Genomic DNA, 56,978 nt, shown 5'->3' with positions numbered 1-56,978 from the left:
TCAGGTCCTCGGAAAGGTTCTGTTCAGGCGTGCTCATACACCCATTGTCCCAGCCGCAGAGGGGTCCCACGAACACACCCCGTCCTGCCCGACGCCGCAGCGCCCGTGCGGGCGCGCTCCCGCACCCCTCAGGTGGGCCCCTCGCGGTTCGGATCGTCGACCGGCAACGTGATCCCGCTGCGCCCGACGGCGTCCGCCACGACCGCGCGCAGCGCGCGTCGGACCTCCTCGTTCCCCCGGTCCAGGGCGACCTTCCCGCTCGTGCCCGGGGCGCGGGTGATGCTCACCGGCGGGCCGAACTGGACCACCAGGGGGCGCCGCAGGCCCGGGATCGCGCCGACCTTCTCCCCGGTGCGCCGCGTCCCCAGGACCGCCACCGGTACCACCGGGGCCCCGGTGGCCAGGGCGAGCCAGGCCACGCCGGCGCGTGCGTCGGCGAGGTCGCCGCGCCCACGGTTGCCCTCGGGGAAGACTCCGACCACCCCGCCGCGGCGCAGCACCGCGGCCGCGCTCGTGAGGGCTGCGCGGGGGTGGTCACGGTCGACCGGGATCTGTCCGGATGCGCGCAGGATCACACCGAGCGGGCCGGAGAACATCGAGTCCTTGACCATCATGTGCACCGGGCGCGGTGACCCGCCGACCACGATCGGGCCGTCCATGAGACCGGTGTGGTTGGCGGCGAAGAGCACGGGGCCCGAGGCCGGCACGTGCTCGGTGCCGACCACCTCGGTGCTCCACACCACGCGGGCCAGGAACCGCCCGACCCACCGTGCCCAGGCCGGGCTGCGCAGGCCCGGCGCACCCGGTGCTGCCGGTGCGCCGCTGGTCACCGGGTGAGCCCGGCGGCCGATCCGGTGACGGTGGCGACCACCTGGAGGACGGCGGTGATCGTCTCCTCGAAGTCGAGGTCGGAGGAGTCCACCGTGACCACGCCGTCCGCAGCCACCTGGAACTGGGACACGGTCGAGTCGTCGCGGTCGCGGCGCAGCACCTGGTCGCGGGTCGCCTCGACGGCGGCCGCGTCGTCGGCTCCGTGCACGTCACGGGCGCGGCGCGCCAGGCGCGCCTCCTCGCTCGCGGTGAGCAGGATCCGGGCGTCGGCGTCGGGGGCGACGACGGTCGTGATGTCGCGGCCCTCGGCGACGACGCCGGCGCCGCCGGAGAAGCCGCCGGTGCGCTCGGCGTCGATCACGGCGCACTGCCGGGCGCGCAGCTCGGCGCGGACCGCGAGGTTCGTGGCGACGGCGCTGACCGCGGTGGAGATCGCGGAGTCGCGGATCGCCTCGGCGATGTCGGTGCCGTCCACGTGCACGGTCGGCGCGAGCGGGTCGAGGCCCATCTCGAGCGGCATGGCGGCCACGAGGTCGGCGACGGCGACGGCGTCACCGAGGTCGACGCCCTGCTGGACGCACCACCAGGTGGCGGCGCGGTACATCGCGCCGGTGTCGAGGTAGGCGAGCCCGAGCCGGTGGGCGACCTGGCGGGAGACGCTCGACTTGCCCGACCCGGACGGCCCGTCGATCGCGACGGTCAGCGGGACGTTCACAGACCCGGTCGCAGCCCCGCTCACTGCGCGAGGTCCTTGCGCAGGCTCGTCGCACCGTGCAGGTACACGTGGCGGACGTCGGCGCGCGCCGCGTCGAGGTTCGCGTGCGCCATGAGGCGCACGACGCGCGGGAGCGCGCCAGGCACGGCGATCTCCGTCGCGCACATGAGCGGTACGTCGCCCAGGCCCATCTCCCGGGCGGCCGCGGCCGGGAAGTCGGCGACGAGGTCCGGGGTGCAGGTGAAGATGATCGAGATGAGCGCCTCGGTCGACAGGTCGTTCGCGGCGAGCACCTCCGTCACGAGCTCGGTCGTGCGGTCGAACAGGTGCTCGCGCTCATCGACGTCGAGCTGCGTTGCGCCGCGGATCGCGCGCACCGTCATGGGTCACTCCCTGAGTCGTCGTGCTGGGTCGTCGTGCTGGGTCGTGCTGATCGCCGGCCGGGCGCACCGCGCCCGGCCGCAGTGGTCCGCCGCCTGTTCAGAGGCAGCGGGCCGACCTGCTCAGAGGTCGACGGCCGCCATGAGCGTGCCGAGCTCGGTCTGGCCGAGCACCCGGACGCGTCCGGGACGCAGGTCGCCCAGGCGGACCGGGCCGATCTTCGTGCGGACGAGCTGGTTGACCGGGTACCCGGCCTCGGCGAACATCCGGCGGATGATGCGGTTGCGGCCCTCGTGCAGCTCGACCTCGATGAGGGTGGCGTGCGGGGTCGAGTCGACGATCCGGAACTTGTCGACCTTGGCGGTGCCGTCCTCGAGCTCGATGCCGTGCGTGAGCTTGTTCCCCAGCGTCGCCTGGACCTTGCCCTCGACGTGCACGAGGTAGGTCTTGGGGATCTCGTACTTGGGGTGCGCCAGCCGGTTGGCGAGCTCGCCGTCGTTGGTGAGCAGGATGAGACCCTCGGAGTCGGCGTCGAGGCGGCCGATGTGGAAGAGGCGCTCGGGGCGGTCCGCGACGAACTCCGACAGGGTCGGGCGGCCGTCGGGGTCGTGCATGGTCGAGACGACACCGAGCGGCTTGTTCAGCGCAAGGGTGAGCATCGACTGGTCGAGCTGGATCCGCAGACCGTCGACGTGGATGACGTTCTTGTCGGGGTCGATGCGGACACCGAGCTCGGTGACCAGGACACCGTCGACCTCGACGCGGCCGGCGGTGATGAGGTTCTCGCAGGCTCGACGCGAGCCGAGACCGGCGGTCGCCAGGACCTTCTGGAGCCGCACGCCGTCGGGCACGTGGACGTCGCGGGGCGGTTCCTGCGGGCGTGCCTTCTTGCGGCCGCCACGGGTGTTACTCATCTACTTTTTCCTCCAGTTTGATCGCATCCAGCTGCTCCGCCGGCTCGGCGGGCCCCGGGACTGCCCATCGCTCCGCGAGGCCGCGACGCTGGGCGTCGTCGGCCATCTCCTCAGAGTCGATCTCGGGCAGATGTGGTGCCAGTGCGGGTAGCTCGTCGAGCGATGTGAAGCCCATGCGCTCCATGAAGTATCCCGTGGTTCCGTACAGGGTCGCACCACTGGACGCCTCCACGGCGACCTCGGCGACGAGGCCCCGCATGGTCAGCGTACGCACCACACCATCGACGCTGACCCCGCGGACAGCAGAGACCTGCCCCCGGGTGACAGGTTGACGGTACGCAATCACCGCGAGAGTTTCCAGTGCCGCCTGGGACAGCCGGGCCGACTGTCCGTCCGTGACGAACTGCCCGACGACGTCGGCGAAGGCCGGTGCGGAGTAGAACCTCCAGCCGCCACCCGCCTCGCGCAGCTCGAATCCTTGCGGTCGCGCGGCCTGGGAGTACTCCAGCTGCAGCCGCCAGAGCAGGTCCTCGACCCGCTCGAGCGGCAGGTGCAGGGCCACCGCGAGGCGCACGGCCGAGACCGGCGCGTCGGCGATCATGAGGATCGCCTCGATGGCGGCGAGGGCTCCCCCGGGCAGGGCGGCGACGTCGGTCGCGGCGACGTCGTCGTCGGTGGCGGCGGTCTGGTCAGTCATCGCCGACCTCCGAGGTCAGTGTCGTCAAGATCACGTCGCCCTCCTCCGCGCCGGTCCATCGCACGGTGAGCTCCCCGAGCGGCGTCATCTGGTCGAAGGCGAGCACACCTTCGCGGAACAGCTCGAGCAGGGCGAGGAACCGCGCGACGACGACCAGCCGGGTCGGTGCGTCGGCCACCAGGGCGCGGAAGGTCGCCGGTCCGCCGCGGCGCAGCCGCCGCGCGATGAGGTCCGCCTCGTCGCGGACGCTGACCGTCGGGGCGTGCACGTGGCTCGTGTCGACCTGGGGAGGCCCGGGGCGCGGGGCGAGCGCCCGGGTCGCCAGGGCCGCGAGGTCCGCCGGGGTGGTGGTCCACACGAGCTCGGGGAGCAGCTCGGCGAGGTGCGGCTCGAGCGGGACGGCGCGCGGCAGCCCACGTCCCTGGTCGGCGAGCCGGTCGGCGAAGACGCCGGCGAGCTGCTTGTACGCGCGGTACTGGAGCAGCCGGACGAAGAGCAGGTCCCGGGCTTCGAGCAGGGCGAGGTCCTCGGTGTCCTCGATATCGCCGGTGGGCAGCAGCCGGGCGGCCTTGAGGTCGAGCAGGGTCGCGGCCACGAGCAGGAACTCGCTCGTGGTGGACAGGTCCTTGCCGGCGCCGCGGATGTACCCGATGAACTCGTCGGTGACCTGGGCGAGGGCGATCTGGGTGATGTCCAGCTTGTGCTTGGCGATGAGCGAGAGCAGCAGGTCGAAGGGGCCTTCGAAGTTGTCCAGGTGCACCCGGAAACCCGCCGGCTCCGCGGCCGGCTCAGGCAGGCTCACCCCAGGCAGCGCCACCTCAGGCTGCGTCAACTCAGGCTGCGTCGCCACGCGCCACGAGCTCGCGGGCCAGCTGGCGGTACGCCACGGCGCCGGAGTGGGTGGGCGCGTAGGTGGTGATCGGCTCGGCGGCGACGGAGGCGTCCGGGAACTTCACCGTCCGCCCGATCACGGTCTGCATGAGCGTGTCGCCGAAGGCCTCGTAGACCCGCGCGATGACCTCGCGGGAGTGCAGGGTGCGCGGGTCGAACATGGTCGCGATGATCCCGTCGACCTCGAGGCGCGGGTTGAGCCGGTCCCGGACCTTCTCGATCGTCTCCACCAGCAGCGCGACCCCGCGCAGCGCGAAGAACTCGCACTCGAGCGGGATGAGCACCCCGTGGGCGGCGGTGAGGGCGTTGACGGTGAGCAGGCCGAGGGAGGGCTGGCAGTCGACGAGGATGACGTCGTAGTCGTCCAGGACAGGGCGCAGCACACGGGCCAGGACCGACTCGCGGGCCACCTCACCGACGAGCTGGACCTCGGCCGCCGACAGGTCGATGTTCGCGGGGAGCACGTGCAGGCGTGGGAACCGGGTCGGCACGATGATCTCGTGGATGTCCGCCGCACGCTCCATGAGCAGGGAGTACACGGTGCGGTCGAGCTCGTGGGTGTTGACGCCCAGCCCGACCGACGCGGCGCCCTGGGGGTCGAAGTCGACGATGAGCACCCGGCGCCCGTACTCGGCCAGGCACGCGCCGAGGTTGATGGTGGTCGTCGTCTTGCCGACCCCACCCTTCTGGTTGCACATGGCGATGATCCGCGCGGGGCCGTGTCCCTCCAGCAGCTCGGGGACGTCGAAGGCCGGCAACGGACGCCCGACCGGGTCGAGGGTGGGTCCGTTGATCTCGGTTGTGCTGGGGGCCTGGCTGCTCACGCGCCAACGCTACCGCAGCCCGGCCGACCGTGGGCGGAAGCGCGCCGTCGCCCCTCCCCGAACCGCGTCTAGAGGGCGCGAGGGTGGGACTGGACGTAGACCTCGCGGAGGGCGTCGGCGGTGACCATCGTGTAGATCTGCGTCGTGGTGACCGAGGCGTGCCCGAGCAGCTCCTGGACGACACGGACGTCGGCCCCGCCCGAGAGCAGATGGGTGGCGAAGGAGTGGCGCAGGGTGTGCGGGGACACGTGCGCGGCGCCGGGCAGCCCGGCGCGCTCGGCGCTGGCCCGCAGGATCGCCCAGGCGCTCTGCCGGCTGAGCCGGGAGCCTCGGGTGTTGAGGAACACCGCGGGGGTCCCTCGCCCGGCCCCGGCGAGCTCGGGCCGGGCGCGGACGAGGTAGGCGTCGAGCGCGTCGACCGCGTAGGACCCGACCGGGACCACCCGCTCCTTGCTGCCTTTGCCGAACAGGCGCACGGACGCCGTCCCGGGCGTCAGGTCGAGGTCGTCGACGTCGAGGGTGACCGCCTCGGAGATGCGCGCGCCGGTGGAGTAGAGCAGCTCGAGCAGGGCCTTGTCCCGCAGCGCCCCCGGGCCGTCGCCGGCGCCGGCCGCGGCGAGCAGGAGCTCGACCTCGTGCGTGGAGATCGCCTTGGGCAGGCGCTTGCCCTGGGCGGGGGGACGGATGCCGTGCGCGGGGTTGTGGGTGGCCTGACCCTCGTCGAGGACGAACCCGTGCCAGCCGCGCAGCGCGGCCAGGCTGCGGGCGGCCGACCCGGCGGCCAGCGCCGCCCCGCCGTCGGACCCGGTGCGCACCACGACGACGTAGTCCTCCACGACCGCGGTGGTCACCTCACCGGGCCCCAGCCCCAGCCCGTCGAGGTAGGCGGTGTACCGGGTGAGGTCGCGGCGGTAGGCCGCGACGGTGTTCGCCGATCGGCCGCGCTCGATCGTCAGGTGGTCGAGGTACTCCTGCAGCGCTCGCGCGGTGGTCGTCGCTGACACAGGATCGTCCGGGCGCCTGCGGGCTACAGCGGCAGGAAGACGTCGACGCCGACGGCCACGAAGAGCAGCGTGAGGTACGTGATGGAGGCGTGGAACACCTTCATGGCGCCGAGCTTGCCGCGGCCCGGGTCGAGCGCCCGGCGGTACATCCCGATGCACTGGCCCAGGAACCAGGCGCCCAGGCCGGTGGCGATGAGGGCGTAGACCCAGGTCATGCCCTCGAGCGGGACGAGCGCGAGCGAGCACGCGATCATCGCGACCGTGTAGATGACCATCTCGCGGGCGACCTTGATGTCGTCGGCCACGACGGGGAGCATCGGGACGCCGGCATCGGCGTAGTCGCGGCGGAACTTCATCGACAGCGGCCAGTAGTGCGGCGGCGTCCAGAAGAAGATCACGAGGAAGAGCGAGACGGCGCCCCAGCTGAGCGAGCCGGTCACCGCGGTCCAGCCGATGAACACCGGCATACAGCCGGCGATACCGCCCCAGACGATGTTCTGCGGGGTGCGGCGCTTGAGGATCATCGTGTAGCCGACGACGTAGATGGCGATCGCGGCGGCGGTCCAGAGCACCGCGGCCAGGTTGGTGAAGACCGCGAACCACACGAGGGAGAAGGCGCCGAGCGCGAGCCCGAAGATCAGGGCGTTGCGCGGGCTGATCTCACCGGTGACCAGCGGACGACGCTTGGTCCGGTTCATCACCTCGTCGATGTCACGGTCGATGTAGCAGTTGAGCACCCCGGAGGCCCCGGCCGCGGCCGCGCCGCCGATCAGGGTCGCCAGCACGAGCCAGAGCGAGGGGAACCCGCCCGCCGCGAGCAGCATCGTCGGGACGGTCGTGACCAGCAGCAGCTCGATGACCCGGGGCTTGGTCAGCGCCACGTAGGCGCCGATGCGGGCGCGCCACACGGCGGCCGGCGTCGTCGGCTCGTCGGAGGCGGTCGCCGCAGGCGACGTGGCTTCGGGGCCTCCGTGGCCCAGGTGCGGGCGGGACGGGTGGGCCGAGGCTGGACTCGAGGTGTGCACGCGGGGCTGGTTCCGTTCTGCGTCCGATGGAAGGTCAGGCGCCCGAGGAGACTCGTGGGCGACAGGGTGACCAACGTCCCCCCATGCTACGACGTCGGCCCGGTAAGTCCCTGCCCATCAGGGGGCCCGCGACTGTGACGTTGATTGCCCGGTGCATCGACAACCGTGATTGTGAACGTTAACACCATGCTTGATCGACGGGTTAGGCTGGACCCGCGATCGATGCCGATCCACGCGCGCCCCGCCGACCGTCTGGCGGACGTCCCATCCCCGCGCGAGCCGGCAGCCGTATCGTGGCACTGAGCTCTGCTGGGACGGGCGCCTCGCGCCATCGCTCGCAGACTCGTGCCAGTCCTCCCATCCTGTCGGAACGAGCGGGCTCAGCGCCTGCGAAGAAAAGAGGTTCGGTGAACGCCTTCACCCCCGCAGCGAAGCCTTTCGAGTGGTCAGAGCTTGACGACCGCGCGGTCAAGACCATCAAGGCCCTGGCTGCAGACGCCGTCGAGAAGGTCGGCAACGGCCACCCCGGCACCGCGATCTCGCTGGCCCCGGCCGCCTACCTGCTCTTCCAGAAGGTGCTGCGCCACGACCCGAGCGACTCCCAGTGGGTGGGACGCGACCGCTTCGTCCTCTCCGCCGGTCACTCGTCGCTGACGATCTACCTGCAGCTCTTCCTCTCCGGCTACGACGTCGACCTCGACGACATCAAGTCGCTGCGCACGTGGGGCTCCAAGACCCCGGCGCACCCCGAGTACGCCCACACAGACGGCGTCGAGATCACGACCGGCCCCCTCGGCCAGGGTCTGGCCTCCTCGGTGGGCATGGCCATGGCCGCCCGTCGTGAGCGTGGCCTCCTCGACCCGGCCGCCGCGCCCGGCGAGAGCCCCTTCGACCACACGATCTACGTCATCGCCGGCGACGGCGACCTGCAGGAGGGTGTCACCTCCGAGGCGTCCTCCCTCGCCGGTCACCAGAAGCTCGGCAACCTCGTGGTCATCTACGACCAGAACCACATCTCGATCGAGGACGACGTCAACATCTCCTTCAGCGAGGACGTGCTGGCCCGCTATGCGTCCTACGGCTGGCACACCCAGCGCGTGGACTGGACCGAGGGTGGCACCGGCTACGTCGAGAACGTCGAGGAGCTCGCCGCCGCCCTGGCAGCCGCGAAGTCCGAGACCGACAAGCCCTCGATCATCGCGCTGCGCACGATCATCGGCTGGCCGTCGCCGAGCAAGCAGAACACCGGCAAGATCCACGGCTCCGCCCTCGGCGCCGCTGAGGTCAAGGGCCTGAAGATCAACCTGGGCCTCGACCCCGAGGAGAGCTTCGCGGTGGCCGACGACGTGCTCGCGCACGCTCGTGAGGTCGGCGCCCGCGGCGCCGAGCTGCGCGCGCAGTGGTCGACCGGCTTCGACGCCTGGACTGCGTCCAACCCCGAGGGCGCCGCTCTGCTGGAGCGCCTGAGCACCCGCACCCTCCCGGCCGGCTGGGACGACGTCCTGCCGAGCTTCGAGGGTGGCAAGGCCGTCTCCACCCGCGCCGCCTCCGGCAAGGTCCTCAGCGCGCTCGCGCCGGTCCTGCCCGAGCTCTGGGGTGGTTCGGCCGACCTCGCCGAGTCGAACAACACGACCATGGAGGGCGAGCCGTCCTTCATCCCGGCCGAGCACTCCACCGCCGCCTGGACCGGCCACCCCTACGGACGCACCCTGCACTTCGGCATCCGTGAGCACGCCATGGGCGCGATCCTCAACGGCATCGTGCTGCACGGTGGCACCCGTGCCTACGGCGGGACGTTCCTTGTCTTCTCCGACTACATGCGCCCGGCTGTGCGTCTCGCCGCGCTCATGCAGATCCCGTCGACCTTCGTGTGGTCCCACGACTCCATCGGCCTGGGCGAGGACGGTCCCACGCACCAGCCGATCGAGCACCTCGCGTCGCTGCGCGCGATCCCGGGTCTCGACGTCGTGCGTCCCGCCGACGCCAACGAGGTCTCCTGGGCCTGGAAGACGCTCCTGGAGCACACCGACCGCCCCGCCGGCGTCATCCTCACCCGTCAGAACGTCCCGACGTTCACCCGCGGCGAGGGTGCGGCCACCGGCGAGGAGTTCGGCTCCGCGTCGGGCGTCACCCACGGTGCCTACGTGCTCGCCGAGGCCCCCAACGGCACGCCCGACGTGATCCTGCTGGGCACCGGCTCCGAGGTCCAGCTCGCCGTCGACGCCCGCAAGGCGCTGGCCGGTGAGGGCATCAACGCCCGCGTCGTGTCGGTCCCCTGCCTCGAGTGGTTCAACGCCCAGGACGCGGCCTACCGCGAGTCGGTCCTGCCCGCCTCGGTCAAGGCCCGTGTCTCGGTCGAGGCCGGCATCGCCCAGGGCTGGCGTGACCTCGTCGGGGACGCCGGACGCTCGGTGAGCATCGAGCACTACGGCGCCTCCGCGGACTTCGCCACGCTCTACCGTGAGTTCGGCATCACGGCCGAGGCCGTGGCCGCCGCCGCGAAGGAGTCCATCGCGGCAGCCGGCTCGGCTGCCCCCGGCGCCGCACCGGTCCCCTCCGAGGGCGGCACGGGCGACCAGCGCTGATCCACCTGCTCCACCTGCTCCACCTCGCCGGGCTCGGGCCGCAGAACGCGCCCGGGTCCGGCGAACCCGCACCACGAGCACCACCCGCAGCACCCGCAGCACCCGCACCACCCGCACCACCCGCACCAGACGAGCACCACATCCCTAGGAGAGGTCATCGTGCCCACCACCCCCCGTCAGTCTGAAGCCACCGCCCAGCTGTCCGCAGAGGGGGTGGCCATCTGGCTCGATGACCTCTCCCGGGATCGCATCACCTCCGGCAACCTCGCCGGTCTCCTGTCCACCCGCGACGTCGTGGGGGTGACCACGAACCCGACGATCTTCGCCGGTGCCCTCGCCAAGGGCTCGAGCTACGACGCCCAGCTGGGTGAGCTCGCCGCCGGCGGTGCGGACGTCGACGCCGCCGTGTGGGCCATCACCACCCGCGACGTGCGGGACGCGTGCGACGTCCTGCGCCCCGCCTACGACGCCTCCGCCGGCGTGGACGGCCGCGTCTCCATCGAGGTCGACCCGCGCCTCGCCCGCGACACCGCCGGCACCGTCGCGCTGGCCCGCGTCCTGTGGGAGACCATCGACCGGCCCAACCTCTTCATCAAGATCCCGGCCACGGTCGAGGGTCTGCCCGCGATCACCGCCACCATCGCGGCCGGGATCAGCGTCAACGTCACACTGATCTTCTCCCTCGAGCGCTACTCCGCCGTGATCGACGCCTACCTCGCCGGGATCGAGCAGGCCGCCGCCGCCGGGCTCGACGTCACCGGCATCGGGTCGGTCGCCTCGTTCTTCATCTCCCGGGTGGACGGCGCGGCCGACGCGGCCCTGGCCGCACTCGCCTCCCCCGCTGCCCTCGCGCTGCAGGGCACGGTCGCCGTGGCCAACGCCCGGCTCGCCTACGACATCCACACCCAGGTGCTCGCCGGCCCGCGCTGGGCGGCGCTGGCGGCGCTCGGCGCGCAGCCCCAACGGCCGCTGTGGGCCTCGACCGGAGTGAAGAACCCGGCCTACCCCGACACGCTGTACGTCACCGAGCTCGTCGCGGCGGGCGTGGTGAACACGATGCCCGAGGCGACCCTGGAGGCGGTCGCCGACCACGGCGTCGTCACCGGGGACACGATCACCCCGAACCTCACCGCCGCCGCCGCCACCGTCGGTGCCTTCGCCGAGGTGGGCGGCGACCTTGCCGCGATCACCGACCACCTGGAGACGGACGGCCTCACGAAGTTCGTCACCAGCTGGGAGGAGCTGCTCGCGACCGTCTCGACCGGCCTGTCGGCCGCCCGGTCCTGAGACGACCTGAGACGATTCAGGGTCCCACCTGATAATGGGACAGGGGCATCTCGACGTGCGGTCCGGCGTCGGGACGACCCGAGCACCTGGGAGCAGACGAGCACCCGCACTCTGAGAAATGGTGGCGCCAGTGAGACCCGCAAAGATCGAAGCCGATTCCAACCCGTTGCGCGACCCCCGCGACCTGCGCCTGCCGCGCATCGCCGGGCCGTGCGGCCTGGTCATCTTCGGCGTCACCGGTGACCTCGCCCGCAAGAAGCTCATGCCCGCGGTCTACGACCTCGCCAACCGCGGCCTGCTCCCGCCCGGCTTCGCCCTCACCGGCTTCGCCCGCCGCGACTGGGAGGACCAGGACTTCGCCCAGGTGGTGCACGACGCCGTCAAGCAGTACGCGCGCACACCCTTCCGGGAGTCCGTGTGGAAGCAGCTCGCCGAGGGCATCCGCTTCGTCCAGGGCACCTTCGACGACGACGAGGCCTTCGAGCGGCTCAGCGAGACCGTCGCCGAGCTCGACGAGATCCGCGGCACCGGCGGCAACCACGCCTTCTACCTGTCCGTCCCGCCCAGCGCCTTCCCGGTCGTGTGCAAGCAGCTCGCCCGCTCCGGCCTGTCGAAGTCCGGCGAGGACGCGTGGCGCCGGGTGGTCATCGAGAAGCCCTTCGGGCACGACCTCACCAGCGCCCGGGAGCTCAACGACGTCGTCTCGGAGGTCTTCTCCCCCGACTCGGTCTTCCGCATCGACCACTATCTCGGCAAGGAGACGGTCCAGAACCTCCTCGCGCTGCGCTTCGCCAACCAGATGTACGAGCCGATCTGGAACGCGAACTACGTCGACCACGTGCAGATCACGATGGCCGAGGACATCGGGATCGGCGGCCGCGCGGGCTACTACGACGGCATCGGTGCCGCGCGCGACGTCATCCAGAACCACCTGCTCCAGCTCCTCGCCCTGACCGCGATGGAGGAGCCGGTCTCCTTCAGCGCGAACGACCTCATCGCCGAGAAGATCAAGGTGCTCTCGGCCATGCGGCTGCCGGCCGACCTCTCCAAGCACACCTCGCGCGGCCAGTACGAGTCCGGGTGGCAGGGCGGCGAGGAGGTCGTGGGCTACCTCGAGGAGGAGGGCACCGACCCGGCGTCCACGACCGAGACCTTCGCCGCGATCCGCGTCGACATCGACACCCGCCGCTGGGCCGGTGTGCCGTTCTACCTGCGTGCGGGCAAGCGGCTCGGCCGTCGGGTGACCGAGATCGCGATCGTCTTCAAGAAGGCGCCTCACCTGCCCTTCGAGTCCACCGCGACGACCGAGCTCGGCAAGAACGCGATCGTCATCCGCGTCCAGCCGGACGAGGGCGTGACGCTGCGCCTGGGAGCCAAGGTCCCGGGCACCGCGATGGAGGTCCGCGACGTGACGATGGACTTCGGCTACGGGCACGCCTTCACCGAGTCCTCCCCCGAGGCCTACGAACGCCTCATCCTCGACGTGCTCCTCGGTGACCCGCCGCTCTTCCCGCGCCACGAGGAGGTGGAGCTGTCCTGGAAGATCCTCGACCCGATCACCGCGCACTGGGCCAGCAAGGGCAAGCCCGACCCGTACCGGTCGGGCACCTGGGGTCCGGAGTCGGCGACCGCGATGCTCGCCCGGGACGGGCGCGCGTGGCGCCGGCCATGACACCGCCCGCCTCCTCGCTGCAGGTCCCCCTGCACACCCGCCTGCAGACCGACTGCCCTGAGAGGGACGACCACACGTGATCATCACCATGCCTGAGACCACGGCCGGCGCCGTGGCGAAGCGTCTCATCAAGATCCGCGAGGAAGGTGGCGCCGTCGCCCTCGGCCGCGTCCTCACCCTTGTCATCGTCGCCGACGAGTCGACGGTCGAGGAGTCCGTCGACGCCGCCAACGACGCCAGCCGTGAGCACCCCTGCCGCATCCTGGTCATCGCCCCGGCGACGCAGTCCGAGACCAACCGCCTCGACGCCGAGATCCGCGTCGGCGGGGACGCCGGAGCCTCCGAGGTGATCATCCTGCGCCCCTCGCCCGTGCTGGCCGAGCACCCCGACACCCTCGTCATGGCGCTGCTGCTGCCGGACGCCCCGATCGTGGCGTGGTGGCCGAGCGAGTTCCCGGCGAGCCCGTCGACGGACCTCATCGGCCAGATGGCCAAGATCCGGATCACCGACTCGATGCGCTGCACCGACCCGTTCGAGGCGCTCAAGACCCTGCGCGGCACCCACCAGCCCGGGGACATCGACCTCGCCTGGACCCGGGTGACGGTGTGGCGCGGGCTGCTCGCCGCGACCCTCGACCAGGCCCCGTACGAGTCCGTCACCGAGGCCGTGATCGAGGGCGACGAGGCCCACCCGTCGGTGGACCTGCTCGCCGCGTGGATCGCGCACAAGCTCCGGTGCAAGGTCTCCATCGTGCGCAACGGCGCCGGGAACGCGATCACCAAGGTGGTGCTGCGCCGCAAGTCCGGGGAGATCGTCCTGGAACGCCCGGACGGACGGATCGCGACCTTGTCCCAGCCCGGCCAGCCGGCCCACCGCATCGCCCTGCCGGTCCGCGAGCTCCGCGAGTGCCTCTCCGAGGAGCTGCGCCGGCTCGACCCCGACGAGGTCTACGGGGAGGTCCTGTCCAAGGGCCTGGCCCGCGTGGACGCGTCCGCATGACCGGCCAGCGCCTCGTCGTCGTGCACCCCGACGCCGAGATCCTCGCCGAGGCCGCCGCCGCGCGGCTGCTCACCCGGATCGTCGACCTGCAGTCGGTCCGCTCCCCCGTGCACGTCGTGCTGACCGGCGGCACCGTCGGGATCGCGACCCTCGCCGCCGTGGCCCGCTCCGCCGTGCGCCACGCGGTCGACTGGACCGGCGTGCACCTGTGGTGGGGGGACGAGCGCTACCTGCCGGCGGGCGACGCCGACCGCAACGAGACCCAGGCCCGCGCCGCGCTCATCGACCACCTCGACGTGCTGCCCGCCGCCAACGTGCACCCGATGCCCGCCGCGGACGGCGAGCACGACGTCGACCGGGCGGCCGAGCGGTACGCGGCCGAGCTGGCCCGCTTCGCCCCCAAGGGGGCCTCTGCGCCGGTCTTCGACGTCACCCTGCTCGGCATGGGCCCCGACGCGCATGTCGCGTCGTTGTTCCCCGGCCACCCGGGCGGCGCCGTGACGGGTCGGTCCACGGTCGGGGTGCGCAGCTCACCCAAGCCGCCGCCCGAGCGGGTCTCCCTCACCTTCGAGACCATCCAGGCCTCGAGCGAGGTGTGGATCATCGCGGCCGGCGCCGAGAAGGCCGACGCCGTCTCGGCGGGCCTGGCCGGCGCGGACCGGGCCACGGCTCCCGTCGCAGGCGCGGTCGGCGCGCGGCTCACCCTCTGGCTGCTGGACTCGGCCGCGGCCAGCCGGTGACGGCGCACCATCACGGGGTCTGAGCAGGTGGTGCACGACGACGGCCTCGCCCTCGTCGTGCACCGCCTCCTCGCGCCGCTCGGGCTCACGGCCCCGTCCATCACCGCCGAGGCCGACAACGCCGGCTACGGTGCCGCGACCTTCGAGGCCTTCGGGCTGTCCGTACGGGCCCGCACCGCACGGGTGACGCCGACGAAGGTCGGGCTGTTCGTCGCGCACTGGCGCCGGGCGCCGGGCGGGTCGACCGAACCGTTCGACAACGCGGGCTCGACCGACCTGGTCATCGTCACCACGGTGGAGGGCGACCAGGCCGGTGCGTTCCTGTTCCCCCGCGGCGCGCTGCTCGCGCAGGGCATCCTCGCAGGTGACGTTCCCGCGGGTGGTGCCTCAGCCGGACGGCGCGGTTTCCGCGTGTACCCACCGTGGTCGGCGACCACGAACCCTCAGGCGCAGCGCACCCAGCGGTGGCAGGGTGCGTTCTTCGTCGATCTCCCGCCCACGGGTGTGGACACCGGGTGGGCGCGGACGCTGCTCGAGCGGGCCACCCCGGAGGCAGTGACGTGAACACGGTCGCCTGAGCGCGGCGACCTGACCCACGTCGTGCAGAAGGCCGGTCGACAGCTGTCGACCGGCCTTCAGGGTGCGCTCCGTGGATCAGGGCGCCGCGGTCAGCGACCGCGGCGTGCCCGCAGCGTCGCGAGGGCCTCGGCGAGAAGCGCCTCGCCGTCCTCCTCGCTGCGACGTTCCTTCACATAGGCGAGGTGCGTCTTGTACGGCACGTTGTGGTGCGCGCTCGGCGGGTTCTCCTGGTCCTGCCCTGCCGGGCAGCCGCAGCTGGTGCAGTCCCAGAGCTCGGGAGCCGTCGCGCCGGACTCGATGGAGAAGCTCGGACGGGTCACATGCGAGTTCGCGCAGTAGTACGACACGAAGAACCGAGGCGCGACGTTCCCACGCTCGGCCTCGCCCATCGGTCCAGCGCCTACTCGCGATCCGCGGATCGCACTACCACCAGCCACAGAAGCTCCCGCTGCCGAAGAGAAGAATCACCCGAGCGCGGGAGAGACCTTTTGGATGAGACCCAGCAGCACGACGGACACGAACCACACGAGGGCGAACCCGATGGTGATGCGGTTGAGGTTGCGCTCGGCGACGCCGGAGCTGCCGACACCGCTCGAGGTCCCACCACCGAACATGTCCGACAGTCCCCCACCCTTGCCCTTGTGCAGCAGGATGAGCAGGATCAGGAAGGCGCTCGTCAGGACGAGGATGACGTTCAAGGCGATACGCAAGATGTCCACAGACTCGTTCTTTCTCCTACATCGATGAGTGGCCTGCCGGGCAGACCGTGATGCACAACACTCCCGGCGTCCGGTCAAGGATAAGCCACGCGGACCTGCCTGCCGCACCAGGCGCACCGAGCCGTTCGGACTCGGTGCCCCCGGTGCTCCGGCGGCGTCGTCGACGCCGCCGGAGCGGGTGTCAGGCCTGGTAGCCGGCGATCTTCGCGAACTCCTCGGGGTCGAGGCTGGCGCCCCCGACGAGGGCTCCGTCGACGTCCTGCTCCTTCATGAGCTCGGCGATCGAGGAGGACTTGACCGAACCGCCGTAGAGCACGCGGACGGCGTCGGCGACGTCGGCCGAGTACAGCTCGGCGAGGCGGACGCGGATGGCTCCGGCGACCTCCTGCGCGTCCTGCGGGGTGGCGACCTCGCCGGTGCCGATGGCCCAGACGGGCTCGTAGGCGATGACGACCTTGGCCGCGTCCTCGGCCGAGAGGCCGGCGAGGGCGCCGTCGACCTGGGCGAGGGCGTAGGAGACCTGGTCCCCGGCCTTGCGGATGTCGAGGGCCTCGCCGACGCAGATGATCGGGATGATGCCGTGCGCGAGGGCCGCCTTGGACTTGGCGTTGACGAGCGCGTCGTCCTCATTGTGGTACTGGCGACGCTCGGAGTGACCGACCGCGACGTACTTGACGCCGAGCTTGGCCAGGAACACCGGGGAGATCTCGCCGGTGTACGCGCCGGAGACGTGCTGTGACACGTCCTGGGCGCCGTAGCTGAGCTCGAGCTGGTCGGCGTCGACGAGGGTCTGCACGCTGCGCAGGTCCGTGAACGGGACGAGCACGGTGACCTCGACGGCCGAGAAGTCGTGCTTGGCGTCCTTGAGGGTCCAGGCGAGCTTCTGCGCGAGCTGGATCGCCTCGGTGTGGTCCTTGTTCATCTTCCAGTTGCCCGCGATGAGCGGGGTACGGGAGCTAGTCATGGTGTCTACCTTCTACGTCGGGTCAGGGGTGGGCGTGCGTCAGGAGTCGAGGACGGCGATGCCGGGCAGCGACTTGCCCTCGAGGAACTCCAGGCTGGCGCCTCCGCCGGTGGAGATGTGGCTGAAGCCGGCCTCGTCGAAGCCGAGGATGCGCACGGCCGCGGCCGAGTCGCCGCCGCCGACGATCGAGAACCCGCCGTTGGCGGTCGCGTCGACGAGGGCCTGCGCGACGGCGCGGGTGCCGCCGGAGAACGCCTCGAACTCGAAGACGCCGGCCGGGCCGTTCCAGACGACGGTCTTGGCGTCGACGATCTTCGAGGCGAAGAGCTTCTGGGAGTCGGGGCCGATGTCCAGGCCGATCTTCCCGTCCGGGATGGCGTCTGCGGGGACGACCTCGGCGGGCGAGTCCGCCTTGAACTCGCTCGCCACGATGATGTCGGTCGGCAGGACGATCTCCACGCCGGCCTTCTCGGCGTCGGCCAGGTAGCCCTTGACGGTCTCGATCTGGTCGGCCTCGAGGAGGGAGTTGCCGACCGGGAAGCCCTTGGCCGCGAGGAAGGTGAAGACCATCCCGCCACCGATGAGCAGGCGGTCAGCCTTGGTGATGAGGTTCGCGATGACGCCGAGCTTGTCGGAGACCTTCGAGCCACCGAGCACGACGACGTAGGGGCGTGCCGGGTCCTCGGTCGCCTTCTTGAGGGAGGAGACCTCCTTGAGGACGAGCGAGCCCACCGCAGAGGGGAGCGTGAGCGCGATGTCGTAGACCGAGGCCTGCTTGCGGTGCACGACGCCGAAGCCGTCGGAGACGTAGGCGTCGGCGAGCTCGGCGAGGTCGGCGGCCAGGCTGGCGCGCTCCTCGGCGACCTTGGAGGTCTCCCGCGGGTCGAAGCGGATGTTCTCGAGCAGGGCGACCTCGCCCTCACCGAGGGCGGCCACGGTCGCCTTGGCGGACTCCCCGACGGTGTCCTTGGCCAGCGTCACCGGGGCGCCGAGCAGCTCGGCGAGCCGTGCGGCCACGGGGGCGAGGGAGTACTTGTCCTCGGGTGCGCCCTTGGGACGGCCCAGGTGCGCGGTCACGATGACCTTCGCGCCGGCGTCGACCAGGGACGTGAGGGTGGGGAGGGCGGCGCGGATGCGGCCGTCGTCGGTGATGGTCGTGCCGTCGAGCGGCACGTTGAAGTCAGAGCGGACGAGCACGCGCTTGCCGCGCAGGTCGCCGAGGTCCTTGATGGTCTTCATGAATACTCCAAGCTCAGGGGGCGGACATGCGAACGTCCGCGTGAGTGACGACTGCCTGTCGGCTCATCACTCACGCGGACGCGTCATCAACTACGGGCTCTCACCCGAAAGATCATCGCTGCGCGAGGATCAGAGCTTCTCGCCGACGAGGACGGTGAGGTCCACGAGACGGTTGGAGTAGCCCCACTCGTTGTCGTACCAGGAGACGACCTTGACCTGGTCGCCGATGACCTTGGTGAGGCCGGCGTCGAAGATGCTCGAGGCCGGGTCCGTCACGATGTCGGAGGAGACGATCGGGTCTTCGGTGTAGACGAGGATGCCCTTGAGGGGGCCCTCGGCCGCTGCCTTGATCGCAGCGTTGACGGACTCGACCGTGACCGGCTTGGCAGCCGTGAAGGTGAGGTCCGTGGCGGAGCCGGTGGGCACGGGGACGCGGAGCGCGTAGCCGTCGAGCTTGCCCTTGAGCTGCGGGAGGACGAGCGCCACGGCCTTGGCCGCACCGGTCGAGGTCGGGACGATGTTGATCGCTGCTGCGCGGGCGCGGCGGAGGTCGGAGTGCGGACCGTCCTGCAGGTTCTGGTCACCGGTGTACGCGTGGATCGTGGTCATGAGGCCACGCTCGATGCCGAAGGCCTCGTCGAGGACCTTGGCCATCGGGGCGAGGCAGTTCGTGGTGCACGACGCGTTGGAGATGATGTGCATCGTCGCGGGGTCGTAGTCGCCCTCGTTGACGCCGATGACGAAGGTGCCGTCCTCGTTCTTCGCCGGAGCGGAGATGATGACCTTCTTGGCGCCGGCCTCGATGTGGGCCTTCGCCTTCGTGGCGTCGGTGAAGAAGCCGGTCGACTCGATGACGATGTCGGCGCCCAGGGCGCCCCAGGGCAGGTCTGCCGGGTTGCGCTCGGCAAGTGCCTTGATCTTCTGGCCGTTGACGGTGATGGAGTCTTCGTCGTAGGTCACGTCAGCTGCGAGACGACCCAGCACAGAGTCGTACTTGAGCAGGTGTGCAAGGGTCTTGTTGTCTGTGAGGTCATTGACACCGACGATCTCGATGTCTGCACCAGACGCAAGAATTGCGCGGAAGAAGTTACGTCCAATACGACCGAAGCCGTTGATTCCGACGCGGATGGTCACTGTGCCCTCCTCGGGGCGCGCCGGACGAACCGACGCACGGTTGTTGACGAACGTCACGTACGTCAGCGTACGTTGGTGAGTGTGCTGAGCCTCCGCGTCGCCATGCGGTGTGCGTGGCGCCGTGTGAACTCAACCACTTGACCCTATACCCCTGAGCCGGTTTTCGTGAGGACCATCGTCCCTGTGAGACGCCCTGGTCTCTGGAGCGCCCGATGTGCACCGCGGCAGCCGCGGTGCTGGTGGCGGTCGGGCTAGAGGTCGGGCTAGAGGTCGAGCAGGTCAGGGCTGAGCCCTGCCTCGGTGTCCGGGATCCCCAGCTCCTCGGCACGCTTGTCCGCGGTCGCCAGCAGCCGCCGGATCCGACCGGCGACGGCGTCCTTGGTCAGCGGCGGGTCGGCCAGCTGACCCAGCTCCTCGAGGGAGGCCTGCTTGTGCGCCAGGCGCAGCTCACCGGCCTGGCGGAGGTGCTCGGGGAGGTCGACCCCGAGGATCTCGAAGGCCCGCTCGACGCGGGCGCCGGCGGCCACCGCGGCGCGGGCCGAGCGGCGCAGGTTGGCGTCGTCGAAGTTCGCGAGCCGGTTCGCGGTCCCGCGGACCTCACGGCGCTGGCGCCGCTCCTCCCAGACCTTGACGGTCTCGAGCGCGCCCAGCCGGGTGAGCAGCAGGCCGATCGCCTCGCCGTCGCGGATGACCACCCGGTCGACGCCGCGCACCTCGCGGGCCTTGGCGGTGATCCCCAGCCGGCGGGCCGCCCCCACGAGGGCGAGCGCGGCCTCCGGCCCGGGGCAGGTGACCTCCAGGGCCGAGGACCGGCCCGGTTCGGTCAGCGAGCCGTGCGCGAGGAACGCGCCGCGCCAGGCTGCCTCCGCCTCGCTGATCCCGGCCGAGACGACCTGGGGCGGCAGCCCGCGCACGGGGTGGCCGCGGCTGTCCAGCAGGCCGGTCTGTCGGGCCAGCGACTCACCGTCCTTGGCCACCCGGATGACATACCTGCTGCCCCGACGGATGCCGCCGGCCGAGACGACGATGATCTCGCTCGTGTGCCCGTAGACCTCCGAGATCGCCTGGCGCAGCCGTCGTGCGGCGATCGCCGTGTCCAGCTCCGCCTCGATGACGATCCGGCCGGAGACGATGTGCAGGCCCCCGGCGAACCGCAGCATCGCCGAGACCTCGGCCTTGCGGCACGAGGTCTTGTCGAGGGGAAGTCGGGCGAGTTCGTCTTTCACCTGAGCCGTGAGCGCCATGGGGCAATCCTGCCATCGTTCCTGGTCGCCGATCACCTCCCCCCACGGAGGCACCTGGGTCCCGGGCCCCTGGGTCAGGGGTCAGGGGTCAGGGGTCAGGTGGTGAGAGTCCCGACGTCCCCGAGGAAGTTGTCGAAGACGTCCCGGTAGGCGGCCGCGAGCCGCAACGGGTCGTGCCGAGCGGTCCCGTCCCCGCGGCGCACCTGGCGCATGATGAGCCGTGCACCCATCCGCTCGACCTCGGCGATGAGCAGGTCGGGGTCCTCGACGGCGGAGGGGTCCGCCAGGACGGCGTCGATGCGCAGGTCCGGGGCGTGATCGTAGAGGGCACGGATGTGCTCGACGACGGTCATGCCGTGCGTCTCGTTCGTGTCGGTCGAGAGGTTGAGGGTCAGGCAGCGCCGCCCGCGGGTGGTGTGCAGAGCCTCGGCCAGCTCGGGGACGAGCAGGTGGGGCATGACCGAGGAGAACCACGACCCCGGCCCCAGGACGATCCAGTCGGCCTCCATGACGGCAGCCACGGCGTCGGGGTGGGCCGGTGGGTCTGCGGGGATGAGCCGGATCCGCTCGACGCGGCCCGCGGTCGCCCCGACCGCGGACTGTCCCACGATCGTGCGGACCTCACCCGCCACGACGAGGTCGGCCTCGATCGAGAGCGGCACGGAGGACATCGGCAGCACCCGACCGCGGGCACCGAGGAGCTTGCCCACGAGGTCGAGGCCCTCCACGCAGTCCCCGAGCTGCTCCCACAGCGCGACGATGAGGAGGTTCCCGACCGCGTGCTGGTCGAGGGGCCCCTCAGAGGCGAACCGGTACTGGAGCACGTCTCGCCAGGTGCGACCCCACTCGGAGTCGTCGCACAGCGCGGCGAGGGCCATCCGCAGGTCCCCCGGAGGGAGGACGCCCAGCTCGGACCGCAGTCTCCCGGAGGACCCGCCGTCGTCGGCCACGGTGACGACGGCGGCGAGCGTGCCGGACATCAGACGCAGCGCGGACAGGCTCGCCGAGAGCCCGTGCCCGCCGCCGAGCGCGACGACGGAGGGGTGCTCGGAGGACCGCACGCTCATTCCTTCCCGAGGTCCCGGGCGGTGACGGCAACCGGGTGGCCGAGGTCACGCAGCCGCTGGGCGATCGCCTCGCTCACCGCGACCGAGCGGTGCTTGCCGCCGGTGCACCCGATCGCGATGGTGACGAACCGCTTCTCCTCGTTGAGGTAGCCGCTGAGCACGGGCTCGAGGGCGGCGACGTAGCGCTCGATGAACTCGGTCGCCCCGGGCCGGCCCAGCACGAAGTCGCGCACCGGGGCGTCCCGGCCGGTGAGGTGGCGCAGCTCGGTGATCCAGTACGGGTTGGAGAGGAAGCGCATGTCCACGACGTGGTCCGCGTCGAGCGGGATCCCGTACTTGAACCCGAAGGAGACGATGTTGATCCGCAGGTTCTCGTGGCTCGCCTCGGCGACGGACTTGCGCACCTCGCGGGCGAGGTCGTGGACGTTGAGCTCGGAGGTGTCGATGAGCACGTCGGCGCGGGACCGCATGGCGCTCAGCAGCTGGCGCTCGACCTCGATGCCGTCGAGGATCCGGCGGTCGCCCTGGAGCGGGTGCGGGCGGCGGACCTGCTCGAACCGGCGCACGAGCACCTCGTCGGTGGCGTCGAGGAAGAGGATCCGGTAGTGGATCCCGCGCTTGCGGAACCGGGTGAGCACCTCGGTGAGGTCGTTGAAGAACTCACGCCCACGGACGTCGACGACGGCGCCGACCCGGGTGATCGACGACCCGGCGCGGGTCATCATGTCGACGAGCGGGACGAGCATCTTGGGCGGCAGGTTGTCGACCACGTACCAGTCGAGGTCCTCGAGCACCATCGCGGCCCGGGAGCGCCCGGCTCCGGACATGCCGGTGATGATGAGCACCTCGCTGGTGGGGGCTTCAGGGGTGTGGGTCACTGCTTCGACTGCGGGGATCCCTTGGGGAACGGTCATGGGAGCTGCCTCGTCACTCATGGGCCAAGCATGCCAGTCATCGTGGGGTCAGGGTGCCACGGACGTGACCTGGCCCGCGTCACCGGCTGGCTCGGGCGCCTGGTCCCCGCCCGGTTCGTCGGCCGCTCCGGGGCCGACCGGTCGCAGGGCCGCCACGACCGCCTCCGCGGTCCGCTGCCCCATCCCGGGGACCGTGACGATCTCCTCGACCGAGGCGGCGCGCAGCCGCTTGAGCGACCCGAAGTGGCGCAGCAGCGCGCCCTTGCGCGCCGGGCCGAGACCCGGGACGTCGTCGAGCACGGAGACGGTCATGCCCTTGCCCCGCTTGGACCGGTGGGCGTTGATGGCGAACCGGTGGGCCTCGTCGCGGACCCGTTGCAGCAGGTAGAGCCCCTCGGAGGAGCGCTGCAGGATGACGGGGTACTCCTCCTGCGGGATCCACACCTCCTCGAGGCGCTTGGCCAGGCCGCACAGGGCGACGTCGTCGATGCCCAGGTCGGCCAGCGCCCGCGCGGCCGCGGCGACCTGCGGCGGGCCGCCGTCGACCACCACGAGGTTGGGAGGGTAGGCGAAGCGGCGGCGCTGGGCACCGGCGCCCTCCCCCACCTCCGGGCCGACCTCCCCGGACCGGGGCTCGGCGACCGACTCGAGCTCGAGCTCGCCCGAAGCCGAGCGGTCCGTGAGGTACCGCTTGAACCGCCGGGTGATGACCTCGTACATCGCAGCTGTGTCGTCCCGGGCGCCGTCCCCCTCGGGCCCGCGGATGTGGAAGGTCCGGTACTCGCTCTTGCGCGCCAGACCGTCCTCGAAGACCACCATCGAGGCGGCCTGGTAGGTGCCCTGGGTGGTGGAGATGTCGTAGCACTCGATCCGCAGCGGCGCGCTGTCCAGTCCGAGCGCCTCCTGGAGCTCACGCAGGGCCAGGCTGCGGGTCGTGAGGTCGCCGGCCCGTCGGGTGCGGTGCAGCGCGAGGGCGTGCTCGGCGTTCTTGCGCACCGTCTCGGCGAGCTCACGCTTGTCCCCGCGCTGGGGCACCCGCACGTCGACCTTGGCCCCGCGCAGGCCTGAGAGCCACACGGCCATCTCCTCGGTGTCGGTGGGCAGCACCGGGACGAGCACCTCGCGCGGCACGAGGCCGCTGTCCCGCGCGGCCGCGGCGTCTCCCCCGGCGCTCTCGTCGGCGGTTCCGTAGACCTGCTGGAGCAGGTGCTCGACGAGGTCCGCGTCCGTGACGTCCTCGACCTTCTCCACGACCCACCCGCGCTGCCCGCGGATCCGTCCGCCGCGGACGTGGAACACCTGGACTGCGGCCTCGAGCTCGTCGCCGACGAGGGCGAAGACGTCCGCGTCGGTGCCGTCGTCGAGCACTACGGCGTTCTTCTCCATGGCGCGCTGGAGCGCCTGGATGTCGTCGCGCAGCCGGGCGGCCTGCTCGTACTCCATGGTCTGGGCGGCGACGGTCATCTCGTCGGTGAGGCGGCGGACGAACGTGGCCGTGTCGCCGGCCATGAAGGCGCAGAAGTCCTCCGCGAGGGCCCGGTGCTCGTCTTTGCTCACCCGGTCGACGCACGGCGCCGAGCACTTGTCGATGTAGCCGAGCAGGCAGGGCCGCCCGGACTGCTGGGCCCGGCGGTACACCCCGGCCGAGCAGGTGCGGATCGGGAACACCCGCAGCAGCAGGTCGAGGGTCTCCCGGATCGCCCAGGCGTGCGCGAACGGGCCGAAGTACCGGGTGCCGGGGCGCTTGGCGCCGCGCATCACCTGCGCCCGCGGGACCGACTCGCCCATGGTCACCGCGAGGTAGGGGTAGGACTTGTCGTCGCGGTACTTGACGTTGAAGCGGGGGTCGAACTCCTTGATCCACGAGTACTCGAGGGCGAGCGCCTCGACCTCGGTGCCCACCATGGTCCACTCCACCGAGCAGGCGGTCGTCACCATCGACTGGGTACGCGGGTGCAGGGAGGCCACGTCCTGGAAGTAGTTGGCCAGGCGGGCGCGCAGGTTCTTCGCCTTGCCCACGTAGATGACCCGGCCGTGCTCGTCCCGGAAGCGGTAGACCCCCGGGGTGGTCGGGATCTCCCCCGGAGCGGGTCGGTACGTTGTGGGATCGGCCATGCGTCGAGCCTAGTTCAGGCATCTGACACTCCCGCGCCGGTCTCCCGCCCGCACCCGCTCGTCCCGGTGCCGACTCGCCGGACGTGATCGGTGTCACATTCTCGGGGTTGCGGCTACCGTGTGGGCATGGGCGCATTCCACTCGTACACGACCGACATCACCTGGACCGGAGCGGGCACCGAAGGGACCGCCAGCTACACGAGCTATTCCCGTGACCACCTCGTCGTCATCGAGGGCAAGCCGGACATCCTCGGGACCGCCGACCCCGCATTCCGGGGTGATCCCACACGTCACAACCCCGAGGAGCTCTTCGTCGCGAGCCTCGCCCAGTGCCACCTGCTGTGGTTTCTGCACATGGCCGCGGCCGCGGGGGTCGTGGTCCGGTCCTACACCGACACCGCGGTGGGCACCATGCGGGTGGAGTCCGCCGGAGCCGGTCAGTTCACCGAGATCGAGCTGCGGCCCCATGTGGTCATCGACGGCGACGACGCGCCCGGGCGCGACGCGCTGGTCGCGGGGCTGCACGAGCGGGCGCACGCGCACTGCTTCATCACCCGGTCGGTGAACTTCCCGGTCCGCATCGTCCCGGCGGTGCGGCCCGCGGTCGCGGGCGCTCGCACCTCCTAGACGGGGCGCCCCGTCACTCTCTCAGCTTGGCCCGGGACCGGCTCGCGGCCTTCTTCGGTGCGGCCTTCGACGCCGTCGCGGTGATCTTGCGGGGCTTGGCCACAGCGATCGGGGTGTGCGCGGCGAGCACCGGGGCGAGGAACACACCGGTGTGGCTCGCCGCCACGGTCGCGATGTGCTCGGGGGTGCCCTCGGCGACCACCAGGCCGCCGCCGGACCCACCCTCGGGGCCCATGTCGATGACCCAGTCGGCGTTCTTGACGACGTCGAGGTTGTGCTCGATGACCAGGACGGTGTTGCCCTTGTCGACGAGCGTCTGCAGCACCGCGAGCAGCTTGCGGATGTCCTCGAAGTGCAGGCCGGTCGTCGGTTCGTCGAGCACGTAGATGGTGCGCCCGGTCGATCGCTTCTGCAGCTCGCTCGCGAGCTTGACCCGTTGCGCCTCGCCGCCGGACAGCGTCGGGGCGGGCTGGCCCAGGCGGACGTAGCCGAGGCCGACGTCGACCAGGGTCTTGAGGTGCCGGGAGATCGCGGGGACGGCGGCGAAGAACTCCGACGCCTCCTCGATCGGCATGTCGAGCACGTCGGCGACGGTCTTGCCCTTGAAGTGCACCTCGAGCGTCTCGCGGTTGTACCGCGCCCCGTGGCACACCTCGCACGGCACGTAGACGTCCGGGAGGAAGTTCATCTCGATCTTGATCGTGCCGTCGCCCGAGCAGGACTCGCAGCGCCCGCCCTTGACGTTGAAGGAGAACCGGCCGGGCAGGTAGCCACGGACCTTGGCCTCGGTCGTCTCGGCGAAGAGCTTGCGCACGTGGTCCCAGACCCCGGTGTAGGTCGCGGGGTTGGACCGCGGCGTCCGTCCGATCGGCCCCTGGTCGACGTGGACGACCTTGTCGAGGTGCTCGAGCCCGGTCACCCGCTTGTGCCGTCCGGCAACCTGACGGGCGCCGTTGAGCTCGTTGGCCAGCACGGTGTAGAGGATCGTGTTGACCAGGGTGGACTTGCCCGACCCGGACACCCCGGTGACCGCTGTGAGCACGCCCAGCGGGAAGGACACGTCGATCCCGGTGAGGTTGTGCTCGCGGGCCCCGACCACGGTGAGCTGGCGGGTGCGGTCGATCGCGCGCCGCTCGGAGGGCATGGGGATCGAGCGTCGGCCGGCCAGGTACGCGCCGGTGACGGAGTCCTTCGCCTCGAGCAGCCCGGCGTAGTCGCCGGAGTGCACGACGTGGCCCCCGTGCTCCCCCGCACCGGGTCCGATGTCGACGATCCAGTCGGCTGCCCGGATCGTGTCCTCGTCGTGCTCGACGACGATCAGCGTGTTGCCGAGGTCGCGCAGCCGGGTGAGGGTCCCGATGAGCCGGTGGTTGTCGCGCTGGTGCAGGCCGATGCTCGGCTCGTCGAGCACGTAGAGCACCCCGACCAGGCCGGAGCCGATCTGCGTGGCCAGCCGGATGCGTTGCGCCTCACCACCGGACAGTGTGCCGGCCGGTCGCATGAGGGAGAGGTAGTCCAGCCCGACGTCGAGCAGGAAGCCCAGGCGGTCCTGGATCTCCTTGAGCACCTGCACGGCGATGGCGCGCTCGCGCGCGCCGAGGTCGAGGTCGTTGAGGAAGTCGCGGCACTCGCGCAGCGGCAGCTCGCACACCTCGGCGATGGACTTGCCGCTGATGCGCACCGCGAGGACCTCGGGCTTGAGCCGCGTCCCCTGGCACACCGGGCACGGGACCTCACGCATGTAGGCCTCGTACTTCTCCTTCGACCAGTCGGACTCCGTCTCGGCGTGGCGACGCTCGAGGAAGGTCATCACCCCTTCGAAGCCGGTCGAGTACTGCCGCTCGCGTCCCCACCGGTTGCGGTACTTGACCTGGACCTCGTGGTCCTCGCCGAAGAGGACCGCGTGGCGGGCGCGCTCGGGGAGCGCGCGCCACGGGGTGTCCATCGAGAAGCCGAGGTCGGAGGCGAGGGCGGAGAGCACCCGGACGAAGTACTCCGAGGAGATCTGCGCCCACGGCGCCACGGCGCCCTCGGCGAGCGAGCGCTCCTCGTCGGGGACGACGAGGTCCGGGTCGACCTCGAGGCGCACGCCGATGCCGGTGCACTCCGGGCACGCACCGTAGGGCGCGTTGAAGGAGAACGTACGGGGCTCGATCTCGTCGAGGGTGAGCACGTGGTCGTTGGGGCAGGCGCGGTGCTCGGAGAACCGGCGTTCGCGCTGCGGGTCGGAGGCCTCGGCGTCGACGAGCTCGATGACGACGAGGCCGCCGGCGAGGCCGAGCGCCGTCTCGACGGAGTCGGTCAGGCGCCGCTGGACGCCGTCGCGGGCCACCAGGCGGTCGATGACGACCTCGATCGTGTGCTTGAGCTTCTTCTCCAGGGTGGGCGGATCGGTCAGCTGGACCACCTCGCCGTCGACCCGGGCGCGGGCGAAGCCCTTGGCCTGGAGCTCTTTGAAGAGGTCCGCGTACTCGCCCTTGCGGCCGCGCACCACGGGGGCCAGCACCTGGTACCGGGTGCCCTCGGGCAGCTCGAGGAGGCGGTCGACGATCTGCTGCGGGGTCTGCGCGGTGACCCGCTCCCCGCAGACGGGGCAGTACTGCGTGCCGGCGCGGGCGAAGAGCAGGCGGAGGTAGTCGTAGACCTCGGTGATGGTGCCGACCGTGGACCGCGGGTTGCGGTTCGTGGACTTCTGGTCGATCGAGACGGCCGGGGAGAGGCCTTCGATGAAGTCGACGTCGGGCTTGTCCATCTGGCCGAGGAACTGGCGCGCGTAGGCAGACAGCGACTCGACGTAGCGGCGCTGGCCCTCGGCGAAGATCGTGTCGAAGGCCAGGGACGACTTTCCGGAGCCGGACAGGCCGGTGAAGACGATGAGCTTGTCCCGAGGAAGGTCAAGATCGACGTTGCGGAGGTTGTGCTCACGGGCACCTTGGACGACGAGGCGGTCACTCACCTGACCATGGTAGGCCAGAAGCAGCGATACGTACACCTGTTCGATTCCCTGGTCCTCGACGTGCCCGGACGGCGACTCTCGGCGAGACTCAAGGGATGCCCCCACACGACGACTCCCGCGCCACCCCGATCGCCGAGTACGCCGTCCTCGGAGACGGCCACTCCTGCGCGCTGGTCAGCCGCCGCGGTTCGGTGGACTGGCTCTGCCTGCCCGACTTCGACTCCCCCGCCTGCTTCGCGGCCCTGCTCGGGACGCCCGAGCACGGCCGCTGGCTGCTCACCGTGCCCGACGCGCACACCGTGACCCGGCGGTACCGCGGTGACTCCTTCGTCCTCGAGACGACGTACACCTCCGCGACCGGACGCGCCCGCGTCGTCGACGCGATGCCGGCCCGCGACGGGCGCGCCGACCTGGTCCGGGAGATCACCGTGCTCGAGGGCACGGTGACGGTCGAGCACGAGTGGGTGGTGCGCTTCGGCTACGGCGCCTACGAGCCGTGGGTGCACCGGATCGAGGACGACCACGCGACCGGTCGCCACGCGATCCACGCGGTCTCAGGACCGGACGCGATCCTGCTCCGCGGGTCGCGGCTGCCCCGCGGCGCCGACCATCGTCACCGGGACCTCTTCGAGGCGAGCGCCGGCGAGGTCCTCACCTTCTCCTCGACGTGGACCCCGTCCTGGGCGCCCACCCCACCTCCGCTGCCGGTGGCCGAGCAGATCGCCACGACCACCAGCCTGTGGCACGACTGGGCACGACGGTCCGACTACCGGGGGCCGTACCGCGAGGCCCTCATCCGGTCGCTGCTCGTCCTCCGGCTGCTCACGAGCGTCAAGACGGGCGGCATCGTCGCGGCTGCCACCACCTCCCTCCCCGAGGACTTCGGCGGGGTGCGCAACTGGGACTACCGCTTCTGCTGGCTCCGCGACGCGGCCATGACCCTCGAGGCGCTCCTCGAGTCCGGCTACCAGGAGGAGACCACGCAGTGGCGCGACTGGCTGCTGCGGGCGGTCGCCGGCGACCCGGAAGACCTCCAGATCATGTACGGGATCGACGGGCGCCGGGACCTCCCCGAGCGCGAGCTGGACCACTTGCCCGGATACCACGGGTCACGGCCCGTGCGGATCGGCAACGCCGCCGTCGGCCAGGTGCAGAACGACGTGCTGGGCGAGGTCATGCTCGCTCTCGACATGGCGCGCGACGCCGGCCTGAAGGACTCGACGGACTCCTGGGCGGTGCAGACGCTCCTCGTCGAGGCGCTCGTCTCCCACTGGGACCGCCCCGACCGCGGCATCTGGGAGGTGCGCGGACCGGAACGGGACTTCGTCCACTCCCGCGTCATGAGCTGGGTCGCGATCGACCGGGCCGTCCGCGCCGTCGAGGTCCACGGGCTGCCCGGGCCCGTCGACGCCTGGAAGCAGGTGCGCGCCGAGATCCACGCCCAGGTGATGGCCCGCGGGTGGGACGAGGAGCTGGGATCGTTCGTCCAGTACTACGGCGCCGGGCACACCGACGCGTCGCTGCTGCAGATGGCGCAGGTCGGGTTCCTCGACGCCACGGACCCGCGGTTCCTGGGCACCCTCGCCGCCGTCCGCGCCACGCTCATGGACGAGGCCGGGTTCACCCGGCGGTACGAGACCGAGCTCACCGCGGACGGGCTCGCCGGGGAGGAGTCCCCGTTCCTCGTCTGCTCCTTCTGGATGGTCGACGCCCTGGCCCGGTCCGGTGACGTCGACGCTGCCGCCGCGATGCTCGAGCGGCTGGTCGCCTCCGCGAACGAACTGGGTCTCATGGCGGAGCAGTATGACGCCGAGGCGATGCGGATGACCGGGAACTTCCCCCAGGCCTTCTCCCACCTCGGCCTCGTCCGCGCGGTGCACAGCCTCGACCGGGCCGTCGCCGCGGTCGCCGCCACGACCGAGGTCGCCGCGGCCGTCGCCGCGGCGCAGGAGCAGGAGCAGGTCCCGAGCGAGGTGGGAGCATGACCTCCGAGCAGCACGCCCCAGCCGGGTCCGGGGACTACGACGGCCACGTCGTCGCGGGCGGCCCCACGGCGCTGCGCCGCCTCGACGAGGTCGACATCCGCAAGGTCCAGGTCGGGTCGATGGGCAACAACGCCTACCTGCTCACGTGCCGTCGGGGCGGGCACCAGGTCCTCATCGACGCCGCAGCCGACTCCGACCGGCTGCTCGAGGTGGTCCGGGAAGGCTCGGGGTCCGCCCGGCTCGACCTCATCGTCACCACCCACCGCCACCGCGACCACCACGGTGCGCTCGAGGACATGGTCGCGGTGACCGGTGCCCACACCGCCGCCGGCGTGGAGGATGCCCCGGCGATCCCGGTCCCCACCCGCCACCTGCTGCGCGACGGCGCGGCGATCTCCGTGGGGACCATCACTCTCGAGGTGGTGGCGCTGCGCGGGCACACCCCCGGGTCGGTCGCGCTGCTGCTCACCGAGCCCCCGGAGGTGAGCGCGCCCGGCGCGGTGGCCGGTCGTGCCCACCTGTTCACCGGGGACTCCCTCTTCCCCGGCGGGCTCGGCAGCACCGAGCACGACCCGGCACGGTTCGACCAGCTCTTCGCCGACGTGACCTCCCGGGTCTTCGACCGGCTGCCGGACAGCACCTGGGTGTACCCGGGGCACGGCGACGACACCACGCTCGGCGCCGAGCGTCCGCACCTGGACAGCTGGCGCGCCCGAGGCTGGTGACGGCGGTGACACACCGTGCCGGCGGTCTGAGCCACGTGCTTGAATGTCGCCATGACCACCTACGCCGTGACCTACGTCTATGACGCCCGCTCGACCGAGCGGGACACCCACCGCCCCGCCCACCGCGGGTTCCTCGGCGGGCTGCACGCCGCCGGCGTGCTGCTGGCCTCGGGACCGGTCGCCGACGGCGACATGCAGGGGGCGCTGCTCATCATCGAGGCCGACTCGGCCGCCAAGGTCGCGGCGATCCTCGACGCCGATCCCTTCGCCGTGAACGGTCTCGTCGCCGACCGTGCGATCACCGAGTGGACGGTCGTCTTCGGTCCCTGGGCTCGCTAGGCGGATCTCCGGTCTGAGCGGCCGGGGGCGCGGAGAGCAGGTCGGCCGGCGGGACGAGCCGTCGGCCGCGTGCGCAGGACTCGCTCAGACACGGGCTACCGGGTGAGGTGCTCGACGAAGTTCAGCTCCCTGACGGCGCGGTTGTGAAAGACGTCGTCCTCCTCCAGCGTCGTGATGCCGCCGGACGTGAGACGGAAGGCGACTCGTCCGGCCGCCTCCAACGGCATCCCGATCCACGCCGCGAGGAGGAATGTCGCTGCCATGCCGTGGGTCACCACCACCTGATGGCTCGATGGGGACGACAGGACGTCGGCCATGGCGGCGTAGACGCGCACCGCCAGGTCCCACTTCGTCTCGGCCCCGGGGATTCCCTCGTCGTGACGCATCCGCTCACCGGTCGCGGGCGGCGGGATGAAGCGGGCGTCCAGCCATGCTTGCGGCCTACCCCCCGCGTCCCCGTAGGACTTCTCCCGCAATCGGGGGTCGAGGTGGACGCTGGTGCGGAGGCGGTCAGCGACAGGCTGCGCGGTGCGGCGGGTCCGCAGCAGGTCGGAGGAGAAGACCTCCACAGGTCCGCCAGAGACTCGGGCGGCCAGCTCGACGGCGACTCGCTCGGCATCGGCTCGCCCCCGCTCGGTGAGGTCGGAGTCGTGCTGGCCTCCGACGACCCGATCGACATGGTGCGTGGCCTCCGGGTGCGTCACGACGTAGATGGTCCTCACGTCAGTGTCCACTCCTGTCGCGACGTCCTCGCCTGTCGCGACGTCCTCGCCTGTCGCGACCTCACGTGGCGGGCGTCGACGAGGTGGCGGAGCTGCCCAGCAGCGCCAACCACTCCCGAGGCCCGACGACGGAGCATCGCAGCGCGGCGACGTCGGCCGCGCTGCGGAGCTGGTCGGCGAAAGACTCAGGACCCCGGACGCTCGCGTAGGCGAAGGCCCCGTGGAAGGCGTCGCCGGCACCGAGGGTGTCGACCGCCTCGACGACCGGCACGGCTACGTCCCCCGCGGCCTCGCTCGTCCACCAGTCGATGTTCCCCGCACCGTGGGTGACCGCCCAGCACGTCGAGGAACCGGCTCCGTGCTGGCGCGGTGGGTGCCCGTCCGCCAGCCGGAAGTCGGCCGAGGCGATGACGGTGGTCGCTGCGTCGACGAGCGCACCCAGGACCGGCTTCCATCGACCGGCGTCGATGACGACCGGGATGCCTCGTGCACGGGCGGCCTCGGCCAGCGTGAGAGCCACCCGCGGGTGGTGCCCGTCAAAGAGTGCGACCTCACAGTCGGCGAAGACGCGCCCGAGGTTCTCGGGCGCGAGCAGGTCGTGCGCCCCGGCATCCATCGACAGGACCGAACGGGACCCGGTGAGGGCATCGACGCGGATCGCTGAGACCCCCAGGTCCGTCGTGGTGCCCCGCGCCAGGTCGATCACCTCGACGCCGTGGGCCTCCAGGTCGGCCCGCGCGATCGCGGCCGCGGCCCCGTCGCCCAGGGCGGTGACCAGCCGCGGGATGCCGCCCAGTGCGGCGAAGACCACCGCGGCGTTGGCCGCCGGGCCGCCCGCGGCCAGGTCCTGGCGGTCGGCCGTCATCTTTTCGTCCGGCCCCGGTGCCCGGCGGGAACGGTGGATGACGTCGAGGGTCGTCAGCCCGACGAACACCCCGACCGGGGGCGTCCGTGCGGCGCTCCCGCTCGTCACGACGTCGCTGCCTGCATCTGCCGGAGCTCCTTCTTCAACCCGGAGATCTCGTCACGCAACCGGGCCGCCAGCTCGAACTGGAGCTCCGCGGCCGCACCGTGCATCTGGTCGCTGAGCTCCTGGATGAGACCCGCGAGGTCGCCCGCGGCCGCGACCGCCAGCCGGTTCGTGGTGACCCCGGCCTTGGGCCCGCCGGGGACCGGGGCCTTGCCCTTCCCCGCGTTGCGGAACCCGCCCTTGAGCAGTTCCTGCGTGTCGATGTCCTCGCGGGCGAGCATGTCGGTCACGTCGCTGATCTTCTTGCGCAGCGGCTGCGGGTCGATCCCGTGCTCGAGGTTGTAGGCGACCTGCTTCTCGCGGCGCCGGTCCGTCTCATCCAGCGCCATCGCCATCGACGGCGTGATCTTGTCGGCGTACATGTGCACCTCGCCCGAGACGTTTCGGGCGGCCCGCCCGATCGTCTGGATGAGGGAGGTGCTCGAGCGCAGGAACCCTTCCTTGTCCGCATCGAGGATGGCGACGAGGGAGACCTCGGGCAGGTCCAGCCCCTCGCGGAGCAGGTTGATCCCGATGAGGACGTCGTACTCGCCGAGCCGGAGCTCGCGCAGCAGCTCCACCCGGCGCAGCGTGTCGACCTCGGAGTGCAGGTACCGGACCCGGACCCCCTTGTCGAGGAAGTAGTCGGTGAGGTCCTCCGCCATCTTCTTGGTCAGGGTCGTGACGAGCACCCGCTCGTTGCGCTCGGCCCGGACCCGGATCTCCTCGAGCAGGTCGTCGATCTGCCCCGTGGTCGGCTTGATGATGACGGCCGGGTCGACCAGACCGGTGGGGCGGATGATCTGCTCGACGAAGCCGTCGGACATCGACAGCTCGTACTTGCCCGGGGTCGCGGACAGGTACACCGTCTGGCCCACCCGGTCGACGAACTCCTCCCAGCGCAGCGGCCGGTTGTCCATCGCGCTAGGCAGCCGGAACCCGTGGTCGACGAGGTTGCGCTTGCGGGACATGTCCCCCTCGTACATCGCGCCGATCTGCGGCACCGTCACGTGCGACTCGTCGATGACGAGCAGGAAGTCCTCGGGGAAGTAGTCCAGGAGGGTGTGCGGCGCGGTGCCGGCGTCGCGCCCGTCGATGTGGCGGGAGTAGTTCTCGATCCCCGAGCACGAGCCGATCTGACGCATCATCTCGATGTCGTAGGTCGTGCGCATCCGCAGGCGCTGCGCCTCGAGCAGCTTGTTCTGCCGCTCGAGCTCCCCGAGCCGCTGCTCGAGCTCGGCCTCGATCGACCCCACCGCCCGCTCCATCCGCTCCGGACCGGCCACGTAGTGGGTGGCCGGGAAGAGGTGGATCGACGTCTCCGAGTGCACGACGTCCCCGGTGAGCGGGTGCAGCGTCTGGATGGCTTCGATCTCGTCGCCGAAGAACTCGATCCGGATGGCGAGCTCCTCGTAGACGGGGATGATCTCGACGGTGTCCCCGCGGACCCGGAAGGTCCCGCGGGTGAACGCGATGTCGTTGCGGGTGTACTGCATGGTGACAAACTTGCGCAGCAGCACGTCCCGTTCGACGTGGTCGCCGACGTCGAGGCGGACCATCCGGTCGACGTACTCCTGCGGGGTGCCGAGCCCGTAGATGCAGGAGACGGACGCGACGACGATGACGTCGCGCCGGGTGAGCAGGTTGCTCGTCGCCGAGTGCCGCAGCCGCTCGACCTCGTCGTTGACCGAGGAGTCCTTCTCGATGAAGGTGTCGGTCTGGGCGATGTAGGCCTCAGGCTGGTAGTAGTCGTAGTAGGAGACGAAGTACTCGACGGCGTTGTTGGGCAGCAGCTCCCGGAACTCCGTCGCCAGCTGAGCTGCAAGGGTCTTGTTCGGCGCCATCACGAGGGTGGGCCGCTGCAGCTTCTCGATCAGCCAGGCGGTCGTGGCGGACTTCCCGGTGCCGGTCGCCCCGAGCAGGACGACGTCCTTCTCCCCACCCTGGATGCGTTGCGTCAGCTCCGCGATCGCAGTCGGCTGGTCCCCCGACGGGGTGTAGTCGGAGATCACCTCGAAGGGGGCGACGGTTCGCTGGAGATCAGTCACAGGGCGCATGGGTCAACCGTACGACGTGCCACCGACACTGGGCGTGCCCAGGTACGGGTGCAGGTCAGCCTGCCTCCTGGCTGACCTCGTCCTGCAGCCGCGCCCACAGCGCGTCGACGCCGGCCCGCAGCGCCTCCTCTGTGCCCGCCCCGGACAGGAGGATGTCTGCGGCCTCGCGGCGGACCGCGTCGGTCGCCTGGACCGCGACCCGCTGCCGGGCCTGCGGCAGCGTCAGCCCGCGGTTCTCCACGAGACGGCGGATCCGCAGGTCAGCCGGGGCGTCCACGACCACGAGGATGTGGAAGGCGTCCTCCTGCCCGGTCTCCACGAGCAGCGGGATGTCGTGCACGACGACGGCCCCGGCGTCGGCCGCCCCGGCTGCCGCCTCGCGCTCGGCGGCCAGACGGGTGATCTCGGGGTGCACGATCGCGTTGAGGCGGGCGAGCGCCTCGTGGTTGCCGAAGACGATGTGGCCGAGCGCCTCGCGGTCGAGCGCACCGGCGTCGTCGAGCACCTCCTCCCCGAAGGCCTCGACCACCCGGTCCAGGCCCACCGTCCCCGGTTCGACGACCTCGCGCGCGAGGACGTCGTGGTCGATCACGACCGCGCCCAGCTCGGTGAACCGAGCGGCTGCGACAGACTTGCCGGCGGCGATGCCACCTGTCAGACCGATCCTGATCATCGTTCTCCTCCTAGGTCACCGGACGTGCATCCGAGGTCAGTGCCAGCGGCTAACCTCAAACTAGCGTGTCCCGGCATCCTCGGCCCCGTGGCACGTCGCCGCGGTGCCTTCCGCGAAGACCCGCCCGCGTCCCCGTCCGGGGACCCGTCCCGCCCGTCCACCAGGAGGTCTCCGTGTCGATGTCAGGTGGAGGCGGCGGCGGCATGGGCCCCGGGTTCCGGTCGTTCCGTCAGGAGCGGACGGTGACCGAGCACGTGCTCGCCCAGGGGACGGTCCGCCGGGTGCTCTCCTTCGCGCGGCCCTACCGTCGCCTGCTCGCGGGCTTCCTCGTGCTCATCGCCATCGACGCACTGATCGGCGCAGCGATCCCGCTCATCTTCAAGGCCATCATCGACGACGGGATCACCGCCGGGCGCCGAGACGTCGTCATCTGGCTCGCCGGGCTCGTCGCGGTGCTCGCGCTGGTCACCGGGGGCCTGGCGCTCGCCGAGCGGTGGCTGTCCTCGCGGATCGGGGAGGGCCTCATCTTCGACCTGCGGACCGCGGTCTTCGACCACGTCCAGCAGATGCCGCTCGCCTTCTTCTCGCGCACCCGCACCGGCGCGCTCGTGCAACGGCTCAACGGTGACGTCCTGGGCGCCCAGCAGGCCTTCACCTCGACGCTGTCCAACGTCTTCTCCAACTCCCTCACCGTGATCTTCGTGCTGGCGGCGATGCTGTCCATGTCGTGGCAGCTGACGCTGCTCTCGCTGGTGCTGCTCCCGGCCTTCGTCTTCCCGGCCCGGTGGGTCGGGCCGCGCCTGGCCGCGATCACCCGGGAGAGCTACACGATCAACGCGGACACCGCCCAGATCATGACCGAGCGGTTCAACGTCGCCGGCGCGCACCTCGCGAAGACCTACGGCCGGCCCGAGGACGAGTCCGCGACCTACTCAGGTGCCGCCGCGCGGGTCCGGGACATCGGCGTCAAGCAGGCGATGTACGCGACCATCTTCCGGGTCGCGCTGACCACGGTGGCGGCCGTCGCGGTGGCGATCGTCTACGGCGTCGGCGGGGTGATGGCGATCTCCGGGGGCCTGACGGTCGGTGTCGTGGTGGCCCTCACCGCGTACCTGGCCCGGCTCTACGGGCCGCTCACGGCGCTGTCCAACGTGCAGGTCGACGTCATGACCGCGCTCGTGAGCTTCGAGCGGGTGCTCGAGGTCCTGGACCTCCCCCCCAGCGTGGTCGACGCCGACGACGCGACCGACCTCCGCATCGACCTCGCCGCCCACGGGGCCGGTCTTGAGCTCTCCGACGTGACGTTCCGCTACCCCACCGCGGCGGAGGTCTCCCTCGCCTCCCTCGAGTCGGTCGCGGTGCTCAGCAACGACCCGGTCGCTGACACGATCCTCGACGTCAGCTTCCGCGTCGCCCCCGGGGAGATGGTCGCGATCGTCGGCCCGTCAGGAGCCGGCAAGTCCACCCTCTCCCAGCTCATCACCCGGATGTACGACCCGACGGCCGGCACCGTCACCATCGCCGGCCGGGACATCCGCCACGCGACCCTGGAGTCGGTGCGGTCCACGATCGGCACCGTGCCTCAGGACTCCCACATGTTCCATGACTCGATCGCCGGCAACCTGCGCTACGCCCGCCCGGAGGCGTCCGACGCCGACCTCGAGGCGGCGCTGCGCGGCGCGCACATCTGGGACCTCGTCGCGTCCCTGCCCTCCGGGCTCGACACGGTCGTGGGCGACCGCGGCTATCGCCTCTCCGGCGGCGAGCGTCAGCGCCTGGCCATCGCCCGGTTGCTGCTCAAGGCCCCCGCGATCGTCATCCTCGACGAGGCGACGGCGCACCTGGACTCCGAGTCCGAGGCCGCGGTCCAGCGCGCCCTCAACACGGCCCTGCAGGGCCGCACGTCGGTGGTCATCGCCCACCGGCTCTCCACCATCCGCGAGGCGGACCGGATCGTCGTGCTCGACGCCGGTCGCGTCGTCGCGCAGGGCACCCACACCGAGCTGCTCGCCGCGGGCGGGCTCTACGCCGACCTCTACCGCACCCAGTTCGCCGCCGGTCTGCCCGACGACGATACCTCGGGCGCGGCGTCCGACGACCCCGACCTGCTCGACCCGATCCTCGACGCGGGTGTCAGCCCGGGACTCGATCTCGGCGACGGGGCGGTCCTGGCCGACGGGGCGGTTCTCGCCGCAGACGACGAGGACGGCCTGCCCGCCCGCATCGACCCCCGCGTCCTCTAGCCGACCCCGCGGCCCAGCCCAGCTCAGCCCAGCCCGGCCCAGCCCGTCGACGCCGCGATCACCTCCTCCGTCGACGTCGCGATCCCCGCTCCGGCGCCGTCCAGGCCACCGACCGAGCCAGGTGCCACGTTCGCGGGTAGTTTTCGGTCCGTGCTTGGCACACTATTCCTGGAAGGACCTCCGACGGCACTCCCACTTTCCTTCGCACGCCCGCACAGCGCCGACACGGACGGCGCGCCCCGTCGACCTCGTGAGCGCGCCGCCGAACTCGTGAGCCAGCGCCGTCCACGTCGGTGATCACGCCCTCGCTCACGAGCTCGGCGGCCACTCCACGAGTTCGGCGGGACAGGGGTGAGCGGGTCGAGGTGGGGCGAGGCGGCGCGCACTCGCCGCTCGGGGCGTCGCGGACACGCACTGACATCGCCGGGAATGCACAGAGCGGGCCGGTCACCTGGTGGTGACCGGCCCGCTCTGTGTGCATCTCAGGGCATGCGCCCCGAGGGTGAATCAGTTACCGGTGAGCTTCTCGCGCAGAGCAGCCAGCGCCTCGTCGGAGGCGAGAGTGCCGCCGCCCGTGGTCGCCTCGACGGCCGGAGCCGAGGAGTAGGAGCTCGAGGAGGAGCTGCTGCCCGTCTCGGACTCGCCCGACTCGGCAGCCTCGGCGTCGGCCTTGATGGCCTCGGCGACCTGCTTGCGGTGCGACTCCCAGCGCTCGTGCGCCTTGGCGTACTGGCCTTCCCAGACCTCGCGCTGTGCCTCGAAGCCTTCGAGCCACTCGTTGGTCTCGGAGTCGAAGCCCTCGGGGTACTTGTAGTTCCCGGCCTCGTCGTACTCCGCAGCCATGCCGTACAGAGCGGGATCGAAGTCGTCGCTCTCGGGGTCGACACCCTCGTTCGCCTGCTTCAGCGACAGCGAGATCCGGCGACGCTCGAGGTCGATGTCGATGACCTTGACGAAGACGTCGTCGCCGACGTTGACAACCTGCTCGGGCAGCTCGACGTGGCGCACGGCCAGCTCGGAGATGTGCACGAGACCCTCGATGCCGTCCTCGACGCGCACGAATGCACCGAAGGGAACGAGCTTGGTGACCTTACCCGGCACGACCTGACCAATGGCGTGCGTGCGGGCGAAGGTCTGCCAGGGGTCTTCCTGCGTGGCCTTGAGCGAGAGCGAGACGCGCTCACGGTCGAAGTCGACGTCGAGAACCTCGACGGTGACTTCCTGACCGACCTCGACGACCTCACCCGGGTGGTCGATGTGCTTCCAGGACAGCTCGGAGACGTGGACGAGACCGTCGACGCCGCCGAGGTCGACGAACGCACCGAAGTTGACGATCGAGGAGACGACACCGGGACGGACCTGGCCCTTCTGCAGCGTCTGCAGGAAGGTGGAACGAACCTCGGACTGCGTCTGCTCGAGCCAGGCACGGCGCGACAGGACCACGTTGTTGCGGTTCTTGTCGAGCTCGATGATCTTGGCCTCGATCTCCTTGCCGACGTACGGCTGGAGGTCGCGGACGCGGCGCATCTCGACGAGGGAGGCAGGCAGGAAGCCGCGGAGGCCGATGTCGAGGATGAGTCCACCCTTGACGACCTCGATGACGGTTCCGGTGACGACGCCGTCCTCTTCCTTGATCTTCTCGATCGTGCCCCAGGCGCGCTCGTACTGTGCGCGCTTCTTGGACAGGATCAGACGGCCTTCCTTGTCCTCCTTCTGGAGGACAAGAGCCTCGACGACGTCGCCAACCTTGACGACCTCTCCGGGGTCCACGTCGTGCTTGATGGACAGCTCACGGGAGGGGATGACGCCTTCGGTCTTGTAGCCGATGTCGAGGAGAACCTCGTCGCGGTCGACCTTGACGATGGTGCCTTCGACGATGTCGCCGTCGTTGAAGTACTTGATCGTGGCGTCGATGGCTGCAAGGAAGTCTTCTGCAGAGCCGATGTCGTTGATGGCGACCTGCGGTGCGGACTTCACGGGGGTAGAGATGGTCATTGAGTCAGGTGCTCCGATGCGGACAGGGAATAGTAAGGATAGGGATGAAACGGTTGGCACAACGCCACACCCGACCCCGGGTAGAGGACTAGGCACGGCGCGATGACCTGCACTTCAGGTCGTCGAACGCGCAGTGTTGACCGCGCACGACCGACATGCACCGCCCTCAACCCTACCGGCGGCGGGCTGGGTCGGTCAACGCGAGCGATCAGGCCAGGACGCGGGCCACCCGGAGCAGGTCCTGGGGGACGTGCTTGACCTTGCCGGCGATCTCCTCCAGCGGGACGAGGACGACCTCTTCGTTGCGCAGCGCGGTCATGACGTTCGTCTCCCCGTGGGTGACGGCGTCGACAGCCGCGACGCCGAAGCGGCTGCCCAGGATGCGGTCGGTCGGGGTGGGGGTCCCACCACGCTGGACGTGGCCCAGGATGGTCAGGCGGGTGTCGAATCCGGTGCGTGTCGCGATCTCGTTGGCGACGCGTTCTCCGATCGCTCCGGCGATGATCTCGCCGAACTTGCCCAGCTGGGCCTCGTACTGCATCGAGCTGCCCTCCTTGGGGAGAGCTCCCTCGGCGACGACGACGATCGAGAAGTTCGCGTGCGAACGGTGGCGGTGCTTGAGGAACTTGATGATCCGGTCCATGTCGAACGGTTCCTCGGGGGCGAGCACCAGCTCGGCGCCACCGGCGATGCCGGCGTTGACCGCGATCCAGCCGGCGTGGCGGCCCATGACCTCGACGACCATGACGCGGTTGTGGCTCTCCGCGGTCGTGTGGATCCGGTCGATGGCCTCGGTCGCGATGTTCACGGCGGTGTGGAAGCCGATCGACAGGTCCGTCCCGGCGACGTCGTTGTCGATCGTCTTGGGGATGGCGACGATCTTGACGCCGTGCTCGGCGACCTTCTGAGCGGCGTGCAGCGTGCCGTCGCCGCCGATGCAGATGAGCGCCTCGATCCGCTCGGCCTCGAGGGTCGCCATGACGGCGTCCATCCCGCCGTCGGCCGCGTGCGGGTGGTACCGCGCGGTGCCGAGCAGGGTTCCGCCCTGGGGCAGCACGTTGCGGATGTCCTCGCGGGACATGGTCCGGACGTCGCCGTCGACGACGCCCTTCCAGCCGTTCCGGAAGCCGATGATCGTGTGCCCGTACTCCCCCAGACCCTGCTTGACGACGGCACGGATGGCCGCGTTGAGGCCCGGGCAGTCGCCACCACCGGTGAGCAGACCGATTCGCATTCGAACTCCCTCAGAGATTTGAAACATGACGAGCAGATTCATGAGGCTCGGACACCCGGTGGGCGGGACGAGCACCCTTACCCTACCCAGGCCCCACCCCCGCACGGCGCGACATTGGTCCCACGATTGCGCGTGTCCTTCTGGTGCACCGGGTCAGGGGTCTGGGAGCGAGCACCCCCCGATGGGTCAGACTGGTCCGGTGACACACGAATCGATGGCCCGTGCCGGCTACCAGCAGATCCCCGACGAGGCCGGCGGCCGCGCGAGCCGTACCTGGTGGGACGAGAACGCCCGCGACTACCTCGACGAGCACGGCGCCTTCCTCGGCGCGGCGGACTTCTGCTGGTGCCCGGAGGGACTGCGGGAGGGGGACGCCCACCTGCTGGGGCCGGTGGAGTCGTTGCGCGGGGCCACGATCCTGGAGATCGGGTCCGGGGCGGCTCAGTGCGGGCGCTGGCTCACGGCGCAGGGCGCCCGGGTGGTGTCCACGGACGTGTCGGCCGGGATGCTCCGGGAGAGCCGCCAGATCGACGCCGCGGAAGGGACGCACGTGCCCGTCCTGCAGGTCGATGCGCGCCACCTGCCCTTCGCTGCGGAGTCCTTCGACGTGGTCTTCAGCGCCTACGGGGCGATCCCCTTCGTGCCCGACGCCGGGGCCGTCCACGCCGAGGTGGCCCGCGTCCTGCGCCCGGGCGGGCGGTGGGTGTTCTCAGTCACGCACCCGATCCGGTGGGCGTTCCCGGACGACCCGAGCGAGCGCGGGCTCACCGCGACCTTCTCCTACTTCGACCGCCGCCCCTACGCCGAACGGGAGGAGGACGGGCGGGTCAGCTATGCGGAGTACCACCGCACCCTCGGCGACCACGTCCGGGAGGTGGTCGGCGCCGGCCTCGAGCTGGTCGACGTCGTCGAGCCCGAGTGGCCCGACGGCCACGACCAGGAGTGGGGCGGGTGGAGCCCGGTCCGGGGGCGTGCCATCCCCGGGACCGCCATCTTCTCCGCCCGCCGCCCCGCCCGGCACTGAGCGGCACTGGGCGACGCTGCGCGGCACTGAGCGGCGCTGCGCGGCACTAAGCGGCGCTGGGACTGCTAGTGCCCGGCGTCGTGCCAGCTGGCGCCGACGCCGACGGACACGTCGAGCGGGACCAGCAGGTCCGCGGCGGAACCCATCTGCTCACGGACGAGCGCCTCGAGCTCGGTCAGCTCACCGGGGCCCACCTCGAGGACCAGCTCGTCGTGGACCTGGAGCAGCAGCCGGGACGTCAGTCCGCGCGCAGCGATCTCGCGCTCCACGCCGAGCATGGCGACCTTGATGATGTCGGCAGCGCTGCCCTGGATCGGGGCGTTGAGCGCCATCCGCTCGGCCATCTCTCGGCGCTGGCGGTTGTCGCTGGTGAGGTCGGGCAGGTACCGGCGCCGGCCCATGATCGTCGCGGTGTACCCGGACTTCCGGGCTTCGTCGACGACGCCCGTGAGGTACGTGCGCACCCCGCCGAACCGCGAGAAGTAGTCCTCCATGAGGGCGGCTGCTTCTTTCACGTCGATGCCCAGCTGGTTGGAGAGCCCGAAGGAGGACAGTCCGTAGGCCAGCCCGTAGGACATCGCCTTGATCTTCGACCGCTGGGCAGAGGTCACCTCGGTCGTGGGCACGCCGAAGACCCGCGAGCCGACGTAGCTGTGCAGGTCCTCCCCGGACCGGAACGCCTCGATCAGCCCGGCATCCCCGGACAGGTGCGCCATGATGCGCATCTCGATCTGGGAGTAGTCCGCGGTGAGCAGCGTCTCGAAGCCGTCGCCGACGACGAAGGCCCGGCGGATCCGGCGCCCCGCCTCGGTGCGGATCGGGATGTTCTGCAGGTTCGGCTCGGTCGAGCTGAGCCGGCCGGTCGCCGCGATGGTCTGCTGGAAGGTGGTGTGGATGCGGCCGTCGTCGGCGACCGCCTTGAGCAGCCCCTCGACGGTCTGGCGCAGCCGGGTGGCGTCCCGGTGCGCGAGCAGGAACTCCAGGAACGGGTGCTCGGTCTTGGCGAAGAGGTCAGCGAGGGCGGCCGCGTCCGTGGTGTACCCGGTCTTGATCTTCTTCGTCTTGGGCATGGCCAGCTGGTCGAAGAGCACCTCCTGCAGCTGCTTGGGCGACCCGAGGTTCACCTCGCGCCCGATCACCTCGTAGGCGGACCGGGCGGCCTCGGCGACCGTCTCCCCGAAGTGCTTCTCCAGGTCGCGCAGGTAGTCGACGTCCATCGCGATCCCGCGGCGCTCCACCTGGGCCAGGACCTCCGAGAGGGGCAGCTCCAGGGTGGCGAGCAAGGCGTCGGCCTCCCGGTCCTTGAGCTCCCCGCCGAGCACCTCGGCGAGCTCGGTGAGGGCGCTGGCGCGGACGGCGAGCCGGTGCGCCTCGCTGTCCTGCCCGACCGAGAGGTCGAAGGCGCCCTGGTCGCCGGCGCCGGTCTCCAGCGCCTGGAGCTCGTGGCCGAGGTGGCGTTCGACGAGCTCGCCGAGGTCGTAGCTGCGCTGGTCCGGGAAGCAGAGGTAGGCGGCGAGCTCGGTGTCGAAGACGACCCCGCGCAGGTCGTAGCCGCGGGAGGCGAGCTCGTGCGACGTGGACTTGGCACCGTGGGCGACCTTGCGGCGAGTCACGTCGGAGAACCAGGCGCCGAGGGTCACGTCGTCGGCGGGGGTCAGGTCGGCGAGATCGAGCGCGACGGCCGAACCCGCGCCGTCCGCGATCGCGAAGGCCCAGGCGTCCCCGCCCGCGGGTGCGGCACGGCCGGCGACCTCGAGCCCGAGGGTCTGGTCGGCGCGTGCGTCAAGCCACTGCGCCAGCACCCCCGGGGCGAGGCGCACGACGTCGACGTCCGGGGCTGCCTGGGCGGCCTCCTGCTCGGAGTCCTCACCGGCCGGGTGCATCGCGAAGAGCCGCTCGCGCAGCTTGCGGAACTGCAGCGCGTCGAAGACGGCGTTCATCGCCTCGCGGTCCCACGGCTGGACGCGGAGGTCGTCCGGTCCGAACGGCAGCTCGACGTCGGTGAGCAGGTGGTTGAGCTCGCGGTTGACGCGCACCTGGTCGAGGTGGGCGCGCAGGGACTCCCCCGCCTTGCCGCCGATGTCGTCAGCGTGGGTGAGGATCTCCTCGAGGCTGCCGAACTGGTTGATCCACTTCGCGGCGGTCTTGGGACCGACTCCGGGCACGCCCGGGATGTTGTCGCTGGTCTCGCCGACCAGGGCTGCCAGCTCCGGGTACTGGTGGGACGCGATGCCGTACTTGGTCTGCACCGCTTCCGGTGTCATCCGGGCGAGCTCGGAGACCCCCTTGACCGGGTAGAGCACCGTGACGTTGTCGTTGACGAACTGCAGCGAGTCCCGGTCCCCGGAACAGACGAGGACGTCCATGCCGAGAGCGTCCGCCTGGGACGACAGGGTGGCCAGGATGTCGTCCGCCTCGAACATGTCCTTCTCGAGGAAGGGGATCCGCATCGAGCTGAGGATCTCCTTGATGAGCGGGACCTGGCCCTTGAACGGCTCGGGGGTCGCGTCGCGGGTTCCCTTGTACTCGGGGAAACGCACGGTGCGGAACGTCGTCGACCCGGCGTCGAACGCCACTGCGACGTGGGTGGGTTCCTCCACGCGCAAGAGCGTCGCCAGCATGGAGATGAACCCGTGCACCGCGTTCGTGTGCTGGCCGGTGGTCGTCGTGAACTTGTCCACGGGGAGGGCGAAATACGCCCGGTACGCCATCGAGTGTCCATCGATCAACAGGAGTCTGGGTCGCGCAATGTCGGTCACGTCTGCAAATCTATCGTCCATGACTGACAAGGACACCACCGACATGCTCGCCGCCTCCGCCCGCGGCACCCTCATCGAACGCATGGGCATCGTGCTCACGGAAGCCACGCCCGAGCGGGCGGTCGGGACGATGCCCGTGGCGGGAAACACCCAGCCTGCGGGACTGCTGCACGGCGGGGCGAGCGTGGTCCTGGCCGAGACGCTCGGGTCCTTCGCCGCTCAGATGCACGCAGGACCGGACCGGCTGGTCGTGGGGATCGAGATCAACGCCACACACCACTCGAGCGCCCGGTCGGGGACCGTCACGGGGATCGCGACGGCGATCCATCGCGGACGCACGACGGCGAGCTACGAGATCGTCGTGACCGACGAGTCGGGCCGACGCATCTGCACCGCCCGGCTGACCTGCTTGCTGCTGGCGTCCTAGCGGGCGCGGTGCTCGGCGCTCTCGTCGACACCGAGGCTGTCGTGGGCACCGTGCTCGACGGCCGACTCGACGGTCTGGTCGAAGGGCTGGTCACGCAGGTCGGCGTCGTCGAGCCGGTCGGCATCGTCGAGCCGGTCGGCGTCGTCGAACTGAACGGCCTTGTCGGCCTGGCTCGCGGCCAGGCTCGCCTGGAAGCTGCGCAGGTCCACCGGTCCGCTGTTGGTCTCGGTCCGGGCCCGACGTCGTCGGGCGATGAGGTCTTCGATGCCGCGGCCCTGGCGGCGCCCGGCGCCCTCGGCGGCGAGCTTGCGCAGCAGGACGGCGGTGGGCACCACCCGGTGGCTGGCCGCCGGCGCGAAGCCGAGCCGGGCCAGGAAGCGCTGCACCCCACGAGACCCGGGGAGCGGCACCGAGTAGACCTCGAGGGCTCCCACGGAGGCGGCCTTCTCCCCCGCCTCGGTCAGCAGCGCGTGACCGACACCGCGCCGCCGGAACGCCTGGGAGACGTAGAGCGCCTCGATGTACACCGAGATCTCGTCGCTGAAGAGGTTGGGCTCGAGGACGCGGATGAGCATGAAACCGACCGGTTCACCGTCGACCGAGGCGACCTTGATCTGTCCGCCGGGCAGCGCGGTCAGCGTGGCCAGCTGGCGGGCGAGGCGTTCTTCGTCGCCGACGCACAGCTGCACGCCGGTTCCGGCCTCATGACGTGCGGCGACGCTCAGGCTGGCGAGGATGGGAAGGTCGGAGGCAACCGCAGTCCGTACATCGACCAAGGCACGCATACCAGCTCTCCATCTGTCGGAAGTCACCAGAGTGGCCACCGCGGCGCGCGGGACACCACGCCGGACGCATGACCTCTCCCAAGATTGCCCCTAACCGCCCGGCAGGTCAACCGTCGGGCGGCGCACAGCCAGCGCTCAGGCCTCTCCGACCTGCTCGATCACGGCGTCGGCGACCTCGCGCATCGTCAGGCGACGGTCCATCGACGTCTTCTGGATCCAGCGGAAGGACTCCGGCTCGCTCAGGCCCATCTTCGTCATGAGCAGACCCTTGGCACGGTCGACCCGCTTGCGCGTCTCGAAGCGCTCGACGAGGTCGGCGACCTCGGACTCGAGGGCGGTGATCTGGGAGTAGCGGGAGATCGCGATCTCGACCGCGGGCAGCAGGTCAGCGGGGCTGAACGGCTTGACGACGTAGGCCATCGCGCCGGCGTCGCGCGCCCGCTCGACGAGCTCGGCCTGGGAGAACGCGGTGAGCAGGACGACCGGGGCGGCGTGCGCCTTGGCGATCCGCTCGGCCGCGGAGATGCCGTCGAGCTCGGGCATCTTGACGTCCATGACGACGACGTCGGGCTTGAGCTCGAGGGCGAGCCGCACGGCGGTCTCGCCGTCACCGGCCTCCCCCACCACGTCGAAGCCCGCCTCGCGGAGCGTCTCGACGACGTCCATCCGGATGAGCGCCTCGTCCTCGGCAACGACGGCGCGTCGCGCGCGTCGCGCAGGCGTCACGGGGACCGCCTCCGACGCTTCAACCACCGGCTCCAGGAGCGGGGGGAGGTCAAGAGGGGGAACGATGCCTGAAGTCGAGTCGTTGTCCGTCACATGGGTCATCGTAGTGGGTCGCGAACTCCTCGCGCGCATCCATCCGCATCGATGTGAACATTGCCACGTGGGTATGGTTACATTGGCGAGCACTTCAGCGGTGTTACCGGCCCCGGTAGCCCAACCGGCAGAGGCGTTCGGCTCAAACCCGATCCAGTGTGGGTTCGAATCCCACCCGGGGCACCCCTCTGACCTGCGAAAACGCAAGTTTTGTCCCCACGTGGGGACAAATCTGTCCCCATGAGATGCACGATGGACTCATGGCGAGCATCGAAAGACGCGTTCGCGGAGACGGCACTGTGGCCTACCGCGTCACCTGGCGCGACCCCACTCAGCCCGGCCGGCAGTCCATGACCTTCGACGACCGGCGCCAGGCCGAGCAGACGATGAAGCTGCTCGACGGCAGCGGGCAACGGCTCACCCTCGCGATCGAGGTCGCCAACGCGATCCGCCAGGGCGGCCCGACGGTCGAGGATGCGGTGCGCGAGCACATCGAGCTGCTCAACCGTGTCGGCGAAGACACCCGCAGCGGGTACCGGCATCGGGCGCGCGACCACATCAACCCGCACCTAGGCGCTCTGCCGGTCAAGGCGCTCACGTGGCATCAGGTGACGCTGTGGATCCGCGACCTGCAGAACAAGGGGCTCTCGAACAAGTCGATCGCCAACATCCACGGGCTACTCTCGGCGGCCATGAACACCGCCGTCCGCCTCGGCTACCGGACGGACAACCCGTGTGCGGCCGTGCGACTCCCCCGCAGCCAGCGGGCAGGTGATGACATGGTCGTCCTGGAGCCGGAGGACCTCGACCTCGTCCTGGACAACCTGCTCGAGCACTACCGGCCGTTCATCATCACCCTCGTCGGAACCGGCCTGCGGTTCGGCGAGGCGACCGCGCTCCAGGTCGGGGACCTCTCCCTCGACGCCCACCCACCAACCATCCGCATCAACAAGGCCTGGAAGCAGGACGGCGACCGGCAACCGTTCATCGGCGCACCGAAGTCGGCCCGGTCACGGCGGACGATCTCCCTGTCCTCCGACCTCGCCGAGATGCTCCGAGACATCACCGCCGGCAAGCGCGGGACGGATCTCGTGTTCGTCAACGTCGCCGGGCGCCCGATCCGCAACAACACCTTCTGACCTTCTGGGCCACCAACTGGTCACCGGCGATCACCAAGGCGCAGAACCCGGTCGACGCGGACGGCGCACCGGACCCCGACGCGCGACGACTGATGAAACGGCCACGGATCCACGACCTGCGCCACACCCACGCGAGCTGGATGCTCGCCGAAGGGATGGACATGTTCACGCTGTCCCGGAGGTTGGGGCACGAGACGTATGCGACGACGGACTCCCGATACAGCCATCTGATGCCTGCGCAGCAACTCCAGGCCGCCGAGGTGGCCACGGCGGCGATGGGGCGGCTGCGCCGGCGGGCATCGCCAAGCGGAGACGCAGTGACGCCTTCCGCGTCGTGATGTCGTGGCAATGGGCGGTCGTCCTGTCGGCAGAGCGGTGGTCAGGTCCGGGCACGCGAAGTTAGCGTCAAGCGCGTCCCGCAACACGCTGCCCCTCACCACACCCTCAGCTGCGATGAGCCACTTAAGTGGCAGGCAGATCTTCCGACAATCCGATGACGCGCTACCGAGCAGCGCTCGTGCTGGGGCCATGGAGGACGTCTTCCCGGGAATGGTCTGCAATGACACGATTCGCAGCATCGTTGACGGATTCCGAGAAGTGCTCGACCTGCGTCGGTCCTTGGAGCCTCAAAAGTCAAGGGACCAAGGAGTGGATCTGAGCCACTTCATCTCGGTTGAGGATCCCGGTGGCCGCCACTGCCAATACGGTGACAGCCACCGGGATCCACCACGATGACCGGTTCGAGAACCAGGCTGTGAGCGGCAAAAGGACGACTAGGATTGCGGCCGCGACGGTGACGGTGTTGACGGTCTGGTTGATGCTCTCCACCGCGCCGAGGCTTGAAACTCCGTGCGTATCGAGGTCGCCCAACATACGCGATAAGGTCCACCAAGCGTGGTGGACAGCGAGGACGAAGAGGCAGGCCAAGGCACTGGCGAGGCTACGGGCGACCGCACCAAGGGATCGGGTGGGCTCGTCACTGAGACTCGAGCCTGAACGGGAGACAGCGTGGTCGCTCACGCCAGTAATCTACCGGACCTCGCCGACGTTGCGGTGTCGGGACTGGATTGGCTATGTGCAGGTCGCAAGGGCCTATGAGACCGCTCGCCGCGCACCACTATGGGAGGCGCGAGCTATCCCCCACCAGCTACAGTCGAAGGCATGATCAAGACCGCTCTCCAGTCTCAACAATCTCGTGTGGCAGGCGCTGTGGCCATACTGTTCTCTATCGCATGCCTCACCGCTTGCTCGACCGATATTTATCAATCAGGCCCAGGCCCGGATTCATGGACTAGTTCCGAGCTTGAGTTCGTTGCGAAAGCCAGAGAGCTTGATCCTGAATACTATGCTGCGGATGCAGTTGCATCCAGATGGATTGTTGCCGGAAGGGCCACTTGCGAAGCACTGAGAGAGGGGCTCACTCCCGAGGAATCTGGAAAACGAGTCCAAGGAATTGTAGACCTGGAAGGCGTCGAAGAGCGCGAGTACGGCCCACTATTCGTGCTCAATGCGGCATCAGCATTCTGTCCCGAGTATGTTGAGATCGCCGGTGATGCCTTCGAGGCGTTCTAATCTCTCACTTCGCAGATTTCAATGTGACAGATCGAACGTGACCACGCGTCACCAGCCACATGAGAATCGAGCCAGTCGCTTCGTTCGCTCTGCAGCAATATGGGCCTCTGCCGAGCGCGCATCAGCCTACCTTCCACCCCGCCTTCCGCGCAGCACATCTTCTTGGTAAGCGCTGTGCGACAAGGCCTGGAAGCAGGACGGCGACCGACATCCCTTCATCGGCGCGCCGAAGTCGGCCCGGTCGCGGCGGACGATCTCCCTGTCCCCACGGATCCACGACCTGCGCCACACCCATGCGAGCTGGATCCTCGCCGAGGGGACGGACATGTTCACCCTGTCCCGGAGGTTGGGGCACGAGACGTACGCGACGGCGGACTCGCGATACAGCCATCTGATGCCGGCGCAGCAGATCCAGGCCGCAGAGGTGGCCACGGTGGCGTTGGGGCGGCTGCGTCAGCGGCCATCGCCACGCGGAGACGCAGTGACGTCTTCCGCGTCGTGACCGAGATGGGCGCTCCAGTTGCAGGCGCGGAGCACTATGTGGTCTGCGGCTGCTCTCATTGGATGAACCTCACAGGATCGCCTCGAGCACAGCGTCGGGGCGAGCGGTGCTCCCGCACCGGCGGGTGCCGGCGCCCTTGCCGCGACCATAGCGGTGCGGCAGGCGAAGTTGGGATTCTCGACGTCGAAGGCCAAGACCCCCTTGGCGCGGGACGCGGTCACGTAGAGCATTCGCCACGCGCACCCACAACCGGCTGCGTGGGGCGGGCGTCTCATGGTCGATCCGAGGTTCATCCACGGAGGAAGACTGCCACAGGCGGCCGCGAGCTAGGCCCACCTCGCAGGGTCGGTGATCGTCGTCAGGCCATCGAGATCCGCTGCGCCTGTCAGGGACCAGGCTTCAGGGTGGTGGGTGTGTCGGTGGGCCGGAGCAGGGGCTCGATGGTTAGGGCGCCGTCCGGGACGGCCAACGCAGCCGCCGCCAAGGCCTCGGTGACGTAGGTGACCACCATGAAGCGGTCGTAGACGTGGTGGTAGCCGAAGGCGCCACCGGAGACGTAGGAGACTTCCTCCCGGTCGGCAACGTCCATCAGCTCATCGACCCGACGGAAGTCCTCGGGTGACCACGGGCTGGTGGCCAGGAGCAGCAGTCCGCCGTAGAGCGGGCGCAGGACGGCTTCGGCGCGCTCGACGTCGTGCACGACGACGTGCGCGAACCCGTGCTCATCGACCACCCGGCTGAGGAGGGTCCCTTCCTCCAGCAGTGACAGGACCGCTCGGTCGATGGCATCAGGTTGCAGGTCCACGACCGGGTCGCGGCTGGGAAGATCCTTCTCCGACGCCCAGGTTGCGACGAAACTCGAGTCCTCAACGGGGAGAGTGACTTCCTCCACCGTGTCCACGTCCACGGCCGAGCCCGTCCACGTACCCACCACCGAGACACCCCGCCCCAGAAGGGCGTCGCCATTGTCGAGACCACGCAGCTCGACGACCGCTGAGTACGCGTAGTACACGTCCTGGGGAGGGGAAGGGTAGCTGCGCCCTGCGTACCTGAGCCCGAACCCGTCGACGAGGCGGACGACCGAGCCGACTCCTGTGGCGCGGTCGCCCACCCTCAGAGGCCTAAGCCTCACGTGTCGCCATCTTTCGACATCTCGATCGGATCCCTAGCAGGCCGCTGCAAGCACGGACTCGCTGGACGTGGATGGTGCCGGGCCAACCACGAAAGGACCGCTGCGGTCGAACCAACACCTCACCCCCAGGCTGTACCTGGTAGGACCCGGAGGGCACGTTGTCGGAGTGCATCTTTGTACACACGGCCGACTCTGACATATCGTCGCGAGCGGGTCAATGACCATCGTGTGTCCGAAGCGGTGCCGTCTCGTGGCCGTGAGGAGCGGGAGGCTTGCGTCTGCCTCGCCGAGGTGGGTCAGGGCGGAGTGGCGGCCCCCATGGAAGCTCCTCGAGCCCCGCGCTCGGCGCTCTCAAGGCGACGGGTGCCGGCGCCTTGGCAGCGGACCATGGCGGTGCGCCCCCGCGAGCTTGAGGTCCCCGACGTTGAGGGCCAGGACCTCCTCGGCGCGGGCGGCGCTCTTCTAGAGCGGCCGCCACAGGGTCACACTCCACCCGAACCCGGCGGGCTCTTGGGCCTTGCCAGATGCCTGACGCCCGACCAAGACCGACCTCCGCCGCGTACCCACCTCAGCGGCGTTGCCAACGCGACGAACAGAGGTGGGTACTCGGCGGAGATGCTCACGACGGGGGCGGCGCCGAGAACGGGTTGCGGACGCAGTCGACTACCGCGGGGTCCTCGTTGTCGACGATCGTGCTGGTGCCTCCAACGATCGGGCCCAAGTGACGGCGTCGTCCTCTGGGTAGCGGGAGGGCGTGGGCAGGTCAGTCGCTGCGTACGGCGAGGGCGGGGCTGATTCGGGTGACGTTCCATGCTGGGTAGGCCGAGGCGAGGAGGCCGGTGAGGCCTCCTAGGGCCGGGCCGTACAGGAACGTCCAGGGGTCGAGGTGGGCTGTCCACTGGTTCGCGGTGGAGACGGCCACGACGGCGACGGCGCCGACGGCGCTGCCGGTGATGCCGCCGACGAGTCCGATGACCAGTCCTTCGCACCAGAACACGGCAGAGACCGCGGCTCGGGAGGCGCCCAGGGCTCGCCGCAGGCCGATCTCTGCGGTGCGGGCCACGACGGAGACGATCATGGAGTTGGCGATGAGGAGGCAGGTGAGCACGAGGAGGAAGGCCCCGATCCAGGCGGCGAACTGGCCGAGCTGGGTGTCGACGCCTTGGCGTAGCGCGCTGAGGTTGGTGACCTGGGAGTTGGCCAGGCGCTCGGGCTGGTCGGGGCGGATGGCCGTACGGATGACGCCCGCGACCGGGGCTCCGGCCCCTGGTGCGGTGCGCACGAGCAGGCTGGAGGTGGCGTCCGAGCGCATGGCGTCCACTGCTAGCCCGTAGGGGATGACGGCGTAGGCGCCCAGGTCGATCCGGCCTGAGTCGATGAAGCCGACTACCTGGTAGAGCGTGGGGCCGATCTGGATCTGGTGGCCGGTGGGGTCGGGGCTGACGGGGATGGACAGCTCGGCGGCGGCGGAGGTTCCCAGGAGGACGACGTGCTGGTCCGTCTCGTCGCCGATCACGGCGAGCCGGTCGGGGAGTTACGAAGGGTCGCCCGAACCGTTCAGGAGCCCCATCGCCCGCGAGCGGACTGGCGCGTGATGCCGACAGCTCGGCCGACGTCGGCCCATGACAGGCCGGCCGCCCTCCCGGCAAATACCGCCTCCTCGAGGGCCGTGCGCGCGCGCCGCACACCCTCGGCGGTGCGTTCGAGCTGCTTGGCGGCCTCGCCGGGCCGGCGGTGGGCGTCCCAGAGCGCCAGGGCCTCGCCCTCGATGTCCTCCCGCACATCAAGGTCGGTCACGTCCTCGTCGGCTGCATACAGCGCACCTCGGGTCAAGTCCTCCTCCCCCGGGGAGGCGACGCGAGTCCAGCGAACAAGGTTCACGGTCGTACGGTCCGGACAGTGACACTCCACGACCCATCCCACGGCGGCGGCTTGGCTTCGAGGCATCCACTGCTCAGTTGGCAACACACGCCCATCGGCCGTGCACCCAACCAGAATGGCGTCGCCCTGACTGCCGACCGAGACCATCCCATCAGCGAAGACGTTAGAGATGCTCAGCTCGTGCCCCTCGTCATCTGACCAACTCATGATGACCTCCACTACTTGTTGGAGATGCGGCCTAGCTCGGCGATGTCGACACCGGGCCTCCCACGTCCCGTTCGGACGTCCGCGGACCGAACCCTCACCCTTCGACCGCTTCGCAGCCATCCCTCTTCCCCACCTCCAGTAGGAAGCCCTCAAGGTGTCCGCCGTAGCGCTCCCTCCAGGATTGCTCCCTCCCCCATGACGCGGCCTCTAAGATCGCCTCTTCGGTGCACAAAACCGAAGAACCAGCACCTGTGAATTCACACCAATCCGCGTTGCCAACCACCTCGGCGCTACGGGATCAAGTCCTTGATAGGAGGTGTGCGGCGCGGCGCGGGACACCACTCGAGCATTTCGTCCTCGACCGTGATCGCCGGGACCTGTGCGGTCACCTCCACCCCGATCTCCGAATACGTGCCCGACCGCCTCGTCGCAGGCCATACTGCATTGGTCGGCAGCGCTGCCCCCGCGACGCCCAGAGCCGTGGACCGCGGCACGCGCCTGCTGGGGCCAGTCGGGGTGCGCCGGGACGCAGGGCGTTCGCACGACCATTCCCGCCAAGGACGGGATCCGCGCCGGGGACCTACTGAACAGGGACTTCACCGCCACGGCGCCCCACTGCGTGTGGGGCACGGACGGACGTCCAATGCCGACGTCGGCATTGGACGTCCCCGACGTACAGAGTGTTCGGCTCGGTCGCAGTGAAGTCACGTTCCAGCAGGTCGGGGACGATTTGGTCGTTCGGCGGTCTGATCGTGGTGCGCACCCGCCGGCGCAGCCTGATCCCAGCGATGGCGTGCTCTCGCACCACGCGGGCCACGCACTTGGGGTTGAACGGCTGGTTCTGAGTTGCACCATCGTTGAGCTCGACAGTGATCCGCGGGCCCACGCAGACGGTGTCCTCGGCGTGCACGGCCTTGATCCACGGGGCGACGTCCGCGTCCGCTCGAGCCCGCGCGGCGCGGGCAGGGGCGGCCGTGGCCCAGGCGTAGAACGACGAGCGCCAGACCTCCACGACCCGGCACAACCGCTTCACCCGATAGGTGGCCTTGTGGTCGGCGACGAACTGGAAGCGGATCACCAGTTCGGCTCCCCGGTGAAGCGCTTCGCCGACGCGCGCAGGATGTCCCGCTCGGTGTTGAGCATGCGTTAGGAGTCTCCCAGCTCCCGCACGCGCGCCCGCAGCCGGGCCCGATCCTGCTCCGGTGTCTCCTCGGCCGGCGGGGCTGACGTGCGCTGGCGTGACTGCCCGCGGATCGCTACGCCAGCGGCTTTCCACCAGTTCGACGGGGTTGCGTCCATGATCCCCCAGATCTGCTGAGATGCCAGCGATCGTCGCCGTGGGTGTCGACCGATACAGTTCGACAGAGTCGCGCCGGAACTCCTCCGAGCACGTCTTCCTTGCCATAGTCAGATCTTCTCGCTTACTCCAGGGCGAGGCTGAACTCGAGAGCACCGAGCTCCCGCGGTTGGTTATCGACCGGATCGCAGATGATAGGTCAGACATAGCCCCCGTTTGTCAAGCGCCACACGCCGGGTGAAACCGACTTTCATCGAGGCGCGCACTGTTACTCACCTTCCTTGACCGACCAGGCTTAATGTGATCTACTCGTTTCGCGGCAAGGGTGCCGCACAATCGCGGCTAAGATTCCGCCTTAACAAGGGGAGAGATGTGCGAAACATGACTCGACTTGGTGCCGTAGCGGTTGCCGCAGCGACAGGCCTAGCGCTTTCCTTACTGACCATTCCGTCTGCCCATGGGGCAGAAGCGCCCGCTCCACCTCCCGCAGTCTCCGATACTGCGGACGACTCCTTGCACTTGGTCGCGGCCTCCGGGGAGATTTTCTCATTCAACGACCCGATCCCCGAACCAGTCGCGCCCGCGACAGTCCAGCCGTTCCTGCTTGATCCCGTCGATCACGTCCAGTGCAATGTGAAAAACAACGCAAATCACACAGTCACCTGGTGGACGGCAAAGCGGACCATCAACTTCAACGGAGGACGGGTCGATCTGAAGTGCGGGAACGAAAACGTCGGCTACAAGCACATCAAGAGCCGCCACCAGAGTGAGTGGCAAACTCGGGCGAACGAGGTTGGGGGTGGCGCTTGGGACGACATGATGAACTTCGCCGTCAAGGCTGCGCTTGAAAGCCCAAGCGCGTCCTACATTGGGACCGGATCTAAGGCTTGCTACACTTCTCCGATCCAGGTCCAGAACAGCTCAGGAACGGTCATCAAGACGTGGTACCCAACAGTGATCATCTCCCTCAACAACAAGATCATCATCACAGCGATCCCAGGGGGAGGGTGCCAGTGACGGGCAAACACGTCAAGATCATGAACGATTACACAGTGGCTTGGCCTCTGTGGAACGAGGCCGGTCCCGCAGAGCGTAATGAGTTTCCACTCTCCGAGGCACTTGCGCGGAGACTCAAGCATTGGGCCCAAGCCTTTAATGATCATTTTGATCCGGAGAGCGGCTGGGATGATCGTGCATTGAAATCGCCTCACAGAGATGAGGCGTTCGAACTTCGCGACCTGGTTTCTGTGGAACTCGGCCCCGAATACAACGTTGTGCTCGATCTGTGGGAAGCCTGAGCAATTCCAAAAGAGTTCGACTCTCTGTCCAACGGCGCCACGGAGGGTCCCTTCGCCACTCAAGGCCCTCTTGGGCTCCGCTCCCCCGCCTGGATTCGAACCAGGAACCGTCCCGCTAACAGCGAGGTGCTCTGCCAGAGATGAGTCGGTCGATCGCGGTCCGGGATCGCGCCATGCTCGGCAGCGTCGGTGGACGCTCGGCCCGCACGGCGGCGAGTAGCTCGGGGGCGACGTCGCCGCGTCGCCGGCACAACGCCAGCCAGAAGACCACTGCGGCCGTCCCCCACGCACCCTCCAGCACGGCGCCGATCTCAGCGCCGTCGACGTCGGCGAGCAGCCAGCCCGGGCCGAGCTCGGCCGCCACGCGATCGAGGGCGATCGCGCACGCCTTGCGCGTGTGGGCGTTGGTGACCTGGTCGCAGAAGTCGTCGGCCGCGGCGCGCAGCGTGATGGCGTTGGTAGGGACGAGGCGGGTGACGGTGGCCATCGGCTAGTCCAGTTCCCGCTGTGGGCGCGGGGCACCGAAGGTCGGCCACGGGGTGTCGGCGATCATCGCCCAGGACTGAGCAGTCGTGCGGTCAGAAGAGATCCCTTACGCCTCGAGCGCCGCAGCCTGCAGGAAGTCCACGGCCGCGCGGACGGCGCCGGTGTACAGGTGATGCCCGTCCAGGTAGGCGCTCATCACCGCGGCGACCTTCTGCGCCTGGACGGCGGTCAACGCCACGGGTCTCGCTGCGCTCCTCGTCGATCGAGCGGAGCTCACACATCGCCAGACGCATGGCGGGAGAGGACCACTCCAGGAACCCTTCCAGTCGCGATCGGCCAGGAACCTGTCGGGATCTACGCTGCGCAGGTAGTTGATGAAGGCCGACAACCATCCAGCATGGTCAGTCACGTGGCCAGGAAGAGCCAAAGTGAACTGCTCATTGTGTCCCCTCATGATCCCCGCGTACGGAGCCTCCTCAGCTCCGATTGTCGCCAGTGCCTCATGGTCAACATCCTCCCAGCAGTGCCCATAGGCACCACAAGT

55 protein-coding genes and 1 tRNA gene (1 of these 56 cut by a window edge) are annotated in these 56,978 nt (G+C 69.9%); 20 read left to right on the top strand and 36 right to left on the bottom strand.

Annotated elements, in window-relative coordinates:
• From der to ACWA15_RS09025, 10 genes are all read right to left on the bottom strand, one after another.
• Positions 1–37: the start of a ribosome biogenesis GTPase Der gene (gene der / locus ACWA15_RS09070; protein WP_464059303.1), read on the bottom strand. 1,517 nt of this gene lie to the left of the window's left edge; 37 of the gene's 1,554 nt are visible here — the first part of the coding sequence; the start codon lies at positions 35–37; its stop codon lies beyond the left edge, outside the window.
• A 91-nt stretch (positions 38–128) separates the two neighbouring features.
• Complete coding sequence (locus ACWA15_RS09065; RefSeq protein ID WP_464059302.1) at positions 129–830, bottom strand: lysophospholipid acyltransferase family protein; 702 nt, start codon at positions 828–830, stop codon at positions 129–131.
• Positions 827–1,570, bottom strand: coding sequence for a (d)CMP kinase (gene cmk / locus ACWA15_RS09060; RefSeq protein ID WP_464059300.1), 744 nt, complete (start codon positions 1,568–1,570; stop codon positions 827–829). Before cmk ends, ACWA15_RS09065 begins: the two co-directional genes overlap by 4 nt.
• Positions 1,567–1,929, bottom strand: coding sequence for a chorismate mutase (gene aroH, locus ACWA15_RS09055; RefSeq protein WP_464059299.1), 363 nt, complete (start codon positions 1,927–1,929; stop codon positions 1,567–1,569). The genes cmk and aroH overlap by 4 nt, the downstream gene beginning before the upstream one ends.
• 120 nt (positions 1,930–2,049) lie before the next feature.
• Entirely contained in the window at positions 2,050–2,841 is a 792-nt protein-coding gene (locus ACWA15_RS09050; RefSeq protein WP_464059298.1) for a pseudouridine synthase, read from the bottom strand.
• The gene (gene scpB, locus ACWA15_RS09045) at positions 2,834–3,538 is read right to left on the bottom strand and encodes an SMC-Scp complex subunit ScpB (protein WP_464059297.1); all 705 of its coding nucleotides are present in this window, start codon (positions 3,536–3,538) and stop codon (positions 2,834–2,836) included. The genes ACWA15_RS09050 and scpB overlap by 8 nt, the downstream gene beginning before the upstream one ends.
• Positions 3,531–4,340, bottom strand: coding sequence for a segregation and condensation protein A (locus ACWA15_RS09040; protein WP_464059296.1), 810 nt, complete (start codon positions 4,338–4,340; stop codon positions 3,531–3,533). The genes scpB and ACWA15_RS09040 overlap by 8 nt, the downstream gene beginning before the upstream one ends.
• Before the next feature lie 31 nt (positions 4,341–4,371).
• Positions 4,372–5,253 carry a ParA family protein gene (locus ACWA15_RS09035; protein ID WP_464059295.1) on the bottom strand — a complete coding sequence of 294 codons (882 nt, stop codon included), beginning with the start codon at positions 5,251–5,253 and terminating at the stop codon, positions 4,372–4,374.
• A 68-nt stretch (positions 5,254–5,321) separates the two neighbouring features.
• Positions 5,322–6,257: a site-specific tyrosine recombinase XerD gene (locus tag ACWA15_RS09030; RefSeq protein ID WP_464059294.1), complete on the bottom strand. Its 936-nt coding sequence runs from the start codon at positions 6,255–6,257 to the stop codon at positions 5,322–5,324.
• Positions 6,258–6,280: 23 nt separating this feature from the next.
• The gene (locus ACWA15_RS09025) at positions 6,281–7,165 is read right to left on the bottom strand and encodes a heme o synthase (RefSeq protein WP_464059470.1); all 885 of its coding nucleotides are present in this window, start codon (positions 7,163–7,165) and stop codon (positions 6,281–6,283) included.
• Between the two features lie 524 nt (positions 7,166–7,689).
• Between ACWA15_RS09025 and tkt the strand changes: the two genes are divergently transcribed.
• The 6 genes from tkt to ACWA15_RS08995 all read left to right on the top strand — a co-directional run bounded on the left by tkt (position 7,690) and on the right by ACWA15_RS08995 (position 15,130).
• On the top strand, positions 7,690–9,867 hold the full coding sequence (gene tkt, locus ACWA15_RS09020) for a transketolase (protein ID WP_464059293.1): 2,178 nt from the start codon (positions 7,690–7,692) through the stop codon (positions 9,865–9,867).
• Between the two features lie 156 nt (positions 9,868–10,023).
• Positions 10,024–11,154, top strand: a complete 1,131-nt coding sequence (tal, locus tag ACWA15_RS09015) for a transaldolase (RefSeq protein WP_464059468.1) — start codon at positions 10,024–10,026, stop codon at positions 11,152–11,154.
• 130 nt (positions 11,155–11,284) lie between these two features.
• On the top strand, positions 11,285–12,826 hold the full coding sequence (gene zwf / locus ACWA15_RS09010; protein WP_464059292.1) for a glucose-6-phosphate dehydrogenase: 1,542 nt from the start codon (positions 11,285–11,287) through the stop codon (positions 12,824–12,826).
• Positions 12,827–12,902: 76 nt separating this feature from the next.
• The gene (locus ACWA15_RS09005) at positions 12,903–13,826 is read left to right on the top strand and encodes a glucose-6-phosphate dehydrogenase assembly protein OpcA (RefSeq protein WP_464059291.1); all 924 of its coding nucleotides are present in this window, start codon (positions 12,903–12,905) and stop codon (positions 13,824–13,826) included.
• Positions 13,823–14,566 carry a 6-phosphogluconolactonase gene (pgl, locus tag ACWA15_RS09000; RefSeq protein WP_464059290.1) on the top strand — a complete coding sequence of 248 codons (744 nt, stop codon included), beginning with the start codon at positions 13,823–13,825 and terminating at the stop codon, positions 14,564–14,566. Before ACWA15_RS09005 ends, pgl begins: the two co-directional genes overlap by 4 nt.
• A 30-nt stretch (positions 14,567–14,596) precedes the next feature.
• Positions 14,597–15,130, top strand: coding sequence for a MepB family protein (locus tag ACWA15_RS08995; RefSeq protein ID WP_464059288.1), 534 nt, complete (start codon positions 14,597–14,599; stop codon positions 15,128–15,130).
• A gap of 104 nt (positions 15,131–15,234) precedes the next feature.
• Here the strand turns inward: ACWA15_RS08995 and ACWA15_RS08990 are convergent, their stop codons facing one another.
• From ACWA15_RS08990 to uvrC, 9 genes are all read right to left on the bottom strand, one after another.
• Positions 15,235–15,582, bottom strand: coding sequence for an RNA polymerase-binding protein RbpA (locus ACWA15_RS08990; RefSeq protein WP_464059287.1), 348 nt, complete (start codon positions 15,580–15,582; stop codon positions 15,235–15,237).
• Between the two features lie 27 nt (positions 15,583–15,609).
• Positions 15,610–15,864: a preprotein translocase subunit SecG gene (gene secG, locus ACWA15_RS08985; RefSeq protein ID WP_464059285.1), complete on the bottom strand. Its 255-nt coding sequence runs from the start codon at positions 15,862–15,864 to the stop codon at positions 15,610–15,612.
• 181 nt (positions 15,865–16,045) lie between these two features.
• On the bottom strand, positions 16,046–16,828 hold the full coding sequence (tpiA, locus tag ACWA15_RS08980) for a triose-phosphate isomerase (RefSeq protein ID WP_464059284.1): 783 nt from the start codon (positions 16,826–16,828) through the stop codon (positions 16,046–16,048).
• 39 nt (positions 16,829–16,867) lie between these two features.
• Positions 16,868–18,067 carry a phosphoglycerate kinase gene (locus tag ACWA15_RS08975; RefSeq protein ID WP_464059282.1) on the bottom strand — a complete coding sequence of 400 codons (1,200 nt, stop codon included), beginning with the start codon at positions 18,065–18,067 and terminating at the stop codon, positions 16,868–16,870.
• A 129-nt stretch (positions 18,068–18,196) separates the two neighbouring features.
• The gene (gap, locus tag ACWA15_RS08970; RefSeq protein WP_464059466.1) at positions 18,197–19,201 is read right to left on the bottom strand and encodes a type I glyceraldehyde-3-phosphate dehydrogenase; all 1,005 of its coding nucleotides are present in this window, start codon (positions 19,199–19,201) and stop codon (positions 18,197–18,199) included.
• A gap of 263 nt (positions 19,202–19,464) precedes the next feature.
• Entirely contained in the window at positions 19,465–20,445 is a 981-nt protein-coding gene (whiA, locus tag ACWA15_RS08965; RefSeq protein ID WP_464059281.1) for a DNA-binding protein WhiA, read from the bottom strand.
• 95 nt (positions 20,446–20,540) lie between these two features.
• Positions 20,541–21,512, bottom strand: a complete 972-nt coding sequence (locus ACWA15_RS08960) for a gluconeogenesis factor YvcK family protein (RefSeq protein ID WP_464059280.1) — start codon at positions 21,510–21,512, stop codon at positions 20,541–20,543.
• Complete coding sequence (gene rapZ / locus ACWA15_RS08955; RefSeq protein WP_464059279.1) at positions 21,509–22,447, bottom strand: RNase adapter RapZ; 939 nt, start codon at positions 22,445–22,447, stop codon at positions 21,509–21,511. The genes ACWA15_RS08960 and rapZ overlap by 4 nt, the downstream gene beginning before the upstream one ends.
• 27 nt (positions 22,448–22,474) lie before the next feature.
• The gene (uvrC, locus tag ACWA15_RS08950; RefSeq protein ID WP_464059277.1) at positions 22,475–24,541 is read right to left on the bottom strand and encodes an excinuclease ABC subunit UvrC; all 2,067 of its coding nucleotides are present in this window, start codon (positions 24,539–24,541) and stop codon (positions 22,475–22,477) included.
• Positions 24,542–24,667: 126 nt separating this feature from the next.
• Between uvrC and ACWA15_RS08945 the strand changes: the two genes are divergently transcribed.
• Complete coding sequence (locus ACWA15_RS08945; protein ID WP_464059276.1) at positions 24,668–25,168, top strand: OsmC family protein; 501 nt, start codon at positions 24,668–24,670, stop codon at positions 25,166–25,168.
• A gap of 13 nt (positions 25,169–25,181) precedes the next feature.
• On the opposite strand, the gene uvrA is transcribed toward ACWA15_RS08945, so the two are convergent.
• On the bottom strand, positions 25,182–28,124 hold the full coding sequence (gene uvrA, locus ACWA15_RS08940; RefSeq protein ID WP_464059275.1) for an excinuclease ABC subunit UvrA: 2,943 nt from the start codon (positions 28,122–28,124) through the stop codon (positions 25,182–25,184).
• A 95-nt stretch (positions 28,125–28,219) separates the two neighbouring features.
• Between uvrA and ACWA15_RS08935 the strand changes: the two genes are divergently transcribed.
• Genes ACWA15_RS08935 through ACWA15_RS08925 form a run of 3 tightly spaced genes read left to right on the top strand, consistent with a single transcriptional unit; the run spans position 28,220 to position 31,173 of the window.
• Positions 28,220–30,109 carry a glycoside hydrolase family 15 protein gene (locus ACWA15_RS08935; RefSeq protein WP_464059274.1) on the top strand — a complete coding sequence of 630 codons (1,890 nt, stop codon included), beginning with the start codon at positions 28,220–28,222 and terminating at the stop codon, positions 30,107–30,109.
• On the top strand, positions 30,106–30,834 hold the full coding sequence (locus ACWA15_RS08930) for an MBL fold metallo-hydrolase (protein ID WP_464059272.1): 729 nt from the start codon (positions 30,106–30,108) through the stop codon (positions 30,832–30,834). Before ACWA15_RS08935 ends, ACWA15_RS08930 begins: the two co-directional genes overlap by 4 nt.
• 51 nt (positions 30,835–30,885) lie before the next feature.
• On the top strand, positions 30,886–31,173 hold the full coding sequence (locus ACWA15_RS08925; RefSeq protein ID WP_464059271.1) for a YciI family protein: 288 nt from the start codon (positions 30,886–30,888) through the stop codon (positions 31,171–31,173).
• A gap of 95 nt (positions 31,174–31,268) precedes the next feature.
• Here the strand turns inward: ACWA15_RS08925 and ACWA15_RS08920 are convergent, their stop codons facing one another.
• The 4 genes from ACWA15_RS08920 to coaE form a co-directional block, all read right to left on the bottom strand.
• On the bottom strand, positions 31,269–31,895 hold the full coding sequence (locus ACWA15_RS08920) for a histidine phosphatase family protein (protein WP_464059269.1): 627 nt from the start codon (positions 31,893–31,895) through the stop codon (positions 31,269–31,271).
• A gap of 61 nt (positions 31,896–31,956) precedes the next feature.
• On the bottom strand, positions 31,957–32,868 hold the full coding sequence (locus tag ACWA15_RS08915; RefSeq protein ID WP_464059268.1) for a PfkB family carbohydrate kinase: 912 nt from the start codon (positions 32,866–32,868) through the stop codon (positions 31,957–31,959).
• On the bottom strand, positions 32,865–34,961 hold the full coding sequence (gene uvrB / locus ACWA15_RS08910) for an excinuclease ABC subunit UvrB (protein ID WP_464059267.1): 2,097 nt from the start codon (positions 34,959–34,961) through the stop codon (positions 32,865–32,867). Before uvrB ends, ACWA15_RS08915 begins: the two co-directional genes overlap by 4 nt.
• 55 nt (positions 34,962–35,016) lie before the next feature.
• Positions 35,017–35,634, bottom strand: coding sequence for a dephospho-CoA kinase (gene coaE / locus ACWA15_RS08905; RefSeq protein ID WP_464059266.1), 618 nt, complete (start codon positions 35,632–35,634; stop codon positions 35,017–35,019).
• Between the two features lie 179 nt (positions 35,635–35,813).
• On the opposite strand from coaE, the gene ACWA15_RS08900 reads away from it, so the two are divergent.
• The gene (locus ACWA15_RS08900) at positions 35,814–37,877 is read left to right on the top strand and encodes an ABC transporter ATP-binding protein (RefSeq protein WP_464059464.1); all 2,064 of its coding nucleotides are present in this window, start codon (positions 35,814–35,816) and stop codon (positions 37,875–37,877) included.
• 507 nt (positions 37,878–38,384) lie between these two features.
• On the opposite strand, the gene rpsA is transcribed toward ACWA15_RS08900, so the two are convergent.
• Positions 38,385–39,872 carry a 30S ribosomal protein S1 gene (rpsA, locus tag ACWA15_RS08895; protein WP_464059264.1) on the bottom strand — a complete coding sequence of 496 codons (1,488 nt, stop codon included), beginning with the start codon at positions 39,870–39,872 and terminating at the stop codon, positions 38,385–38,387.
• Between the two features lie 208 nt (positions 39,873–40,080).
• Entirely contained in the window at positions 40,081–41,106 is a 1,026-nt protein-coding gene (locus ACWA15_RS08890) for a 6-phosphofructokinase (protein WP_464059263.1), read from the bottom strand.
• A 181-nt stretch (positions 41,107–41,287) separates the two neighbouring features.
• Here ACWA15_RS08890 and ACWA15_RS08885 point away from each other — a divergent pair, with 181 nt between their 5' ends.
• Positions 41,288–42,130, top strand: a complete 843-nt coding sequence (locus ACWA15_RS08885) for a class I SAM-dependent methyltransferase (protein ID WP_464059262.1) — start codon at positions 41,288–41,290, stop codon at positions 42,128–42,130.
• Between the two features lie 65 nt (positions 42,131–42,195).
• Here the strand turns inward: ACWA15_RS08885 and polA are convergent, their stop codons facing one another.
• Complete coding sequence (polA, locus tag ACWA15_RS08880) at positions 42,196–44,910, bottom strand: DNA polymerase I (RefSeq protein ID WP_464059261.1); 2,715 nt, start codon at positions 44,908–44,910, stop codon at positions 42,196–42,198.
• Between polA and ACWA15_RS08875 the strand changes: the two genes are divergently transcribed.
• Entirely contained in the window at positions 44,909–45,316 is a 408-nt protein-coding gene (locus tag ACWA15_RS08875; RefSeq protein ID WP_464059260.1) for a hotdog fold thioesterase, read from the top strand. The two genes, polA and ACWA15_RS08875, sit on opposite strands and share 2 nt — an antisense overlap.
• Here ACWA15_RS08875 and ACWA15_RS08870 read toward each other — a convergent pair.
• Both ACWA15_RS08870 and ACWA15_RS08865 read right to left on the bottom strand, forming a co-directional pair.
• The gene (locus ACWA15_RS08870; RefSeq protein WP_464059259.1) at positions 45,313–46,101 is read right to left on the bottom strand and encodes an N-acetyltransferase family protein; all 789 of its coding nucleotides are present in this window, start codon (positions 46,099–46,101) and stop codon (positions 45,313–45,315) included. The genes ACWA15_RS08875 and ACWA15_RS08870 overlap by 4 nt on opposite strands.
• Before the next feature lie 135 nt (positions 46,102–46,236).
• Positions 46,237–46,929 carry an ANTAR domain-containing response regulator gene (locus tag ACWA15_RS08865; RefSeq protein WP_464059258.1) on the bottom strand — a complete coding sequence of 231 codons (693 nt, stop codon included), beginning with the start codon at positions 46,927–46,929 and terminating at the stop codon, positions 46,237–46,239.
• Between the two features lie 100 nt (positions 46,930–47,029).
• On the opposite strand from ACWA15_RS08865, the gene ACWA15_RS08860 reads away from it, so the two are divergent.
• The 3 genes from ACWA15_RS08860 to ACWA15_RS08850 all read left to right on the top strand — a co-directional run bounded on the left by ACWA15_RS08860 (position 47,030) and on the right by ACWA15_RS08850 (position 48,397).
• Positions 47,030–47,103: transfer RNA gene (locus ACWA15_RS08860), tRNA-Leu, on the top strand.
• A gap of 77 nt (positions 47,104–47,180) precedes the next feature.
• Positions 47,181–48,059 carry a tyrosine-type recombinase/integrase gene (locus tag ACWA15_RS08855; protein WP_464059257.1) on the top strand — a complete coding sequence of 293 codons (879 nt, stop codon included), beginning with the start codon at positions 47,181–47,183 and terminating at the stop codon, positions 48,057–48,059.
• A 92-nt stretch (positions 48,060–48,151) separates the two neighbouring features.
• Complete coding sequence (locus ACWA15_RS08850) at positions 48,152–48,397, top strand: tyrosine-type recombinase/integrase (RefSeq protein WP_464059255.1); 246 nt, start codon at positions 48,152–48,154, stop codon at positions 48,395–48,397.
• Between the two features lie 295 nt (positions 48,398–48,692).
• Here the strand turns inward: ACWA15_RS08850 and ACWA15_RS08845 are convergent, their stop codons facing one another.
• Positions 48,693–49,079 carry a hypothetical protein gene (locus ACWA15_RS08845; protein WP_464059254.1) on the bottom strand — a complete coding sequence of 129 codons (387 nt, stop codon included), beginning with the start codon at positions 49,077–49,079 and terminating at the stop codon, positions 48,693–48,695.
• Between the two features lie 141 nt (positions 49,080–49,220).
• On the opposite strand from ACWA15_RS08845, the gene ACWA15_RS08840 reads away from it, so the two are divergent.
• Both ACWA15_RS08840 and ACWA15_RS08835 read left to right on the top strand, forming a co-directional pair.
• Entirely contained in the window at positions 49,221–49,631 is a 411-nt protein-coding gene (locus ACWA15_RS08840) for a hypothetical protein (protein ID WP_464059252.1), read from the top strand.
• 172 nt (positions 49,632–49,803) lie between these two features.
• The gene (locus tag ACWA15_RS08835) at positions 49,804–50,133 is read left to right on the top strand and encodes a tyrosine-type recombinase/integrase (protein WP_464059463.1); all 330 of its coding nucleotides are present in this window, start codon (positions 49,804–49,806) and stop codon (positions 50,131–50,133) included.
• A gap of 385 nt (positions 50,134–50,518) precedes the next feature.
• Here the strand turns inward: ACWA15_RS08835 and ACWA15_RS08830 are convergent, their stop codons facing one another.
• The 4 genes from ACWA15_RS08830 to ACWA15_RS08815 all read right to left on the bottom strand — a co-directional run bounded on the left by ACWA15_RS08830 (position 50,519) and on the right by ACWA15_RS08815 (position 54,431).
• Positions 50,519–51,244: a hypothetical protein gene (locus ACWA15_RS08830; protein ID WP_464059251.1), complete on the bottom strand. Its 726-nt coding sequence runs from the start codon at positions 51,242–51,244 to the stop codon at positions 50,519–50,521.
• A 784-nt stretch (positions 51,245–52,028) separates the two neighbouring features.
• The gene (locus ACWA15_RS08825) at positions 52,029–52,781 is read right to left on the bottom strand and encodes an ABC transporter permease (RefSeq protein WP_464059250.1); all 753 of its coding nucleotides are present in this window, start codon (positions 52,779–52,781) and stop codon (positions 52,029–52,031) included.
• 41 nt (positions 52,782–52,822) lie between these two features.
• Entirely contained in the window at positions 52,823–53,146 is a 324-nt protein-coding gene (locus ACWA15_RS08820) for a hypothetical protein (RefSeq protein ID WP_464059249.1), read from the bottom strand.
• 787 nt (positions 53,147–53,933) lie between these two features.
• Positions 53,934–54,431 carry a transposase family protein gene (locus ACWA15_RS08815; protein ID WP_464059248.1) on the bottom strand — a complete coding sequence of 166 codons (498 nt, stop codon included), beginning with the start codon at positions 54,429–54,431 and terminating at the stop codon, positions 53,934–53,936.
• A gap of 738 nt (positions 54,432–55,169) precedes the next feature.
• Between ACWA15_RS08815 and ACWA15_RS08810 the strand changes: the two genes are divergently transcribed.
• Both ACWA15_RS08810 and ACWA15_RS08805 read left to right on the top strand, forming a co-directional pair.
• The gene (locus ACWA15_RS08810) at positions 55,170–55,667 is read left to right on the top strand and encodes a hypothetical protein (RefSeq protein ID WP_464059247.1); all 498 of its coding nucleotides are present in this window, start codon (positions 55,170–55,172) and stop codon (positions 55,665–55,667) included.
• A 20-nt stretch (positions 55,668–55,687) separates the two neighbouring features.
• Positions 55,688–55,948, top strand: a complete 261-nt coding sequence (locus ACWA15_RS08805; protein ID WP_464059245.1) for a hypothetical protein — start codon at positions 55,688–55,690, stop codon at positions 55,946–55,948.
• A gap of 115 nt (positions 55,949–56,063) precedes the next feature.
• Here ACWA15_RS08805 and ACWA15_RS08800 read toward each other — a convergent pair whose 3' ends face one another.
• Positions 56,064–56,435 carry a hypothetical protein gene (locus ACWA15_RS08800; RefSeq protein ID WP_464059244.1) on the bottom strand — a complete coding sequence of 124 codons (372 nt, stop codon included), beginning with the start codon at positions 56,433–56,435 and terminating at the stop codon, positions 56,064–56,066.
• Positions 56,436–56,540: 105 nt separating this feature from the next.
• Positions 56,541–56,672, bottom strand: a complete 132-nt coding sequence (locus ACWA15_RS08795; protein WP_464059243.1) for a hypothetical protein — start codon at positions 56,670–56,672, stop codon at positions 56,541–56,543.
• Positions 56,673–56,978: the final 306 nt, after the last annotated feature.

The organism is Sanguibacter sp. TS_SC_8 (assembly GCF_055361235.1).
The sequence above is the reverse complement of the archived record's forward strand: the minus strand, read 5'-3'. Positions and strand labels throughout refer to the sequence as shown.

Excerpts from the sequence above, each read along its gene's own strand:
- aroH (WP_464059299.1), bottom strand. The coding sequence starts at position 1,929 with ATGACGGTGCGCGCGATCCGCGGCGCAACGCAGCTCGACGTCGATGAG.
- ACWA15_RS09050 (WP_464059298.1), bottom strand. The coding sequence starts at position 2,841 with ATGAGTAACACCCGTGGCGGCCGCAAGAAGGCACGCCCGCAGGAACCG.
- scpB (WP_464059297.1), bottom strand. The coding sequence starts at position 3,538 with ATGACTGACCAGACCGCCGCCACCGACGACGACGTCGCCGCGACCGAC.
- pgl (WP_464059290.1), top strand. The coding sequence starts at position 13,823 with ATGACCGGCCAGCGCCTCGTCGTCGTGCACCCCGACGCCGAGATCCTC.
- tpiA (WP_464059284.1), bottom strand. The coding sequence starts at position 16,828 with ATGACTAGCTCCCGTACCCCGCTCATCGCGGGCAACTGGAAGATGAAC.
- ACWA15_RS08975 (WP_464059282.1), bottom strand. The coding sequence starts at position 18,067 with ATGAAGACCATCAAGGACCTCGGCGACCTGCGCGGCAAGCGCGTGCTC.
- whiA (WP_464059281.1), bottom strand. The coding sequence starts at position 20,445 with ATGGCGCTCACGGCTCAGGTGAAAGACGAACTCGCCCGACTTCCCCTC.
- ACWA15_RS08960 (WP_464059280.1), bottom strand. The coding sequence starts at position 21,512 with ATGAGCGTGCGGTCCTCCGAGCACCCCTCCGTCGTCGCGCTCGGCGGC.
- rapZ (WP_464059279.1), bottom strand. The coding sequence starts at position 22,447 with ATGAGTGACGAGGCAGCTCCCATGACCGTTCCCCAAGGGATCCCCGCA.
- uvrC (WP_464059277.1), bottom strand. The coding sequence starts at position 24,541 with ATGGCCGATCCCACAACGTACCGACCCGCTCCGGGGGAGATCCCGACC.
- ACWA15_RS08945 (WP_464059276.1), top strand. The coding sequence starts at position 24,668 with ATGGGCGCATTCCACTCGTACACGACCGACATCACCTGGACCGGAGCG.
- ACWA15_RS08935 (WP_464059274.1), top strand. The coding sequence starts at position 28,220 with ATGCCCCCACACGACGACTCCCGCGCCACCCCGATCGCCGAGTACGCC.
- ACWA15_RS08930 (WP_464059272.1), top strand. The coding sequence starts at position 30,106 with ATGACCTCCGAGCAGCACGCCCCAGCCGGGTCCGGGGACTACGACGGC.
- ACWA15_RS08925 (WP_464059271.1), top strand. The coding sequence starts at position 30,886 with ATGACCACCTACGCCGTGACCTACGTCTATGACGCCCGCTCGACCGAG.
- uvrB (WP_464059267.1), bottom strand. The coding sequence starts at position 34,961 with ATGCGCCCTGTGACTGATCTCCAGCGAACCGTCGCCCCCTTCGAGGTG.
- coaE (WP_464059266.1), bottom strand. The coding sequence starts at position 35,634 with ATGATCAGGATCGGTCTGACAGGTGGCATCGCCGCCGGCAAGTCTGTC.
- ACWA15_RS08900 (WP_464059464.1), top strand. The coding sequence starts at position 35,814 with ATGTCAGGTGGAGGCGGCGGCGGCATGGGCCCCGGGTTCCGGTCGTTC.
- rpsA (WP_464059264.1), bottom strand. The coding sequence starts at position 39,872 with ATGACCATCTCTACCCCCGTGAAGTCCGCACCGCAGGTCGCCATCAAC.
- ACWA15_RS08890 (WP_464059263.1), bottom strand. The coding sequence starts at position 41,106 with ATGCGAATCGGTCTGCTCACCGGTGGTGGCGACTGCCCGGGCCTCAAC.
- ACWA15_RS08885 (WP_464059262.1), top strand. The coding sequence starts at position 41,288 with ATGGGTCAGACTGGTCCGGTGACACACGAATCGATGGCCCGTGCCGGC.
- ACWA15_RS08875 (WP_464059260.1), top strand. The coding sequence starts at position 44,909 with ATGACTGACAAGGACACCACCGACATGCTCGCCGCCTCCGCCCGCGGC.
- polA (WP_464059261.1), bottom strand. The coding sequence starts at position 44,910 with ATGGACGATAGATTTGCAGACGTGACCGACATTGCGCGACCCAGACTC.
- ACWA15_RS08870 (WP_464059259.1), bottom strand. The coding sequence starts at position 46,101 with ATGCGTGCCTTGGTCGATGTACGGACTGCGGTTGCCTCCGACCTTCCC.
- ACWA15_RS08865 (WP_464059258.1), bottom strand. The coding sequence starts at position 46,929 with ATGACCCATGTGACGGACAACGACTCGACTTCAGGCATCGTTCCCCCT.
- ACWA15_RS08855 (WP_464059257.1), top strand. The coding sequence starts at position 47,181 with ATGGCGAGCATCGAAAGACGCGTTCGCGGAGACGGCACTGTGGCCTAC.
- ACWA15_RS08850 (WP_464059255.1), top strand. The coding sequence starts at position 48,152 with ATGAAACGGCCACGGATCCACGACCTGCGCCACACCCACGCGAGCTGG.
- ACWA15_RS08840 (WP_464059252.1), top strand. The coding sequence starts at position 49,221 with ATGATCAAGACCGCTCTCCAGTCTCAACAATCTCGTGTGGCAGGCGCT.
- ACWA15_RS08805 (WP_464059245.1), top strand. The coding sequence starts at position 55,688 with ATGAACGATTACACAGTGGCTTGGCCTCTGTGGAACGAGGCCGGTCCC.
- ACWA15_RS08800 (WP_464059244.1), bottom strand. The coding sequence starts at position 56,435 with ATGGCCACCGTCACCCGCCTCGTCCCTACCAACGCCATCACGCTGCGC.